51 protein-coding genes (1 of these 51 cut by a window edge) are annotated in these 55,648 nt (G+C 71.4%); 23 read left to right on the forward strand and 28 right to left on the reverse strand.

The genetic code is table 11. From position 1 onward, the window contains the following. The 5 genes from V7Z97_RS09985 to V7Z97_RS10005 form a co-directional block, all read left to right on the forward strand. Positions 1-692: UbiD family decarboxylase (locus tag V7Z97_RS09985; protein WP_334163183.1), on the forward strand; the 692-nt coding region annotated here is incomplete at its 5' end. Positions 693-747: 55 nt separating this feature from the next. Continuing rightward, positions 748-1,149 (forward strand): MAPEG family protein, encoded by a 402-nt coding sequence (locus V7Z97_RS09990; RefSeq protein ID WP_334163184.1) that lies wholly within the window; start codon positions 748-750, stop codon positions 1,147-1,149. A gap of 37 nt (positions 1,150-1,186) precedes the next feature. Then, complete coding sequence (locus V7Z97_RS09995) at positions 1,187-2,518, forward strand: TldD/PmbA family protein (RefSeq protein ID WP_334163185.1); 1,332 nt, start codon at positions 1,187-1,189, stop codon at positions 2,516-2,518. Further along, positions 2,515-3,306, forward strand: a complete 792-nt coding sequence (locus V7Z97_RS10000; protein ID WP_334163187.1) for a 3'(2'),5'-bisphosphate nucleotidase CysQ — start codon at positions 2,515-2,517, stop codon at positions 3,304-3,306. Before V7Z97_RS09995 ends, V7Z97_RS10000 begins: the two co-directional genes overlap by 4 nt. A gap of 29 nt (positions 3,307-3,335) precedes the next feature. After that, entirely contained in the window at positions 3,336-3,581 is a 246-nt protein-coding gene (locus tag V7Z97_RS10005; protein WP_334163190.1) for a DUF4170 domain-containing protein, read from the forward strand. 13 nt (positions 3,582-3,594) lie between these two features. Here V7Z97_RS10005 and V7Z97_RS10010 read toward each other — a convergent pair whose 3' ends face one another. Together V7Z97_RS10010 and V7Z97_RS10015 are read right to left on the reverse strand one after the other, a co-directional pair. After that, positions 3,595-3,813 carry a hypothetical protein gene (locus V7Z97_RS10010; RefSeq protein WP_334163192.1) on the reverse strand — a complete coding sequence of 73 codons (219 nt, stop codon included), beginning with the start codon at positions 3,811-3,813 and terminating at the stop codon, positions 3,595-3,597. Between the two features lie 59 nt (positions 3,814-3,872). Continuing rightward, positions 3,873-4,556, reverse strand: coding sequence for a fused DSP-PTPase phosphatase/NAD kinase-like protein (locus V7Z97_RS10015; protein ID WP_334163193.1), 684 nt, complete (start codon positions 4,554-4,556; stop codon positions 3,873-3,875). A gap of 106 nt (positions 4,557-4,662) precedes the next feature. Here V7Z97_RS10015 and V7Z97_RS10020 point away from each other — a divergent pair, with 106 nt between their 5' ends. The 5 genes from V7Z97_RS10020 to lpxK are packed head-to-tail and all read left to right on the forward strand — an operon-like array spanning position 4,663 to position 10,427. Beyond that, positions 4,663-6,435, forward strand: a complete 1,773-nt coding sequence (locus V7Z97_RS10020; RefSeq protein WP_334163310.1) for an ABC transporter ATP-binding protein — start codon at positions 4,663-4,665, stop codon at positions 6,433-6,435. After that, complete coding sequence (locus V7Z97_RS10025; protein ID WP_334163195.1) at positions 6,432-7,136, forward strand: lysophospholipid acyltransferase family protein; 705 nt, start codon at positions 6,432-6,434, stop codon at positions 7,134-7,136. The genes V7Z97_RS10020 and V7Z97_RS10025 overlap by 4 nt, the downstream gene beginning before the upstream one ends. A 32-nt stretch (positions 7,137-7,168) precedes the next feature. Next, a complete protein-coding gene (locus V7Z97_RS10030) occupies positions 7,169-8,152 on the forward strand; it encodes a cation diffusion facilitator family transporter (RefSeq protein ID WP_334163197.1) in 984 nt (327 codons plus the stop codon). Next, a complete protein-coding gene (locus V7Z97_RS10035) occupies positions 8,149-9,423 on the forward strand; it encodes a 3-deoxy-D-manno-octulosonic acid transferase (RefSeq protein ID WP_334163198.1) in 1,275 nt (424 codons plus the stop codon). Before V7Z97_RS10030 ends, V7Z97_RS10035 begins: the two co-directional genes overlap by 4 nt. Further along, entirely contained in the window at positions 9,420-10,427 is a 1,008-nt protein-coding gene (gene lpxK, locus V7Z97_RS10040; RefSeq protein ID WP_334163200.1) for a tetraacyldisaccharide 4'-kinase, read from the forward strand. The genes V7Z97_RS10035 and lpxK overlap by 4 nt, the downstream gene beginning before the upstream one ends. Here lpxK and V7Z97_RS10045 read toward each other — a convergent pair. The 8 genes from V7Z97_RS10045 to V7Z97_RS10080 all read right to left on the reverse strand — a co-directional run bounded on the left by V7Z97_RS10045 (position 10,424) and on the right by V7Z97_RS10080 (position 19,304). Beyond that, positions 10,424-11,509, reverse strand: coding sequence for a phosphotransferase family protein (locus tag V7Z97_RS10045; protein WP_334163202.1), 1,086 nt, complete (start codon positions 11,507-11,509; stop codon positions 10,424-10,426). The genes lpxK and V7Z97_RS10045 overlap by 4 nt on opposite strands. Positions 11,510-11,576: 67 nt before the next feature. Beyond that, the gene (gene purD / locus V7Z97_RS10050) at positions 11,577-12,848 is read right to left on the reverse strand and encodes a phosphoribosylamine--glycine ligase (protein WP_334163204.1); all 1,272 of its coding nucleotides are present in this window, start codon (positions 12,846-12,848) and stop codon (positions 11,577-11,579) included. 40 nt (positions 12,849-12,888) lie between these two features. Next, on the reverse strand, positions 12,889-13,578 hold the full coding sequence (phoB, locus tag V7Z97_RS10055) for a phosphate regulon transcriptional regulator PhoB (RefSeq protein ID WP_334163206.1): 690 nt from the start codon (positions 13,576-13,578) through the stop codon (positions 12,889-12,891). Positions 13,579-13,606: 28 nt separating this feature from the next. Continuing rightward, a complete protein-coding gene (phoU, locus tag V7Z97_RS10060; RefSeq protein WP_334163208.1) occupies positions 13,607-14,299 on the reverse strand; it encodes a phosphate signaling complex protein PhoU in 693 nt (230 codons plus the stop codon). An 11-nt stretch (positions 14,300-14,310) separates the two neighbouring features. Next, positions 14,311-15,123: a phosphate ABC transporter ATP-binding protein PstB gene (gene pstB / locus V7Z97_RS10065; RefSeq protein WP_334163209.1), complete on the reverse strand. Its 813-nt coding sequence runs from the start codon at positions 15,121-15,123 to the stop codon at positions 14,311-14,313. 5 nt (positions 15,124-15,128) lie between these two features. Beyond that, complete coding sequence (gene pstA, locus V7Z97_RS10070) at positions 15,129-16,430, reverse strand: phosphate ABC transporter permease PstA (protein WP_334163211.1); 1,302 nt, start codon at positions 16,428-16,430, stop codon at positions 15,129-15,131. Continuing rightward, on the reverse strand, positions 16,423-17,856 hold the full coding sequence (gene pstC, locus V7Z97_RS10075) for a phosphate ABC transporter permease subunit PstC (RefSeq protein WP_334163213.1): 1,434 nt from the start codon (positions 17,854-17,856) through the stop codon (positions 16,423-16,425). Before pstC ends, pstA begins: the two co-directional genes overlap by 8 nt. Before the next feature lie 62 nt (positions 17,857-17,918). Next, a complete protein-coding gene (locus V7Z97_RS10080) occupies positions 17,919-19,304 on the reverse strand; it encodes an ATP-binding protein (RefSeq protein WP_334163215.1) in 1,386 nt (461 codons plus the stop codon). 171 nt (positions 19,305-19,475) lie between these two features. On the opposite strand from V7Z97_RS10080, the gene V7Z97_RS10085 reads away from it, so the two are divergent. The 4 genes from V7Z97_RS10085 (at position 19,476) to V7Z97_RS10100 (ending at position 23,690) form a co-directional block, all read left to right on the forward strand. Then, positions 19,476-20,567, forward strand: a complete 1,092-nt coding sequence (locus tag V7Z97_RS10085; RefSeq protein ID WP_334163217.1) for a histidine kinase dimerization/phosphoacceptor domain -containing protein — start codon at positions 19,476-19,478, stop codon at positions 20,565-20,567. A gap of 4 nt (positions 20,568-20,571) precedes the next feature. Then, positions 20,572-21,036 (forward strand): response regulator, encoded by a 465-nt coding sequence (locus V7Z97_RS10090; RefSeq protein ID WP_334163218.1) that lies wholly within the window; start codon positions 20,572-20,574, stop codon positions 21,034-21,036. A 3-nt stretch (positions 21,037-21,039) separates the two neighbouring features. Continuing rightward, on the forward strand, positions 21,040-21,306 hold the full coding sequence (locus V7Z97_RS10095) for a SemiSWEET family sugar transporter (protein WP_334163220.1): 267 nt from the start codon (positions 21,040-21,042) through the stop codon (positions 21,304-21,306). A gap of 89 nt (positions 21,307-21,395) precedes the next feature. Next, positions 21,396-23,690 carry an O-linked N-acetylglucosamine transferase, SPINDLY family protein gene (locus tag V7Z97_RS10100; RefSeq protein ID WP_334163221.1) on the forward strand — a complete coding sequence of 765 codons (2,295 nt, stop codon included), beginning with the start codon at positions 21,396-21,398 and terminating at the stop codon, positions 23,688-23,690. Here V7Z97_RS10100 and V7Z97_RS10105 read toward each other — a convergent pair. The 7 genes from V7Z97_RS10105 to rfbF are packed head-to-tail and all read right to left on the reverse strand — an operon-like array spanning position 23,687 to position 29,854. Next, on the reverse strand, positions 23,687-24,340 hold the full coding sequence (locus V7Z97_RS10105) for a hypothetical protein (protein ID WP_334163222.1): 654 nt from the start codon (positions 24,338-24,340) through the stop codon (positions 23,687-23,689). The two genes, V7Z97_RS10100 and V7Z97_RS10105, sit on opposite strands and share 4 nt — an antisense overlap. After that, entirely contained in the window at positions 24,337-25,146 is an 810-nt protein-coding gene (locus V7Z97_RS10110; protein ID WP_334163224.1) for an NAD-dependent epimerase/dehydratase family protein, read from the reverse strand. Before V7Z97_RS10110 ends, V7Z97_RS10105 begins: the two co-directional genes overlap by 4 nt. 3 nt (positions 25,147-25,149) lie before the next feature. Further along, the gene (locus V7Z97_RS10115; protein WP_334163225.1) at positions 25,150-26,214 is read right to left on the reverse strand and encodes an FkbM family methyltransferase; all 1,065 of its coding nucleotides are present in this window, start codon (positions 26,212-26,214) and stop codon (positions 25,150-25,152) included. A 55-nt stretch (positions 26,215-26,269) separates the two neighbouring features. Then, positions 26,270-26,800 (reverse strand): dTDP-4-dehydrorhamnose 3,5-epimerase family protein, encoded by a 531-nt coding sequence (locus V7Z97_RS10120; protein ID WP_334163227.1) that lies wholly within the window; start codon positions 26,798-26,800, stop codon positions 26,270-26,272. Further along, positions 26,800-28,041 (reverse strand): class I SAM-dependent methyltransferase, encoded by a 1,242-nt coding sequence (locus V7Z97_RS10125; protein ID WP_334163230.1) that lies wholly within the window; start codon positions 28,039-28,041, stop codon positions 26,800-26,802. Before V7Z97_RS10125 ends, V7Z97_RS10120 begins: the two co-directional genes overlap by 1 nt. Beyond that, positions 28,038-29,099: a CDP-glucose 4,6-dehydratase gene (gene rfbG, locus V7Z97_RS10130; protein ID WP_334163232.1), complete on the reverse strand. Its 1,062-nt coding sequence runs from the start codon at positions 29,097-29,099 to the stop codon at positions 28,038-28,040. Before rfbG ends, V7Z97_RS10125 begins: the two co-directional genes overlap by 4 nt. Then, the gene (rfbF, locus tag V7Z97_RS10135; RefSeq protein ID WP_334163235.1) at positions 29,087-29,854 is read right to left on the reverse strand and encodes a glucose-1-phosphate cytidylyltransferase; all 768 of its coding nucleotides are present in this window, start codon (positions 29,852-29,854) and stop codon (positions 29,087-29,089) included. Before rfbF ends, rfbG begins: the two co-directional genes overlap by 13 nt. A 132-nt stretch (positions 29,855-29,986) precedes the next feature. On the opposite strand from rfbF, the gene V7Z97_RS10140 reads away from it, so the two are divergent. After that, positions 29,987-30,730, forward strand: a complete 744-nt coding sequence (locus V7Z97_RS10140) for a sulfotransferase domain-containing protein (protein ID WP_334163237.1) — start codon at positions 29,987-29,989, stop codon at positions 30,728-30,730. Between the two features lie 37 nt (positions 30,731-30,767). After that, positions 30,768-31,820 (forward strand): M23 family metallopeptidase, encoded by a 1,053-nt coding sequence (locus V7Z97_RS10145; RefSeq protein WP_334163239.1) that lies wholly within the window; start codon positions 30,768-30,770, stop codon positions 31,818-31,820. A gap of 3 nt (positions 31,821-31,823) precedes the next feature. Here V7Z97_RS10145 and V7Z97_RS10150 read toward each other — a convergent pair whose 3' ends face one another. The 5 genes from V7Z97_RS10150 to V7Z97_RS10170 form a co-directional block, all read right to left on the reverse strand. Continuing rightward, a complete protein-coding gene (locus V7Z97_RS10150) occupies positions 31,824-32,732 on the reverse strand; it encodes a TylF/MycF/NovP-related O-methyltransferase (RefSeq protein ID WP_334163240.1) in 909 nt (302 codons plus the stop codon). A gap of 253 nt (positions 32,733-32,985) precedes the next feature. Beyond that, a complete protein-coding gene (locus tag V7Z97_RS10155) occupies positions 32,986-34,662 on the reverse strand; it encodes a glycosyltransferase family 4 protein (RefSeq protein ID WP_334163246.1) in 1,677 nt (558 codons plus the stop codon). A gap of 92 nt (positions 34,663-34,754) precedes the next feature. Beyond that, positions 34,755-36,593, reverse strand: coding sequence for a calcium-binding protein (locus V7Z97_RS10160; RefSeq protein WP_334163248.1), 1,839 nt, complete (start codon positions 36,591-36,593; stop codon positions 34,755-34,757). Positions 36,594-36,804: 211 nt separating this feature from the next. After that, a complete protein-coding gene (locus tag V7Z97_RS10165; RefSeq protein WP_334163250.1) occupies positions 36,805-38,178 on the reverse strand; it encodes an HlyD family type I secretion periplasmic adaptor subunit in 1,374 nt (457 codons plus the stop codon). Further along, positions 38,175-39,905: a type I secretion system permease/ATPase gene (locus V7Z97_RS10170; RefSeq protein ID WP_334163252.1), complete on the reverse strand. Its 1,731-nt coding sequence runs from the start codon at positions 39,903-39,905 to the stop codon at positions 38,175-38,177. The genes V7Z97_RS10165 and V7Z97_RS10170 overlap by 4 nt, the downstream gene beginning before the upstream one ends. 206 nt (positions 39,906-40,111) lie before the next feature. On the opposite strand from V7Z97_RS10170, the gene V7Z97_RS10175 reads away from it, so the two are divergent. Beyond that, positions 40,112-40,909 (forward strand): DUF6270 domain-containing protein, encoded by a 798-nt coding sequence (locus V7Z97_RS10175; protein ID WP_334163254.1) that lies wholly within the window; start codon positions 40,112-40,114, stop codon positions 40,907-40,909. Here the strand turns inward: V7Z97_RS10175 and V7Z97_RS10180 are convergent. The 3 genes from V7Z97_RS10180 to V7Z97_RS10190 all read right to left on the reverse strand — a co-directional run bounded on the left by V7Z97_RS10180 (position 40,869) and on the right by V7Z97_RS10190 (position 45,189). Further along, on the reverse strand, positions 40,869-42,080 hold the full coding sequence (locus V7Z97_RS10180) for a hypothetical protein (protein ID WP_334163255.1): 1,212 nt from the start codon (positions 42,078-42,080) through the stop codon (positions 40,869-40,871). The genes V7Z97_RS10175 and V7Z97_RS10180 overlap by 41 nt on opposite strands. 86 nt (positions 42,081-42,166) lie before the next feature. Further along, positions 42,167-43,192 (reverse strand): hypothetical protein, encoded by a 1,026-nt coding sequence (locus V7Z97_RS10185; protein WP_334163258.1) that lies wholly within the window; start codon positions 43,190-43,192, stop codon positions 42,167-42,169. Next, positions 43,189-45,189: a glycosyltransferase gene (locus V7Z97_RS10190; RefSeq protein ID WP_334163261.1), complete on the reverse strand. Its 2,001-nt coding sequence runs from the start codon at positions 45,187-45,189 to the stop codon at positions 43,189-43,191. The genes V7Z97_RS10185 and V7Z97_RS10190 overlap by 4 nt, the downstream gene beginning before the upstream one ends. 136 nt (positions 45,190-45,325) lie before the next feature. Between V7Z97_RS10190 and V7Z97_RS10195 the strand changes: the two genes are divergently transcribed. The 3 genes from V7Z97_RS10195 to V7Z97_RS10205 are packed head-to-tail and all read left to right on the forward strand — an operon-like array spanning position 45,326 to position 49,386. Further along, positions 45,326-46,597 carry a sulfotransferase family protein gene (locus V7Z97_RS10195; RefSeq protein WP_334163263.1) on the forward strand — a complete coding sequence of 424 codons (1,272 nt, stop codon included), beginning with the start codon at positions 45,326-45,328 and terminating at the stop codon, positions 46,595-46,597. A gap of 33 nt (positions 46,598-46,630) precedes the next feature. After that, a complete protein-coding gene (locus tag V7Z97_RS10200) occupies positions 46,631-48,271 on the forward strand; it encodes a hypothetical protein (RefSeq protein ID WP_334163266.1) in 1,641 nt (546 codons plus the stop codon). Then, positions 48,271-49,386: a glycosyltransferase family 4 protein gene (locus tag V7Z97_RS10205; RefSeq protein WP_334163268.1), complete on the forward strand. Its 1,116-nt coding sequence runs from the start codon at positions 48,271-48,273 to the stop codon at positions 49,384-49,386. Before V7Z97_RS10200 ends, V7Z97_RS10205 begins: the two co-directional genes overlap by 1 nt. Here V7Z97_RS10205 and V7Z97_RS10210 read toward each other — a convergent pair. The 3 genes from V7Z97_RS10210 to V7Z97_RS10220 are packed head-to-tail and all read right to left on the reverse strand — an operon-like array spanning position 49,383 to position 52,197. Beyond that, positions 49,383-50,756: a hypothetical protein gene (locus V7Z97_RS10210; RefSeq protein ID WP_334163271.1), complete on the reverse strand. Its 1,374-nt coding sequence runs from the start codon at positions 50,754-50,756 to the stop codon at positions 49,383-49,385. The two genes, V7Z97_RS10205 and V7Z97_RS10210, sit on opposite strands and share 4 nt — an antisense overlap. Then, positions 50,753-51,121, reverse strand: coding sequence for an EamA family transporter (locus tag V7Z97_RS10215; RefSeq protein WP_334163273.1), 369 nt, complete (start codon positions 51,119-51,121; stop codon positions 50,753-50,755). Before V7Z97_RS10215 ends, V7Z97_RS10210 begins: the two co-directional genes overlap by 4 nt. Further along, entirely contained in the window at positions 51,118-52,197 is a 1,080-nt protein-coding gene (locus V7Z97_RS10220) for a glycosyltransferase family 2 protein (RefSeq protein WP_334163275.1), read from the reverse strand. Before V7Z97_RS10220 ends, V7Z97_RS10215 begins: the two co-directional genes overlap by 4 nt. Positions 52,198-52,352: 155 nt before the next feature. Here V7Z97_RS10220 and V7Z97_RS10225 point away from each other — a divergent pair, with 155 nt between their 5' ends. The 3 genes in view from V7Z97_RS10225 to V7Z97_RS10235 are tightly spaced (at most 14 nt apart) and all read left to right on the forward strand, a layout consistent with a single transcriptional unit that may run on beyond the window. Continuing rightward, entirely contained in the window at positions 52,353-53,186 is an 834-nt protein-coding gene (locus V7Z97_RS10225) for an ABC transporter permease (protein WP_334163276.1), read from the forward strand. Beyond that, positions 53,183-53,935 (forward strand): ABC transporter ATP-binding protein, encoded by a 753-nt coding sequence (locus V7Z97_RS10230; RefSeq protein WP_334163278.1) that lies wholly within the window; start codon positions 53,183-53,185, stop codon positions 53,933-53,935. The genes V7Z97_RS10225 and V7Z97_RS10230 overlap by 4 nt, the downstream gene beginning before the upstream one ends. 14 nt (positions 53,936-53,949) lie before the next feature. Further along, positions 53,950-55,648 carry the 5' portion of a hypothetical protein gene (locus V7Z97_RS10235; RefSeq protein ID WP_334163280.1) on the forward strand. Its footprint extends 551 nt past the window's final position, so the window shows 1,699 of its 2,250 coding nt (coding positions 1-1,699); its start codon is at positions 53,950-53,952; its stop codon lies off the right edge, out of view.

Raw genomic sequence — 55,648 nt, forward strand, 5'->3', positions numbered from 1 at the left:
CCGAGATCGTGCTGGAGGGCCACGTCCACCTGGACGAGTACGCCGACGAAGGCCCCTACGGGGACCACACGGGCTACTACAACAGCGTCGAGAAGTTCCCGGTCTTCGAGATCAGCGCGATCACCATGCGGCGCGACCCGATCTACCTGACCACCTTCACCGGCCGCCCGCCGGACGAGCCCAGCGTGCTCGGCGAGGCGCTGAACGAGGTCTTCATCCCGCTCCTGCGCCAGCAGTTTCCGGAGATCACCGACTTCTGGCTGCCGCCCGAGGGCTGCAGCTACCGGATCGCCGTGGTCTCCATGAAGAAGGCCTACCCCGGCCACGCCAAGCGCGTGATGATGGGCGTCTGGAGCTACCTTCGGCAGTTCATGTACACCAAGTGGGTGATCGTCGTGGACGACGACATCGACGCCCGCGACTGGAAGGACGTCATGTGGGCGATCTCCACCCGCATGGACCCGGCCCGCGACATCACCGTCGTGGAGAACACCCCCATCGACTATCTGGACTTCGCCTCGCCGGAGAGCGGCCTGGGCTCCAAGATCGGCCTCGACGCGACCAACAAGTGGCCGCCGGAGACGAAGCGCGAGTGGGGCGAGAAGCTCGGCATGGACCGGGCGGTGGTCGACGCCGTCACCGAGAAGTGGGCCCGCCTCGGCCTGCCCGGCGGCGGCCGGCCGGTGGACTGAGCTTGCGCGGTCGTCCGAAGCGCGCGCAACTGGCGCTCCTTTGGGGAGGAACGGCATGGACGTGACGGCGTCGGCGCAGGCCGCTGCGCTCTGGGTCGGGCTGCACCTCATCCTGCTGCTCGTGCTGTCGGTGCTGGTCGTGCGACAGCGCCGGCTGCACGGCGTGGTGTTCGGGGACGGCGACGTGCCCTCGCTCATCCAGGCCATCCGCGCCTTCGGCAACGCGACCGAATATGTCCCCACGGGCCTCATCGGCCTGGCCGTGCTGGCCGTCGCCGGCGCCCCGCCGATGGTGGTGCACGTGGTCGGCGTGACCCTGTTCCTCGGCCGCGCGGCCCACGCCTTCGGCCTCTCGCGCAGCGGCGAGGCCTCCCTGCCGCGCAGCATCGGCGTCACCCTCACCTGGCTCGCCTACCTGGCCGCGGCGGTGGCGCTGATCTTCTACGCCATTCCCTGAGCTTGCCCGGGCGGGCGCGCTCCGCCATATGCCCGGGATGGACGAAAACCTGTTGCGAGATGTGGTCGACGCCGCGCTGAAGGCCGGCGCCGACGCGGCCGAGGCCGTCGGCGCCGAGCGGCGCGCCCTGTCGATCTCCGTGCGCCTGGGCGACCTGGAGGAGGTGGAGCGCGAGGAATCCCGCGACCTCGGCCTGCGGGTGTTCGTCGGCCGCCGCCAGGCCACCGTCTCCGGCTCCGACGTCAGCCCCGAGGCCCGCGCCAAGCTCGTGGAGCGCGCCGTGGCCATGGCCCGCCTGGCGCCCGAGGACCCCTACGCCGGCCTCGCGGACCCGGACCGGCTGGCCCGCGGCGAACTGCCCGACCTCGATATCTACGACCCCGCCGAGCCCTCGCCCGAGACCCTGGAGGAGCGCGCCCGCCTCGCCGAGGCCGCCGCCCGCGCCACGCCGAAGGTGACCAACTCCGACGGCGCCTCGGCCTCCTGGTCGACCTCGCAGTGGCGGATGGTGACCTCCGGCGGCTTCATGGGCCTGCACCGGGCCTCCGGCTTCTCCATCGGGGCCAGCGCCATCGCCGCCGACGAGGCCGGCATGGAGAACGGTTACGAGGGCCGCTCCGTACGCTGGCAGTCCGACCTGCCCTCCCCCGAGGCGATCGGGGCGGAGGCGGGCCGCCGGGCGGCAGCCCGGCTCGGGGCGCGCAAGATCGACTCCACCACCGCCCCGGTGATCTTCGAGAACCGGCTGGCGGCGTCGCTGCTGGGCCCTCTGGTCGGCGCCATCTCCGGCCCCTCGATCGCCCGCGGCACCTCCTTCCTGAAGGACCGCCTCGGCCAGCCGGTGTTCGCGAAGGGCGTCTCGGTCGTCGACGACCCGCACCGGCCGCGCGGCCTGGGCTCCGCACCCTTCGACGACGAGGGTGTGGCCAACCAGCGCCGGGCGATCATCGACGACGGCGTGCTGACCACCTGGCTGCTGAACTCCTCGTCGGCCCGCCAGCTCGGCCTCACGACCACCGGCCACGCCTCGCGCGGCCTCGCCGGCCCGCCCGGCGTCAGCCCCGCCAACCTCACCCTGGCGCCCGGCGAGCGGGGCCAGGCGGCCCTGATCCGTGACGCCGGCCGCGGCCTCCTCGTCACCTCCATGTTCGGGCCCTCCCTGAACGGCAACACCGGCGACTGGTCGGTGGGCTGCTCCGGTTTCTGGTTCGAGGACGGCGAACTCGCCTATCCGGTCACCGAGATCACCGTCGCCGGCAACCTGATCGACATCTACGGCCGCCTCGTGCCCGGCTCCGACCTGGAGATCCGCGGCGCCACCAACGCCCCCTCGCTGCTGATCGACGGCCTCGCCATCGCCGGCCGATGACGGCGGCCAACGACCTCGCCCTGATCCTGGAGGCCGCCCGCGAGGCCGGCGAACTGGCCCACGACCTGCGCGCCCGCGGCCTGGAGGTCGAGTACAAGGCCGGCAATTCGCCGGTGACCAACGCCGACCTCGCCGCCGACGCCCTGCTGCGCGAGCGCCTGGGCGCCGCCCGCCCCAACTACGGCTGGCTCTCGGAGGAGACGGCGGACGATGCCGCCAGGCTGGCCTGCCGCCGACTCTTCGTGGTCGACCCGATCGACGGCACGCGGGCCTTCCTCAACGACCGGCCGTGGTGGGCGGTCTCCATCGCCGTGGTCGAGGACGAGCGGCCGATCGCCGGCGTCGTCTTTGCGCCGGAGGTGGGCGAGACCTACGCCGCCAGGGCCGGCCATGGCGCGACGCTGAACGGACGGCCGATCTCCACGAGCGCCACCTGCCGGCTCGAGGACTGCGCCATGGCCGGCGACCCGCGCCTGTTCCCGCACCCGAGCTGGCCGATCCCGTGGCCGCAGATGCGGGTCGAGCAGCGCAATTCCACCGCCTACCGCATGTGCCTGGTGGCCTCCGGCGCCTTCGACGCGGCCGTGGCGCCGGTGCCAAAGCACGACTGGGACGTCGCCGCCGCCGACCTGATCGCCTCCGAGGCCGGCTGTTTCGTGGGCGACCACACAGGCCACGGCTTCCGCTACAACGGGCCCGCGCCCGTGCAGCCCAGCCTGATCTGCGCCACGCCCGGCCTCGCCCCATTGATCCTGGAGCGCGTCCGGCATATCGCGACGGCAAGCTGATCCAGCATTCCCGTTCCCAAGGTTACCAGATGCCCGACAAGCAGCTTCTGCACCTCGTCATCGGCGGCGAGCTCAAGTCCCTCGAAGGCGCGCCCGAATTCCGCGACCTCACCAAGGTCGACCTGGTCGGCGCCTTCCCCAGCTACCAGGACGCCATGCGCGCCTGGCGGGCGAAGGCCCAGGAGACGGTCGACAACGCGCTCATGCGCTACTTCATCATCCACGCCCACCGGCTGCTCGACCCCGGCGCCGACGCCGAGGACCACGAGCACTAGGACGCAGGCGGCGTCAGGCGCGGTCGAGTTCCTCGACCAGCGCCCCGTCGCGCCAGACCTCGACCTTTCGGGAGCTCAGGTGCTCGCGGAGCAGCCTCGCGGCGTGGCTGCGCACCCTGTCGAGGTCGTCCGCGGCGTAGACGTCCACGAACGAGGCGACGCCGTCCGCGCGCACGCAGAGCAGCGTGTAGAAGTCTTCCCGGCTTTCGAGTGTCCCCGCGGCGTCGTCCATGGGCCTTATGCTCGCACGGAGGATATCGGAAGTCTGTCGCCTCTCCGACTTTTGATCGCTCATTCGCGGCGCAGCAGCTTCTCGGTCAGCACGCTGCCTAGCATGCCGGCCCGGAACTTGGCCTTCATGCCGGCGGGGTCGTACATCGGGCTCTGCACCCACTCCAGGAAACTCATCCCGGCGGGCTCGCCCTCCTCCAGGTAGCGCTCGAAGGTGTAGTCCAGCACGCCGGTCTTGCCCTGCTTCACGTGCAGGTAGCGAAGGTGCAGCTGTTCCATGGCCTCGCGGATCGTCCGGCCCTTCCGGAAGTGCATGTAGAGCACGCTCATGATGCCCGCCCGGTCCGCGCCGGACTTGCAGTGCATCAGGGCCGGGTACTGGATGGTCTCGAACAGGCGCTTGGCGCCCAGCACCCGCTCGCGGCTCGGCACCTCGCGCGAGGTGATGGTGAAGTCGACCATGTCGAGGCCGAGCTTCGCGCAGGCGTCCTTCTCCAGCGCGTGGAAGCTCGCATCGAACCCGCCGCGCAGGTTGATCACGGTCCTGATCCCGCGGTCCTTCCAGGCCTTCAGCTGGTGCGGCCAGGGCTGGTTCGCCCGCACCAGCTCCTCGCTGATCCAGTGGGCGTTGGAGAAGCCCAGCCGCAGGTAGGCGTGGTCGCGCCACAGATAGTCGGCATAGGCCCGGATCCGGCCGCCGGCGGAGGAGAGGTCGAAGCCGTTCGGGACGGGATCGGAGGTCATGGCCGCTTAACTAGGCGTTCGCGCGCCGCTGCGGAAGCGTGTGGTGGAGGGTGGCGTGCCGCGCCGCCCGCTTGACACCGACCCCGCATCGGCCGACCCCTCGGCCATGAGCGCGCCCGCCCCGCCCGAGCTCCCCGCCCGCGCCCTGGTGGGACGTGTGTGGCGCGTCTACATGGCGCCACGGTGGAAGGGCTGGGTCACCGCCCTGGTCGCCGCCATCGCCGTCGCCGTCTTCTCGGCCGAGCTGATCCGCGTGCTGGAGCCGGCGGTCAACGACCTGATGGTCAACCACAAGCCCGGCGCCCTGGTCGCCCTGCCGGTGACCATCGCGCTCCTGGCGCTCGGCCGCGCCGTCGCCCAGATGATCCAGGCGTCCCTCGTCAACCGCATCGGCAACGGCGTCGTGGGCGACATCCAGGTGCAGCTGTTCGGCAAGCTGGTCCGCGCCGACCTCGCCCGGCTGCGCAGCCAGCACTCAGGCGCCTACGTCTCCTCGGTGCTCTACGACGCCGGCCTGATCCGCGAGGCCGCCACCGCGGGCGTGATCAACTACACCCAGCACCTGCTCACCGTGATCGGCGCGATCACGGTGATGGTCTCCAATGACATGACCCTGTCGCTGGTGCTGATCGCCGCCCTGCCGCTCTCCGGCTGGATCATGCGCCGGTTCTCCAAGCGCACGACGAAGGCGGCCAAGGGCGCCATGGCCGAGACCTCGGCGCTCTCCACGGCGATCATGGAGAGCCTCGACGGCATCCGGGTGGTGAAGATCGAGAACCGCGAGGCCTACGAGGAGGCGCGGGTCGCCGAGGTGGTCCGCCGCCGGCAGAACCACCTCGTGAAGGGCGCCAACGCCCGCGCTCGGGCCGCGCCGTCAACCGAACTGGTCATGACCCTGATCACCGCCGCGGTGATCGCCTACGCCGGCTGGCGATCGCAGGCCGGCGGCATGACGGTGGGCGCCTTCGTGGCCTTCATCGGCGCCCTCGGCCTGGCCTCCCAGTCGCTGCGCCAGCTCGCCAACCTGCAGACGGTGATGGCCGAGGGCATGTCCGCCGGCCGCCGCCTGTTCGCGGCGCTCGACGTGGAGCCGGAGGTGCGCGAGCAGCCCGGCGCCAGCCCGCTCCCGCGCTCGGAGGGCACGATCCGCTTCGAGGGCGTGGGCTTCTCGTACGGCGACGGCACGCCGGCGCTGTCCGGGATCAGCTTCGAGGTGCGCCGCGGCGAGACCGTCGCCCTGGTCGGCCCCTCGGGCGGCGGCAAGACCACCATCCTCAACCTGATCCCGCGCTTCTACGACCCTACCGAGGGCCGGGTGCTGATCGACGGGCGCGACGTCCGCGACGTGCGGCTCTCGTCCCTGCGCGACCAGATCGCGCTCGTGACCCAGGAGCCCTTCCTGTTCGACGACACCATCCGGGCCAACATCTGCTACGCGCGGCCGGACGCCACCGCGGCGGAGGTCGAGCAGGCGGCCCGCGCCGCCGCCGCGCATGAGTTCATCGAGGCCCTGCCCCACGGCTACGACACCACCGTCGGCGAGGCGGGCGCCCGGCTCTCCGGCGGGCAGCGGCAACGCATCGCCATCGCCCGCGCCTTCCTGAAGGACGCCCCTATCCTGCTCCTCGACGAGGCCACCAGCGCGCTGGACACCGAGAGCGAGGCCCAGGTGCAGGCGGCGCTGCGGCGCCTGATGGCCGGGCGCACCACCCTGCTGATCGCCCACCGCCTCTCCACGGTGCGCGGCGCCGACCGGATCTACGTCATCGACCGGGGCCGCATCGTCGAGACCGGGGACCACGACACCCTGATGAAGAAGCGCGGCCTCTACGCGCGACTGGCCAGGACCCAGGACCTGGAGGCGGAGACCGCCGCTTGAAGACGCTGCTGCGGAGCGATGGCGTCCAGGCCGTCCTGGGCTGGGTGCTGGGGACCTACCTGCGGATCGTGCTGCACACCGTCCGCTGGCGGCACGAGAACGTCGCCTGCGTGGAGCCGGTGCTGGCCGGCGACAGCGGCGCCGTCGCCCTGTTCTGGCACGGCCGCATCCCCATGGGGCTCGCCACCGCGCCGCAGTGGTGGCGCAAGCGCACCCGGGCCTTCGTCTCCCCCTCGGCCGACGGGGAGTTCATCGCCCGGGCCCTGGCCATGTCCGGCTTCCCGGCGATCCGCGTCTCTTCGGCCAAGAAGGGCGACTCGGCCAAGGCGCGCCAGGCGGTGGCGGCGCTCCGCGCGGCGGTGGCGTGGGTGTCCGGGGGCGGGGCGCTGGTGGTCACACCCGACGGTCCCCGCGGGCCGAACGAGGTGATCGCGCCGGGCGCCCTGCAGATCGCCCGGCGGTCGGGCCAGCCGGTGTTCCTCATGGGCATCGCCGCCAATCCCGCCTGGCAGCTTGAGAACACCTGGGACAAGGTGATGTTCGCCGCCCCCTTCGGCCGCGGCGCGGTGGTCTGGGACGGCCCGCTGTTCGTGCCCGCCGACGCCGACGAGGCCGCCATCCAGGCGCTGATCGCCGACTGGTCCGCCCGCCTGTCGGCCGCCACGCGCCGGGCGGAGGCCCTGGTGGGCCGCGCGCATTGATCGGCGCGCCCGCCGGTGAGACATAGGCCCCGATGGCCCGGGCGCACGACCATGATCACCACGATCACCACGACCACGCCCACGGGCATGGCCATTCGCACGGCCACGCGCACGGTCATTCCCATGGCCACCATCACCACGTCCCCGCCGACATGGGCCGGGCCTTCGCCATCGGGGTCGCGCTCAACACCGTCTTCGTCGTCGCCGAGGCCGCCGCCGGCGTCTGGGCGGGCTCCATGGCGCTGCTGGCCGACGCCGGCCACAACCTCTCCGACGTCCTGTCGCTGATCCTGGCCTGGGGCGCGGCGGTGCTGGCGAAGCGCGCCCCGGCCGGGCGGCGCACCTACGGCCTGCGCAAGGCGACCATCCTGGCGTCGCTCGCCAACGCCGTCCTGCTGCTGGTCGCCGTCGGCGCCATCGTCTCCGAGGCCATCCATCGGCTGCGCGAGCCGGCCGACATCCAGACCGGCGTGGTCATGGCGACCGCGGCGCTTGGCGTGGTCATCAACACCGCCACCGCCCTGCTCTTCCTGCGCGGCCACGAGGACCTCAACGTCCGCGGCGCCTTCCTGCACATGGCCGCCGACGCCGCGGTCTCGCTGGCCGTGGTGGTGGGCGCCCTGGCGATCATGTGGACCGGCCTGCTCTGGATCGACCCGGCGCTCAGCCTGCTGATCGTGGCTGTGATCCTGCTGGGCACCTGGGGCCTGCTGCGCGATTCCGTCGACCTGGCCCTGGACGCCGCGCCCAAGGGCATCGACGTGGGCGCCGTGCGCGACTGGCTGGCCGGCCTGCCCGGCGTCCAGGAGGTCCACGACCTGCACATCTGGGCCATGAGCACCACCGAGACGGCGCTCACCGCCCACGTCGTCCGGCCCGCGAACGGCGACGGCGACGCCTTCCTGCACCTGGCCTGCGAGGGGCTGCACGAACGGTTCAACATCGGCCACGCCACCCTGCAGGTGGAGACCGACGCCGCCCACGCCTGCCGCCTGGCCCCCGCCGAGGTGGTGTGACGAAGGTCCGCCCCACCCTGCCGCTGGCCCTCTACCGGTCCGCGACGGGCCTCCTCCAGCCGCTCGCGCCGGCCGTGCTCCGCCGCCGCGCCGCCCGCGGCAAGGAGGACCCGGAGCGGCTCGGCGAACGCCTCGGACGCGCCGGCCGCCTCCGGCCCGACGGCCCGCTCGTCTGGCTGCACGGGGTGAGCGTCGGCGAGACCCAGTCGCTGCTGCCGCTGGTGGACGCCCTGCGGCGGCGCCGGCCGGGCGCGACCCTGCTGGTCACCTCCGGCACGGTGACCTCCGCCGCCCTGCTCGCGCGGCGCCTGCCGGCCGGCGTGATCCACCAGTTCGCGCCGGTCGACACCCCGGACGCCGTGCGCCGCTTCCTGGACCACTGGCGGCCCGACCTCGGTCTCTTCGTCGAAAGCGAGATGTGGCCCAACCTGATCGCCGCGGCGCGAGCGCGCGGCGTCCGGCTGGCCCTGCTGTCGGCGCGGATGACCGAGGCCAGCGCCCGGCACTGGTCCCGCACGCCGGGCAGCGCCCGCGCCCTGCTCGGCGCCTTCGATCTCGTCCTGCCGCAGGACGAGGCCACCGAGACCCGGCTGGCCCGCCTGGGCGCAGCCGTGGGGCCGCGCCTGAACCTGAAGCTGGTGGGCGCGCCCCTGCCCTTCGACCCCGCCGAACTGGCCCGCCTGCGTGCGGCGGTCGGCGCCCGCAAGGTCGTGCTCGCCGCCAGCACCCATCCCGGCGAGGAGGCGCCGGTCGCCGCCGCCGTCGCCCGCGCCGCCCCGGACCAGGCGCCCCTGCTGGTGCTCGCGCCACGCCATCCTGACCGCGCTGGGGAGATCTCCCGGGAGTTCGCCGGGCGACGGCTCGCGCGACGTTCGCTGGGCGAGCCCCTAGCGGCCGACACCGAGATCTACCTCGCCGACACCCTGGGCGAGCTGGGCCTGCTGTTCGAGCTCGCCGACGTGGTGGTGATGGGCGGAGGCTTCGTCCCCGGCATCGGCGGCCACAATCCGCTTGAGCCGGCCCGCCACGGCCGGCCGATCCTCACCGGTCCGCACGCCTTCAACGCCGCCGACGTCTACCGGGAGATGTTCGCCGAGGTGGCCGCCATCGAGGCCCTCGACTTCGACGCCCTGGCCCGCCACCTGGCCGGCCTGCTGGCCTATCCCGCCATCGCGCGCCGGATCGGCGAGGCGGCGCTTGGCTACGCCGAGCGGCAGGGGCAGGCGCTCGACGCCGCCCTCGCCCGCCTAGACCCCCTGCTGCCCGCATGAAGCTCGGGACGCCCCGCTGGTGGTATGCGCGGGACCGGCGGGTCATGCCGGTGGCGCGGGCGCTGCTCACGCCGCTCTCCTGGATCTGGGCGGCGGCCACCGCGCGGCGGATCGCCGGGACTGAGCCCGCAGACCCCGCCGTCCCCGTGATCTGCGTCGGCAACCTCACCATGGGCGGCGCGGGCAAGACGCCGGTGGTGCGCGAGGTGGCCCGTCGCCTGGCCGGACGCGGCCGGGCGGTCCACCTCCTTTCGCGCGGCTACGGCGCGCGGCTCGCGGGTCCGGTGCGGGTCGACCCGGGCGTCCACACCGCCGCCGACGTCGGCGACGAGCCTCTCATGCTGGCGCGCGACTTCCCGGTCTGGGTGGCCCGCGACCGGGCGGCGGGCGCCGCCGCCGCCGCGGCGGCGGGCGCTGAGGCCGTGGTCATGGACGACGGCCACCAGAACCCGTCGGTGCGCAAGGCCCTCTCCCTCGTGGTGGTGGACGGCGAGACGCGCGGCGAGGAGTGGCCGTTCGGCGACGGCCGGGTGTTTCCCGCCGGCCCCATGCGCGAGCCGCTCGCCCGGGGGCTCGCCCGCGCCGACGCCGCCGTGATCCTGCTGCCCGCCGACCTGCCGCAGGCCGCCCCCGACCTCGTGCGCGCCCTCGATGCGGTTCCCGTCCTCGCCGCGCACCTGCAGGCCGCCGTCGCGCCGCCGCCGGGGCGGCAGCTGGGCTTCGCGGGCGTCGGCAAGCCGTGGAAGGTGGAGCGGGCGCTGCAGGCTGCCGGCTGCGACCTCGCCGACTTCGCCCCCTTCCCCGACCACTTCGCCTATGACGAGGCGACGCTCCGGCGCCTCGCCGACCGCGCGGCCCAGTTCGGCGCTGGCCTGGTCACCACCGAGAAGGACTGGGTCCGCCTGCCGCCCGCCTGGCGCGCGCGGGTCGTCGCCTGGCCGGTCCGCGCCGCGTTCGACGACGAAGCCGCCCTCGACGCCCTGCTGGCGAGGATCGGGCTCTAGGCGGTCGCGCCGGCCTTTTCAGCGTAGGCCCAGCTCATCTTCGCCAGCGCCTCGACCCGCGGCGCCATGTTGGCCGCGTCCGGGTGGTTGGCGGTGCCGTCGCGAACCCGTCCGAGGATTCCTTGCAGGATGCCCACCAAGCGGAAGGCGTTGTACGAGAAGAACCAGTTGAGATCGTGGATCCCGGTGCGGCCGGTCAGGCTGCAGTAGTATTCCACCGCCTCGTCGAGGGTCGGGATGCCGTGGGCCTTGAGGTCCGGGATCGTCGAGATGGTCCCGTTGATCCAGTTCATCAGCACATAGGTGAAGTCGGCCAGCGGCTCGCCCAGCGTGCCGAGCTCCCAGTCCAGCACCGCCACCACCCGCGGCTCGGTCGGGTGGAAGATCATGTTGTCGAGGCGGTAGTCGCCGTGGACGATCGACGTCCGCTCCTGGGCCGGAACGGTCTTCGGCAGCCACTCGATGAGCCGTTCGACCTCCGGGATGTGGACCGTCTCGGAGGCCTTGTACTGCTTGGTCCAGCGGTCCACCTGCCGGGCCATGTAGTTGCCCGGCTTGCCGTAGTCCTCGAGGCCGATGGCCACGTAGTCGGTGTTGTGCAGGTCGGCGAGCGTCTTGATCTTCGCCTTGAAGATCGCGTTGCGCTCGGCCGGCTGGCACTGCGGCAGGCTCTGGTCCCAGAGCACCCGCCCCTCGACCATGTCCATCACGTAGAACCAGGTGCCGATGACGCTGTCGTCGGTGCACAGGCCGTAGGGCCTAGCGACCGGGAAGCCGGTCGGATGCAGCGCGCTGATCACCCGGAACTCGCGGTCCACCGCGTGCGCCGACGGCAGCAGCTTGCCCGGCGGCTTACGGCGCAGGACGTACTTCTTGCCGGGGGTGATCAGCTGGTAGGTCGGGTTGGACTGGCCGCCCTTGAACTGGCGCACCTCCAGCGGACCCGCGTAGCCCTCGACGTTCGCGTGCATCCAGCGCTCGAGCGAGGCCTCGTCGAAGCGGTGGGAGTCCGCCACCGGCTTGGTGCCGGTGTTGGCCTGCTCCCGCGCCTGCTCGGCGGCGAGGTCCGTGGTGACGGCCATGGCGCTCCCTCTCTCTTACGCTTGTTTGAATCCACCTTATCGGGGCGCGGGCAATGGCGGCAAGGCGCTACCTCGAAAGCGCGCGCCAGCCGATGTCGGTGCGGTGGAAGCCTTCAGGCCAGTCGATGGCCGCCACGGCGCCATAGGCCCGCTCCCGCGCCTCGGCGAGGTCGGCCCCCACCGCGCAGACGTTGAGCGCCCGGCCCGAGCCGGCCCTGAGCAGCCCGTCCTCGCCCTGCGAGGTGCCGGCGTGGAACACCACCACGTCGGGGCCGAAGTCCCGGTCGGCGCCGCGGATCACGCTCCCGGCCTCGGCCTTGCCCGGATAGCCCTCCGTCGCCAGCACCACGCAGACCGCGTGCTCGTCGCGCCAGCGCGGGGCCGGCATCTCGTGCAGCCGGCCGGTGGCGCAGGCCATCAGGTAGGGGACGATGTCGCTCTCCAGGCGCAGCATCAGCACCTGGCACTCCGGGTCCCCGAAGCGGGCGTTGAACTCCACGAGCTTCGGCCCGTCGCGGGTGGCCATCAGCTCCACGAACAGCACGCCGCGGTAGGGCGCGCCCTCCCGGGCGATGCCCCTGAACGCCGGCTCCACCAGCCGCTCGCGGACCTCCTCCACCAGGTCCCAGGTGAACACCGGCGCCGGCGAATAGGTGCCCATGCCGCCGGTGTTGGGCCCCTCGTCGCCGTCGAAGGCGCGCTTGTGGTCCTGGGCCCAGCCGAACACCATCGACGAGCGCCCGTCGCCCAGCGCGAACAGCGAGCCGATCTCGCCCTCCAGGTACTCCTCCAGCACGATGGTCTGGCCGGCCGAGCCGAAGCCGCCGCCGAAGGCGTCGTCGATCGCCGCCTCCGCCGCCGCCCGATCCTGGGCGATGACCACCCCCTTGCCCGCCGCCAGGCCGTCGGCCTTGACCACATAGGGCGGCGCGAAGCCGTCCAGCGCCGCCTTCGCCGTTGGCGCGTCCTCGCAGATCCGGTAGCGGGCCGTCGGAATGTGGTGGCGCTCGGCGAAGGCCTTGGTGAAGGCCTTGGAGGATTCCAGCCGCCCCGCCGCCGCCGTCGGTCCGAAGCAGGGGATGCCCGCCTCTTGCAGCGCGTCGGCGAGGCCCGCCTCGATGGCCAGCTCCGGCCCGATCACCACCAGGTCGGCGGCCATCTCCTTGGCGAACTGGACCAGCCGCGCCACCTCGGTGGGCTTCCACTCCGCCAGCTCGCAGACCTTCGCCATGCCGGGATTGCCCGGCGAGGCCACCAGCCGCTTGACCAGCGGCGACTGCGCGATCTTCCACGCGAGCGCATGTTCGCGCCCGCCCGAGCCCACCAGGAGGATGTTCATGGACCGGCGCTTTCGCCCGCGCCGGCCCTGCGGTCAAGGATCAGGCGTCGACGTCCAGCGAATAGCCCGCCGAACGCACCGTCCGGATCGGATCGCCGCCGTCCGACGCGCCCAGCGCCTTGCGCAGCCGGCCGATGTGAACGTCCACCGTGCGGGCCTCGACGTAGACGTCCGAGCCCCACACCGCGTCCAGCAGCTGCTCGCGCGAGAACACCCGGCCCGGGTGCTGCATGAAGTGGTCGAGCAGGCGGAACTCGGTGGGGCCCAGGTGGACCTCCTTGCCGCTGCGCTTCACCCGGTGGGCCACCCGGTCCATGACGATGTCGCCGCAGCGCACCCGGTCCTCCGCCAGGCCCGGCCGCAACCGGCGCAGCACCGCGCGGATCCGCGCCGCCAGCTCGGTCATCGAGAAGGGCTTGACCACATAGTCGTCGGCGCCGGTGTCGAGCCCGCGGATGCGGTCGGTCTCCTCGCCGCGGGCGGTCAGCATGATGATCGGCACGTTGCGCGCCTCGGGCCGCTGGCGGATCCGCCGGCAGACCTCGATCCCCGAGACCTTCGGCAGCATCCAGTCGAGCACGATCAGGTCGGGCAGCCGCTCGTCCACGAGCAGCAGGGCCTCCTCGCCGTCGCCGGCGACGGCCACGTCGTAGCCCTCCTTCTCGAGGTTGTACTGCAGGAGGGTGGAAAGGCTGTCCTCGTCCTCCACCACCAGGATGTGCGGCTGCAACGGCGTCTCTCCGTCAGGCTTTCGGCGTCTAGGCTTTCAGGGCGTCGGTCTTGGGCCTGGCCTGGATCATCTCCTCGCCGGTGATCTCGTAGGAGACCATCTCGGCGATGTTGGTGGCGTGATCCCCGATCCGCTCGAGGTTCTTGGCCACGAACAGCATGTGGGCGCAGGCGGTGATCGTGCGGGGGTCGCCCATCATGTAGGTGAGCAGTTCCCGGAACAGGCTGTTGTAGTGCTCGTCCACCTCGTCGTCCTGCGACCAGACGGCGAGTGCGCGCTCGAGGTCGGAGCGGGTGTAGGCGTCCAGCACCGCCTTCAGCCGGGTGATCACCAGCTTGCCCAGCCGCTCCAGCGACCGGCTCAGCGGGGTCATCGGCTCGGACTCGACGATCACCAGAGTCCGCTTGGCGATGTTCTTGGCCAGGTCCCCGGTGCGCTCCAGCTCGCCTGCGATCTTCATCGCCGCCACCGTGCGGCGCAGGTCGTTGGCCATCGGCTGGCGCAGCGCGATGAGCCGGATCGCCTTCCGCTCGATGTCCAGTTGCAGATGGTCGAGCTGCTCGTCGCGCTCCACGAGGGAGGCGGCCAGGCCCTGGTCGCGCTTGACCACCGCCTGGATGGAGTCGGCCACCTGCGCCTCGGCCAGCCCGCCCATCCGGGCGCACTCGGCGGTGAGCGTGTTCAGCTCGTCTTCGAAGGATTTGACGATGTGCTCGTGCATGGCGCGTGTCCTCAGCCGAACCGGCCGGTGATGTAGTCCTGGGTGCGGCTGTCCCGCGGGTTGGTGAAGATCTCGTCCGTCGGCCCGGTCTCCACCAGCCGGCCCAGGTGGAAGAAGGCGGTCTTCTGCGAGACCCGGGCGGCCTGGGCCATGGAGTGGGTGACGATGACGATGCAGTACTCCTGCTTCAGCTCGTCCATCAGCTCCTCGACCTTGGCCGTGGCGATCGGGTCCAGCGCCGAGCAGGGCTCGTCCATCAGGATCACCTCCGGATTGACCGCGATCGCCCGGGCGATCACCAGTCGCTGCTGCTGGCCGCCGGAGAGCCCGGTGCCCGGCTGGTGCAGCCTGTCGGCGACCTCCTTCCACAGGCCCGCCCGCTTCAGCGAGGTCTCCACCACGCCTTCCAGCTCCGACTTCGAGGTCGCCAGGCCGTGGATGCGCGGGCCGTAGGCCACGTTTTCGAAGATGCTCTTCGGGAACGGGTTCGGCTTCTGGAACACCATGCCCACCCGGGCGCGCAGCAGCACGGGGTCGAGGCTGCGGTCGTTGACGTCCTCGCCGTCCAGCTCGATCACGCCGCTGACCCGGGCGCCGGGGATGGTGTCGTTCATCCGGTTGATGCAGCGCAGGAAGGTGGACTTGCCGCAGCCGGAGGGACCGATCAGGGCCGTGACCGCTCGTTCCGGCACGTCCAGCGACACGTCGAACAGCGCCTGCTTGTCGCCGTAGAAGACATTCACGTCGCGGGCGCGAAGCTTCAGCGCGCCCGCGGCCGGCGACGCCTTGGGCGCGTCCAGGGTGATGTGGGGATTGACGTTCATGGCGCTCACCAGCGGCGTTCGAATTTGCGGCGCAGCAGGATGGCCGCGAGGTTCATGACGATCATGAAGACGAGGAGGACGATGATCGCGGCGGCGGTGCGTTCGTGGAAGCCGCGCTCCGAGGCGTTCTCCCAGATGAACACCTGCACCGGCAGCACCGTGGCCCCCTCCGTGAAACCGCCGGGCACCCCCGGCACGAAGGACACCATGCCGATCATCAGCAGCGGGGCGGTCTCGCCCAGCGCGTGCGCCAGGCTGAGGATGGCCCCGGTCATCACGCCGGGCATGGCCAGCGGCAGGACGTGGTGGAACACCGTCTGGGTCTTCGACGCGCCCACGCCCAGCGCCGCCTCGCGGATCGACGGCGGCACGGCCTTCAGCGCCGAACGGGTGGCGATGATCACCGTCGGCAGGGCCATCAGCGCCAGCACCAGCCCGCCCACCAGGGGCGAGGAGCGCGGCACCGCGAGCCAGTTGATGAACACCGCCAGGCCCAGCAGGCCGTAGACGATGGAGGGCACGGCGGCGAGGTTGTTGATGTTCACCTCGATGATGTCGGTCCAGCGGTTCTTCGGCGCGAACTCCTCCAGGTAGACCGCCGCCAGCATGCCGATCGGCACGGCCAGCGCGGCGGTCACCAGCAGCATCAGGGCCGAGCCCACCACGGCGCCCAGGACGCCGGCCTGCTCCGGCTCGGTTGAGTCCGACTTGGTCAGGAAGCCGAGGTTGAAGCCGGAGGAGACCATGCCCTCCGCCCGAAGCCGGTCGAGCCAGTCGAGCTGCTGGTCGTCCAGCTTGCGGTCGGCCTCGACCGTCCCGCGCGCGATCTCGCCCTTGTAGTAGAGCGCCGCGTCGGACCGCACCGGCCCGGTCACCGTCACCGTCTGGCCGATCAGGCCGGGATCGGCCCGGACCTTGTCCAGCACCTGGAAGCCAAGGTCGTTGGAGACCAGGGCCTGGACCTTGCCCGCGGTGCGGCCGAACTCGTCGTCCTGTTCGCCGAGCTTCGCCAGCACCGCCCGGGCGACCATCAGGTCGTAGTTCGCCCCGGTGATGTCGGCGGCGTCCACCCGCGCCGGGTCCACATAGACCGCCACGGTCATCCGGTAGTCCACGAAGGTGGAGTAGCCCTGCAGGCCGATCCGGCCGAGCAGTATGGCCAGGAAGGCCAGCGCCACGAAGATGGCCGCGCGGCCATACCAGCGGAACCGGGTCTCCTGGGCGCGCCGGGCCTTCAGCCGCGCCTCGAGCGCGCGGCGCCGGGCGGCGGGGTCGGCCCCCGCCTTGGGGAGGGCCGCGTCAGTCATACTGTTCCCGGTACTTCTGCACGATGCGCAGGGCGATGACGTTGAGGATGAGGGTCACGCCGAACAGCGCGAGGCCCAGTCCGAAGGCCGAGAGCGTCTTGGGGCTGTCGAACTCCTGGTCGCCGGTCAGCAGGGTGACGATCTGCACTGTCACCGTGGTCACCGTGTCCAGCGGGTTCAGGGTGGTCTTGGCCTGCAGGCCCGCCGCCATGGTGACGATCATCGTCTCGCCCACCGCGCGGGAGACGGCCAGCAGGAGGGCCCCCATGATCCCCGGCAGGGCGGCCGGCAGGACCACCTTCTTCACGGTCTCGGACCGGGTCGCCCCCATGGCCAGGCTGCCGTCGCGGAGGCTCTGCGGCACGGCGTTGAGGATGTCGTCCGAGAGCGAGGAGACGAACGGGATCAGCATGATCCCCATGACCGCGCCGGCCACCAGGGCCATCTGGTTCTGGACCTGGGCGAGATACAGGCCGAGTTCGTTGAACGGGCCGCCGATCATCTGTTCGCCGAGGCCGTTGAAGAAGCCCCGGAACAGGGGGCCCACGGTGAGCGCGGCGAAGAAGCCGTAGACCACGGTGGGCACGCCCGCGAGGATCTCCAGCAGCGGCTTGACCACGGCGCGCGTCCAACCGCCGGCGTACTCCGACAGGTAGATGGCCGAGAACAGTCCGACGGGCGCGGCCACCGCCATGGCGATCAGCATGATCAGGAAGGTGCCCGCGAACAGCGGCACCGCCCCGAACGCGCCCCTCGCCGCCACCTGGTCGGCGCGCATGGCGATCTGCGGGTCCCAGGTCGTGCCGAACAGGAAGTCGAGCGGCGGGATGAACTGGAAAAAGCGGGCGCTCTCGAAGACCAGGGAGCCGACGATGCCGACCGTGGTCAGCACCGCCACCACCGAGCAGGCGACCAGCAGGCCTGCGATCCAGCTCTCCACCCGGTTGCGGGCCCGGAACTCCGGAGTGAGCCGGCGGTAGGCGTAGGCGAAGCCGCCGGCCGCGAGCAGGGCCGCCAGCGCCAAGGTCCCCAGCCGCAGCGCCTGGGCCAGTCCCTGGGCCTCCGCGGCCTTGGCGGTCAGCGCGGCCTGGGCGGCCGGGTCGTAGAGGGTCTCGCTGCGCTGGGCCCCGCCGGCCACGGCGCGCGCGTCGTCGAAGAACACCTCCTGCTGGGCCGGCGTCATCTGGGCCACGGCGGCCGGGGTGTCGGCGCGCAGCAGCGCCTGTTCGGCCTGGCCCGCGAAGCCGCCGTAGAGCGCGAGCAGGATCAGCGCAGGGACGGCGGTCCAGAGCGCCACATAGGCGCCGTGGTAGCCCGGCCGCGAATGCGGGCGCGCGCCCGCCCGCGCCGTCAGCCGACGCCGGCCGAGCGTGTAGGTCACCACCGAGAAGAGGACGAGCGCCGCCAGCGCGGCCCAGGTGATCATGCGGGTCTCTGACCTCCCCCGGGGCCACTGTGGCCGGGGAACGCCGCCGCTATGCTACACTCTCATGACACTTTCGCGACAGCGGCCGGGGCCTGCGCGACCACGGCCGGCGCCTGTGGGAAATAGGCGGTGAAGGTGGTCCCCTGACCCTCCCCGCTTTCCACCGCAAGCCCGCCGCGGTGCCGATTGGCGATGTGCTTGACGATGGCGAGGCCGAGGCCGGTGCCCGAGCGCTCGCCGCTCTTCTGGCCTTCCACCCGGTAGAACCGCTCGGTGAGGCGGGGCAGGTTGGCCCGCGCGATTCCCGGCCCTTGGTCGCTGACCCGCAGGGCCGTGTAGGGCCCCTGCGGATGGTCGGGCGTGAGCAGCGCCAGCCGGGCGGCATCCGGCCGCTGGCCGGCGGTGGCCGAGTCGGGGCTGAGGCCCGGCTCCACCACGATCCGCACCGTCGCGCCCTCTCCGGAGTATTTCAGCGCGTTGTCCACCAGGTTCTGGACCACCTGCACCAGTTGGTCGCGGTCGCCCGTGACGGGCGCGCCCATGGCCGGCAGCCGGGGCTCCAGCGTCACCCCGCGCTCGCGGGCGATGGGGCTTAGGGCGTCGACCACGTCCATAACCGCTGCGGCCAGGTCCACCCGGTCGGCCGGGGCGATGTGCTCGTTGAGCTCGATGCGGGACAACGAGAGCAGGTCGTCGATCAGCCGCCGCATCCGCTCGGCCTGGGCCTGCATGATCCCCAGGAAGCGTTCCCGGGCGCCTGGGTCCTCCTTGGCGTGGCCGCGGAGGGTCTCGATGAAGCCGGACAGGGACGCCAGCGGCGTTCGCAGCTCGTGGCTGGCGTTGGCCAGGAAGTCCACCCGCGTGCGCTCCACCCGGTGGAACTCGGTCTCGTCCCGGAACATCAGGATCGCGAGGCGTCGCCCGTCCAGCGCCAGGCCCAGCGGCCGGGCGTAGGCCCGCAGGAACCGGTCCTGCACCCCGCCGGTCTCGTACACGGCCTCGGCGTCGAGGCCTGCGAACAGGGCCTCGTCCACCGCCTCCAGCACCTGCGGGTCGCGGATCGCGCTCACCAGCAGGCCCTCGCCGCGGTCGATCCGCAGCAGGTCGCGGGCCGCCGAGTTGGCGAAGATGTAGCGGCGGCTGGTCAGGTCGTCGCGCTCCGCCGCGGAGACCACGAGGATCGGGTCCGGCAGGGCGTTGATCAGGGCCGGATAGGGCGGGGCCTCGGGAGCCCGCTCCACGGAGCTGCGCATCAGGTTGTCGAACCGCGCCTGGGCGCTGCGATCGGCGGCCAGCAGCGCCAGGCCGGTGACCCCGGCCACGAAGGCGCCGGCGGAAAGGGCCTCCACCAGGTCGAGGCGCCGCGACACCGCCAGCAGGACGACCACCGCCAGGCCGGCCGCGCCGGCCGCGAGCGCCGGCCAACGCCACCCCTGGGGCGCGCGCATCGCGATCGGCGTCAACGAAGACGGGAACGGCACGTCGAATCCTCCGTTGGGGGGATTCTCCAGCATCGCCAGGCGTGTGTCACCGGCATGACAGGCGCCAGGCCATCAGCGGGAACTAACCTTTGCCATTCCCGTTCCCCTTCTCCCGGAAAGAGGCGCCGGCTCCCAGCCATGAACGACATCGGAGATGCGCAGCGCGCGGGTCAGGCCCTCGACGCGGGGCACGCGACGGAGGACCCCTTCGCCGCCGCCATCCGCGGCACGCACATGCCGATCGTGATCACCGACGCGCGGCAGCGGGATAACCCGATCATCTTCGCCAACCAGGCATTCCTGGCGCTTACCGGCTACGCCCGGGCCGAGGTGATCGGCCGCAACTGCCGGTTCCTGCAGGGCCCCGAGACCGACCCCGCCACCGTGGCCGAGCTGCACGAGGCGGTCCGCGCCGGGCATGACGTCGGCGTCGAGATCGTCAACTACCGCCGGGACGGTTCGCGCTTCTGGAACAATCTCTTCCTGAGCCCGGTCCGCAACGACGCCGGCGAGATCGTCTACTTCTTCGGCTCGGCCATGGACGTCACGGCGCGCAAGGCCGCCGAGCAGGCCGAGCGCGAGAACCTGAAGAGCAGCATCCACGTCCGCGCCCGCGAGCTGGAGCTCGCCCTGGAGCAGAAGACCAGCCTGCTCCACGAGGTCGACCACCGGGTGAAGAACAACCTGCAGCTCATCTCCTCCCTGCTGCTGCTGCAGACGCGCCGCACCCCGGACGAGGGCACCCGCAGGGCGCTGCGCAGCATGCTGGAGCGGGTGGGCGCCATCGCCACCGTGCACCGCCGGCTCTTCCAGGGCGGCGACGTCCAGCGCTTCGACGTGTCCGAGTTCCTGCGCGACCTCGCCAATGACCTGGCCGCTTCCGCCCGCCGGGACGACCTGCAGTTGCGCCTGGACCTCGAGCCCGTGGCGATCCCGGCAAGCCAGGCGGCGCCGCTGGCGCTGGTCGCCAACGAGCTCATCTCCAACGCCTTGCGCCACGCCTACCCCGAGGGCCAGCCCGGCGTGATCACCATCCGCTGCCGTCGCCGGGAGGACGCCTTCGATCTGGAGGTCTCCGACGCCGGCGCCGGCCTGCCGCCTCCAGCCGAGCGCAACGGCTTCGGCCTCACCATCGTCCAGCTGCTGGCGCAGCAGCTGAAGGCGCGTCTTTCTCTCGACGACGCGCAACCTGGGGTGCTGGCGGTCGTTACGGTTCCGACAACCACCTGAGCGCATGACCCACGAAGGCCCCCTCAACATCCTGATCGTCGAAGACGAGGTCCTGCTGGCCGTCGAGCTGCAGTTCATCGTCCGCGAGGTGGGCTGCCGTGACGTGGGTCTCGCCATGAGCTCCGCCGAGGCGGTGGCCCTGGCCGAGCGCCTGACCCCGGATCTCGCCCTCGTGGACGTGCACCTGCAGGACGGGCCCACCGGGGTCGAGGCCGCCCGCCACATCGCCAAGGATTGCGGCGGGGTGGTGCTGTTCATGACCGCCAACGTGCGCCGCCTCCCCGACGACTTCGCCGGCGCCTGCGGGGTGATCGGCAAGCCCTATTCCGAGCACGGGGTGAAGACCGCCCTCGGCTATCTGGAGACCTGCCTGCGCAGTGGCCGCGCGCCCGGCCCGCCGCCGCTCGGCCTGCACCTCTCGCCCGAGTATCGCGAGCTCTGGCGCGCCGACGTGGCGCCTGCGGCCTGACGCTTGGACGGGATCGCCGACATCGTCGGCACGGGCGCGGCCCTGTGCTCCATGCTCAGCTTCACGCCGCAGATCGTGAAGATCTGGCGCGAGCGGGACGCCTCGTCGATCTCGCTGAGGATGTTCATGCTCACCGTCACCGGCTTCGTCCTTTGGACCATCTACGGGGTGCTGATCGGAAGCTGGCCGGTGATCGGCGCCAACGCCGTCTGCCTCGTGCTCTCCGCCACCATCCTGACCCTGAAGTGGCGCTTCAGCCGCAACGGCTGAGCGCCGCGCGCCCCTAGCCATCGGGGTCGCTGCGGCTTATGCCTCCTGCCGTTCCGGCCCGCCCCGCGGGCGAGCGCAGAAGGTCCGGCATGAGCGACAGGTTGGCGGCGGCCGAGGCGGCCCTGAAGGCGGGACGCAGCTCCGAGGCGATCGACCATCTCGTCGCGGCCCTGAACGAGGATCCGGCCCGCGGCGTCCAGGTCTACCGGGTGCTGGCCCTGCACCTCTACCGCGCCGGGCGCTTCGCGGAGGGCGAGGCTTGGTCTGCGAAGGCCGCCGAACGCTTTCCCCGCGACTTCGACATCTGGAACGTGCGCGGCGTCATCCTGCGGCAGCTCAAGCGCTACCCGCAGGCGGTGGCGGCCCTGGAGCAGGCGATCAAGCTCAACCCGAAGAACATCGCCCCCTACAGCAACCTCGGCAATGTCCTGATGGACATGGGCGAGTTCGCCCGCGCCGAGCAGGTGTTCACCCGGCTGGTCCGCCAGTCGCCGCGCGACGCCGAGATGCAGCGCCAGCTGGGCCGCGCCCTGCTCCGCCAGGGCCGCCGCGACCAGGCCATCGTCCGCTTCCGCCAGGCGGTCACCGTCGACAAGGCCGCGATCGAGGCCTGGATGGACTGGATCGGCACCCTCAACGAGGAGCACCGCGCCCGCGAGGCCGAGGAGGTCATGGACCGCGCCATCGCGGCCAATCCCGACAATGTGCGGTTGCTGGAGGCCAGGGCGGTGGTGATCCGGCGGGCCGGAGAGCTCCGCCGCGCCGAGGCCTACCTGCTGGACCTGCTGCCGCGGTTCGAGAACGCCGCCTGGCTGCACTACCAGCTGGGCGGGGTGGTCAGCGACTTCGACCGTCCACGCGCCAACGTCCACCTTCGCCGGGCCGTCGAACTGGATCCCGGCAAGCTCGACTACCGCATGGCGCTGATCGAGAGCCTGGAGCGCACGCGCACCGGCGACGAGGGCGCCAACATCGAGGAGTCCTACCAGCTCGTCCGCGACGTCCTGGACCAGAGCGCCGAGTTCGGCCCCTCGGCCAGCAAGATCGCCAACGAGGTGCTGATCCGCGTCTGCGCCTTCGACGACATGGAGCGGCTGGGCGACTTCCGGACCCTGGGCCGGACCTGGGCCGAGAGCGGCCGCCACACGGCCCTGCTCAAGCAGCTCGCCCGGGTGAAGACCCATGAGGACCGCCTGGAGCTGGTGGAGCAGCACCGGATCTGGGGCCGCAACGTCGAAGGCCTCGCCGGCAGCCATCCGATCAAGCGGCCGCCGCCCCGGCCGCGGGACGGCAAGATCCGGCTGGGCTTCATGTCCTCCGACCTGCGCCAGCACCCCGTCGGCTACTTCGCCCTGCCGCTGTTCGACCACGTCGATCGGGAGCGGTTCGAGGTCTACTGCTACTCCTACTACCAGGGGCAGGAGGACCCGCTGCAGCGCTACATCGCCAAGCAGGTGACCGCCTACCGCTGGTGGCCGGACATCTCGTTCCGCGACGCCGCCCAGGCAATCGCCGAGGACCAGCTCGACATGCTCATCGAGCTCGGCGGCTCGACCTACATGAACAAGCTGGAGGTCATGGCCTACAAGCCGGCGGCGCGGCAGGCGAGCTGGCTGGGCTATCCGCACTCCGCGGGCCTCTCCACCATCGACTACCTGGTCTGCGATCCCTACTGCCGCCCGGAGATGCCCGACCTGCTGGTCGAGCAGCCGCTGGTCATGCCTCACACCTGGCTGGCGCTCGGCCGCGCGGTGTTCTCCGACGTCCACCCGGTGGCCGAGACCATCCCGCAGGACCGCAACGGCTTCGTCACCTTCGGCACGGCCAACAACCCGCACAAGTACAGCCGCGAGGTGCTGCGCGCCTGGGCCCGGGTGACCGCCGCGGTCCCCGACGCCCGCTTCGCCTTCGTCCGCCCGGAGGGGGGCTCGGCGAGCTTCCGCCGCAACGTCCTGGCCGAGTTCGCCGCCGAGGGCGTGCCGGAGGAGCGGGTGCTGTTCCACACCACCCGCGGTCGGCACATGCCGTTCTACAACGAGATCGACATCACCCTGGACCCGTTCCCGCTCACCGGCGGCACCACGACCACCGAGTCGCTGTGGATGGGGGTTCCGCTGGTCACCCTGGTGGGCGAGGCCTTCTTCGAGCGGCTGAGCTACTCGATCCTGTCCAACGTGGACCTCCCCGACCTTTGCGTCCGCTCGCTGGAGGACTTCCAGGCCACGGCGCTGAAGCTGGCCGCCGATCCCGAGCGCCGGCGGGCGCTGAAGCAGGGGCTGCGGGAGACCATCCGCCAGAGCCCGCTCGGACGCACCGAGGACTGGGCCCGGGACTTCTACGACATGGTGGCGAAGGCCGTGGAGGCGACGCCTCAGGCCGCCTAGAGCCGGAAATATTCCTGCAGCAGGTCGTCGGGCCGGGGGCTGAACGCCAGGCCCCCGTCGGCGCCGCGGAACACCATCTGGCCGGCGGGCGTGCGCTTGTTGATCACGCTCGTGCCCTGGCTGATCACGCAGTCGCTCTCCACCACCGAGCGGCCGATGACCGCCGTATTGGGATAGAGCACCACCCGGTCGCCGATGACCGGTATCTGGTCCTTGTGCCGGCCGACGGTGGAGTTCTGGTAGAGCACCAGGTAGTTCCCGTAGGTCGCCTTGGCGAGCACGATGCCTACGCTGTGGCCGATGTAGAACACGTCCGGCATCTCGATCTCGTAGAACAGGTCGATGCCGTTGAAGGTCTTGTTCATCAGGAACAGCCGCGTCGCCGCCGCTGCGTCCCCCGACCGCTTCCAGATCGTATTGCTCAGGAAATACAAATAGATACAGTGCTGCGAGGACTGCAGAACATTGAACTGCCCGGGCCGCCAGGGGGCGCAGGCGTCGATGCACCGCCCAAGCCGCTCGAGCGCCTCATCCATGTGGACGTCGATCGCCGCCCGGAGCGCCTCCTCGCGCCCGTCGGGGACCACGGCCATGCTCTGGCGCACGGTGTATTCGATCAGGCTCTCACGGCTGTGGTCGACCAGCTTCACGCCTTCAGCCCCTCCAGATAGCCCCGCACCACATCCTTCACCGGCCGGGGCTCCACGCCAAGCGCCCGGAGCCTGTCGGCCCGCGCGTTCGGCGGCGGCGGGGGGGCGGCGTCGCCCGTGAAGGTCACCTTCCAGCCCGCCGCGCGGAAGACCTCGGCGATCTCGCCGTTCGAGACCAGCTCGCCGCTCGCCACGTTGACGATCCCCGCCGGCTCGCCCCTGCCCATCGCCACCAGCGCCGCCACGACGTCGTCGAGGTGGATATAGTCGCGCCGGACGTGCGGGCTGGACTGCAGCTGCAGCGCCCGTTCCGACGCCGCCCGGATCAGCCATTCGGAGAGGAACCCCGGCGCGCCGGCCTCCCAGTCGTAGACGTTGGCCAGCCGCGCCACGGCGCCGCGGCCGCCGGTCCGGCAGAGCGTGATGTTCTCACCCAGCGCCTTGGAGAGGTCGTAGACCCGCCGCGGGTCGCGGGGATCGAAGACCAGGGGCTCGTCCTCCCCCACCTCCGCCTTGGCCTGGCCATCGTAGAGCCGCGTCGAGGAGAGATAGACCAGCCGCTCGAAGCGCCCGGCGCGGGCGATCTCACTCACCAGGGTGGCGTGCGCTTCCACGGTGTCGAAGGGCCGCGCGTCGTAGTCGGCGGTGAGGCCCGCGCAGTAGAAGACCACACCCAGGTCCCGCGCGAAGAGCCCAGGATCGCCCTTGGCGGGCGCGGAGACCTGCCAGCCCTCGCTTTCCAGCCGCGCGTGCAGCCGGCGGCCCACGAAGCCGCCGGCGCCGACGATGGTCGCGAGCCGGCCCAAGCCTCAGAGACCCCCGACGGGATGGTGCAGCTTCGGGTCCTTATGGCGCAGGTACTTCGGCGACACGTCGCGGACGATCCGGTAGCCCGGATTGTCGAAGATCGACGCGTCCTTCACCGCCACCATGTTGAAGCCGTGCGGCGGCCCCTCGAGGTGGACCGCATCCGCCGGGATCAGTTCCACCGGCTTACCCGCCAGGTCGTAGTTGGAGTTGAAGTCGCGCAGCGCGAACAGCGTGTAGCCGTGGCCGGTGAGCAGGCGGCCGATGTCGGTGTCCAGAAGGCCGTGGGTCCAGTCGACATAATGGCGGTGGACTTCGAAGAGGATGTTCGGCGCCTCGCCCGCGGGCTTGGCCAGGAACGGCTCGGCTCCGCGCAGCGCGCCAAGTTCCGCGCCCTCGATGTCCAGCACGATCAGGTCGAGGCGATCCACGCCGGCGGCCTTGAGGTAGTCGGCGATGGTGACGGTCCGGAAGCTGTCGTCCGCCCCCTCCTCCGCGGCCTCGGCGCTGGCGAAGCTGTCGTAGCCGACCAGCTTCAGGTTGGTGGAGCTGTCGTGCCACAGGCCCTCCGGCCTGGGCGTGATGTTGGTCAGGCCGTTCAGCTCGGCGTTGCGGGCCAGCATGGCGCGCTGCTGACTGTTGGGCTCGAAGGCGTGCACCACGCCGCCGCGCGGGGCGATCTCGCGGGCGATCAGCACCGCATGGTCGCCGAAGTAGGCGCCGCCGATCACCACCTGGCTGGCGCGCCTGGCCATGTCCACGAGGATCCGGCTCGTCATCGGCTCCCAGGCATGGTCGGGCTTCTCGGGGGTCGACATGACGAAGTCGCGGGCGATCTTCGAGCGGTACAGGAACTCGAAGGTCACGCCGTTCGAGAGCGTCTTGCGCACCACCTGGTCGTCGTCGAACAGGGCGTCCACCAGCGGCCCGGTGAGCTCCTCGCGCACGTCGACGCCGGGCGCCTCGATCTGCCCTTCGAAGGCGATCAGCTGGCGGATGAAGGCGTCGCGCCAGTCGTCCTGCTCCGCGATCCGGGAGAGCGCCTCGAGCGCCTTGTCCTGAGCCATAGAAACGTACCTGTCCTTGATTGGGGCGCTTCCTAGCAGATCGCGCCCCCGAGCTTTAGCCCTGGTAGTCGGGATAGTCGGCGTCGCGGGCGGAGATCACCTCCGGCGGCGCAGGCCAGTCGATGCCGAACGCCGGGTCGTCCCAGCGCACGCCGGCCTCATGGCCGGGCTCGAACATCGGACTGATCTGGTAGAGGACGTCGGTGTCCGGCTCCAGCGTCAGGAAGCCGTGGGCGACGCCCTCGGGGATCAACAGCGCGCGGCCGTTCCCGGGCGAGAGCTCCTCGGCGGTCCAGCGCCGATGGGTCGGGCTGCCGGGCCGCAGGTCCAGCGCCACGTCGAACATCCGCCCGCGCACGCAGCGCACGAGCTTGGTCTCGCCGTGCGGCGCGGGCTGGTAGTGCATGCCGCGCAGGGTGCCGGGGCGGGTGTTGTGCGACAGGCTGGTCTGGGCCGGCGTGAAGGGATGGCCCGCATCCGCGAACTCCGCCGGGCAGTGCAGGCGCTGGAAGCTGCCGCGCTCGTCCCAGCGGGGCTCCCCCTCCACCAGGACCACGCCCGGGATCTCGGTCTCGGTGAAGCGCATCAGGGCAGGATCCGCGTCTCCGGCGAGGCGGTGACGAAGCGGCCGCCCCACTCCCGGATATAGCCGAGCTGGCCCATGATCTCGTCCTTCAGGTTCCAGGGCAGGATCAGGACAAAGTCCGGCCGGACCTCGCGCACCGCGTCGGGCGCCAGCACCGGGATGTGGCTGCCCGGCATGAAGCGGTCCTGCTTGGCGGGATTGGCGTCGAAGGCCGCGACGATGTCGTCAGCCGTGGCTCCGCAGTAGTTCAGGAAGGTGTTGCCCTTCGCCGCCGCCCCATAGGCGGCGATGCGCTTGCCGTCGGCCTTCGCCTTGGCGAGGAAGGCCCGGAAACTGTCGCGGACCGCCTCCACCCGAGGGGTGAAGCCGCCGTAGGTCTCGATGCGGTCCAGCCCGGCCGCCGCCTCGCGGGCGCGGAGCGCCCTCAGCGCGTCCGTCTCCTCGTGCCCCGAGCCCAGGTGGCAGACGAACAGGCGGAGCGACCCGCCATGCGTCGGCAGGAGCTCCACGTCGAAGGGGCGCAGGCCGTTGGCCCGCAGCACCTGCTCCACCGCCAGCAGCGACAGGTAGGAGAAGTGCTCGTGATAGATGGTGTCGAACTGCACCTGCTCGATGAGGTTCAGCAGGTGCGGGAACTCGAAGGTGAGGACCCCTTCGTCCTTCAGCATGTGCCGGAAGCCGGCGGCGAACTCGCCGATCCGCGGCACGTGGGCCAGCACATTGTTGGCGGCCATCAGGTCGGCGCGGCCGTAGCGTGCGGCCAGCTCCGGAGCGGTCTGGGCGTTGAAGAACACCACCTCGGTGCGCACCCCGCGGCCGCGGGCGGCCTCGGCCGTGTTGGCGGTCGGCTCCACCCCGAGCACGGGGATGTCCATGGCCACGAAGTGCTGCAGCAGATAGCCGTCGTTGCTGGCCACCTCGACCACCAGGGAATCGGGCCCCAGACCGAACCGCTCCGCCATGGCGACGGCGTAGCGCCGGGCGTGCTCCACCCAACTGGCCGAGAAGGACGAGAAGTAGGCGTACTCGGCGTCGAAGATCGCCTCGGCGGGCACGGCGTCGTCCACCTGGACCAGGAAGCAGCGCTCGCAGACGCGGGCGTGCAGCGGCCAGGCCTGCTCGGTCCCGGCGTCCAGCTGTTCGCGCGTCAGGTTCGAGTTGGCGAGCGGCTGGCGGCCGAGGTCGAGGAAGGTGTGGGTGAGCGGAGCGCCGCAGAAGCGGCAGGGCGGCGGCGAGGTCATGGGCGGGCTACGTACCCTTCGATCTGCTCGACGCAAAGCGACCGCGCGTCCTCGCCGTCGGCCTGGCGACGGTACCAGTCCATGGTGAGCGCCACGGCCTGCGGCGCATCCAGACGGCTCTCGAAGCCCAGCGCCTGCCGCGCCAGGGTGGCGTCGATGGCCAGCGACTTCGCCTCCAGCGAGTTGGGGTCGGGCTCATGCCGCCATGGCTGGGCGCCCAGGGCCTCGCACCCGAGCGTGGCGAGTTCGCCTACAGTGACCTCGGGCCCGCCCGCACGGGGGCCGAAGTTGAGCTGGCGCGGCGCGTCGGGCCGCGTGGCCAGCGCCTGGGCGTGGACGAGATAGCCCGCCACGCAGTCCAGCACATGCTGCCACGGCCGGGTCGCCTCGGGGTGGCGGAGCACCACCTGCTCCTGGCTGCGGGCGGCGCGGACGATGTCGGCCACCAGCCGGTCGCGGGAGAAGTCGCCGCCGCCGATGACGTTGCCGCCGCGCGCGGTGGCCACGGGCGCGCCGGCCTTGTCGAAATAGCTGCGGGCGAAGCTCGCCGTGACGATCTCGGCCGCGGCCTTGGAGGCCGAATAGGGGTCCTTGCCGCCCAGCGCGTCGCCTTCCTGGAAGGCGCGGCCGGTCTCTGCGTTGGCGTAGACCTTGTCCGAGGTGACCACGAGCACCGCCTGCAGCGCAGGCTGGCTGCGGAGCGCCTGCAACAGGTGGGCCGTGCCCATGATGTTGGTGGCGAAGGTGGCGACCGGGTCCTCGATCGCCGTGCGCACGATCGGCTGGGCGGCGAGATGCAGCACCAGGTCGAAGCGGGTCTCGCCCAGCACGGCGGCCACCGCTGCGGGGTCGCGCAGGTCGACGATACGCGAGTCCACGAGGTCGCCGACGCCGGCGAGGTCGAAGAGGCTGGGCTCCTGGTCCGGATCCAGCGCGAGGCCGGTGACCTTGGCGCCCATCCTCGAGAGCCAGATGGCGGCCCAGGCGCCCTTGAAGCCCGTGTGGCCGGTCAGCAGGACCCGCTTGCCGACCCAGAAGCCGGGATCTACCTGCGCCACGGGGCCTCGCCGGAGGCCCAGAGCCCTTCCAGGATGTTCTTGTCGCGCAGCGTGTCCATGGGCGCCCAGAAGCCGGTGTGGCTGAAGGCCATCAGCTCGCCGTCCTGGGCCAGGCCCGTCAGCGGCTCCTGCTCCCAGATCGTCTGGTCGCCGGCGATGCGTCCGATGACGTCCGGCTGGAGGACGAAGAAGCCGCCGTTGATCAGGCCGTTGTCGCCGGGCGGCTTCTCGATGAAGCGCTGCACCTGGCCGTCCAGGATTTCCAGGGCGCCGTATCGCCCGGGCGGGATCACGGCCGTCACGGTGGCGTCCTTGCCATGGCTGCGATGGAAGTCGGCGAGGGCGCGCAGGTCCAGGTCGGCCACGCCGTCGCCGTAGGTGAGGAAGAAGGGCTCGTCCTTCGGCAGGTAGGGCGCCACGCGCTTCAGCCGGCCGCCGGTCATGGTCTCCTCGCCGGTGTCGACGAGGGTGACGCGCCAGGGCTCATGGTTGGTGGCGTGGTACTCGATCGCGCCCTTGGCGAGATCGACGGTGAGGTCGGCGTTATGGAGCACGTAGTTGGCGAAGTACTCCTTCACCACGTAGCCCTTGTAGCCAAGGCAGACGACGAAGTCGTTGAAGCCGTAGTGCGAGTACAGCTTCATGATGTGCCAGAGGATCGGCCGGCCGCCGATCTCGATCATCGGCTTGGGCTTGAGGTGGCTTTCTTCGGAAATGCGCGTGCCGAGGCCGCCCGCCAGGATCACCGTCTTCATCTTGACCTAAGCCCTTGCAGGGCAGCGCCCCCGCGGAATCGAAGCCCCTCTTAGCGCGTCGGACGCAGGGCGCGAAGGCCCCTGCGACGCCGGGGCTTGCCTCGGGGGGGGCGGCGGGCGATTGACGTGAACATGGACGAGGGGGTTCTGGTCAATTTCATCATTGCGGGCGTGCAGAAGGGCGGCACGACGGCGCTGTTCGACTACCTCGCCGACGAGCCGGGGGTGGCCCTGTCGCAGGTCAAGGAAGTCCACTTCTTTGACGATGAGAACCAGGACTGGAGCCGTCCCGACTACGCAGCCTACCACGCCCATTTCTCCGCCGCCGACGGAAGGCCGTGCGGCGAAGCGACCCCGATCTACATCTACTGGCCGAACAGCCTGGAGCGCATCCGCGACTACAGCCGGGCCATGAAGCTGATCGTCCTGCTGCGCGACCCCGTCCATCGGGCCTGGTCGCACTGGCGGATGGAGTTTGCGCGCGGAGCCGAGACGGAGCCCTTCGCCTGGTGCATCCGAGAGGGGCGGCGCAGGCTGTTCGACGCCGCGCCGTGGGGCCATCACCGGGAATTCTCCTACGTCGAGCGGGGCTTCTACGGCGAACAGATGGAGCGCCTGTTCGGTCTCTTCCCAAGAGAACAGGTGCTGGTGCTGAAGGCCGAGGACCTGCGGGCCGATCCCGCCGCGACGCTGGCGCAGGTGCGGGCCTTCGTGGGCGCGCCGGAAGGGCCGCCGCCCCGCCCCCGCGACGTGCACGTGGGCCGGCAGATGGACTACCCCTCCACCCTGACCGCCGAGGACATCGGCTTCCTGCGCCGGCTCTATGCGCGCGACATGGCCCGCCTGCGCGAGCTCACCGGCGTGAACTACGCCTAGCCACATTTTCGACCGGGCCCAGCGGAAGGATCGCCGGATGCGCCTCGCCCCCCTGCTCCTGCTGACCGCCCTCGCGGCCTGCTCCCGCCCCGCCGAGAGTCAGGGCGCCGCCCCGCCCGCTCCGTCCGAGGCGCAACCCGCGGGCGCGGCGCCGGCCCTGCCCGCCGCGGCCGGACCCCGGCTCGTCTTCCCCCTGGCCTGCCCGGCGGGAATGGCGTGCGAGGTGCAGAACCACGTGGACCACGATCCGACCACGGGGCTGCAGGACTACCGCTGCGGTCGGCGGACCTACGATGGCCATGACGGCGTCGACATCCGCATCCCCGATATGGCCGCCCAGGCCCGCGGCGTGGACGTGCTGGCCGCCGCCGCCGGCCGGGTGACCCGCCTGAGGGACGGGACCCCCGATGTCTCGATACGCGCAGCCGGGGCGCCGCCGGTGACCGGCCGCGAGTGCGGCAACGGGGTGGTCATCGACCACGGCGACGGCTGGGAGACCCAGTACTGCCACCTGGCCAACGGCAGCATCCGGGTGAGGACGGGCGACGTGGTGGCGGCGGGACAGCCGATCGCCCGCGTGGGTCTCTCCGGGGCGACGGAGTTCGCCCACCTGCACCTCGGCGTGCGGCATGCCGGCCGGATGCTCGACCCGTTCGCGCCGGAGCCGGCGTCGGCCGCTGCCTGCCAGCCGCAGTCGACCATGTGGACGCCCGAGGCGGCGCGCCGCCTGGCCTACCATGCCGGGACCATCCTCAACGCCGGCTTCGCGGCGGGTCCCGTGACCTCGGACGCGGTGGAGGCGGGCGGCGTGGCGGCGCCGACGGCGGACGCGCCCTGGCTCGTGCCATATGTGCGCGCCATCGGGCTGGAGGGCGGCGACCGCATCGAGCTGACCCTGCAGGCGCCCGACGGGGAGGTGCTGGCCAAGGACACCCAGGGGCCGCTGGACCGCGACAAGGCCCAGTACCTGATGTTCATCGGCAAGAAGCGGCCGCCACAGGGGTGGCCGGGCGGCGCCTACACTGCGCGGGTGCGGGTCCTGCGCGGCGGGCAGGCGGTGGCGGAGCAGACCTATTCGGTGCGGCTCTAGACCTCAGCGCTCCGGCTTGACGAACAGGCCCTGCCCGGTGGGCAGCAGCAGGATCTCCAGGCCACGCTCCGCGAACCAGGCGCGCTCGGCTTCGTACTGGGTTCGGGCCGCCGCCCAGCCGTAGTCGTCGAAGACGATCACGCCGCCGGGGACGATGCGGTCGTAGAGGCGCTCGAGGGCGGCGATCTCGGCCTGGCTGTTGTTCAGGTCCATGTGCAGGAAGGCGATCCGCTCCGGGCAGACCTCGTCGAGGATCTCCGGCACGCGGCCCCTGGTGATCACGATATTGGGGAAGGGCCGGAAGCGCTCGGCCACCTCCTCGTAGGAGAAGGTGTTCTTGTAGGCGCGCTCGTTCCGGTCACCCCAGCCCTCGTCCAGCTGGTCGTCGGGGACGCCTTCGAAGGTGTCGTAGAGGAACCACTTCCTGGGCCAGTCGGCGAAGCCAACGTAATCGGCGGTGAACAGGGTGGTGTGGCCACGGAACACGCCGAGCTCCATGAGGTCGCCGTCCAGCCGCTCGGCCCGCTTCACCGCCCACAGGACCGTGGCGAGGTTCCAGTGCAGGCCGGCGATGGGGATCAGCCCGGAGTGCTGGTCGGCCAGAGCCATGAACCGCTCGTCGTCCAGGAAGGGCGTGGTCTTCAGCCAGGTGGCGATGCCGTCGCCGAGGAAGACGTCCCGGGTGCTGCGCTCGAGCTGCTGGAGCATCGCGAACGCCGCCGCCGTGCGCGGCGTAGGTTGGCTGGCCAAGCTGATGCGATTGAGAATGGCGCGTCGCTGAGCGCCACGGGCTTCGGGCAGGATCTTGCGGTAGAGCAGCAGCGCCGCGTTCAGATGCTGGGTTTGCATCAGGCCGTCGGCGAGCGCCAGGCCCTGCCCAACCGTCACGTTCTTCAGGTTAATGTCGACCACTGGGTCGGTTCCTCCGCTGGGCGTGTGTAGGGGCCGGATCGGCCCGCGGCAAACGCGTCGGCGCTGTCGTGGCGCGGCAAAGTTGACCGACACGTGATCGGGGATTTGCTTTCTTGCGGCGCCGCTTTGGCGTAGATTCGACCGTCAGCCTAGCTCTCCATGGCTGTGTCGCTTTGGCCGGGCGGTGGATCGCGAGATTCGCCGTCCGGCCGTTGCGCTTCTGGGGCCCGGCTTCACCCCTCGGAACCAGGGCTCAGATCCGGCCGGCGGCCTGGCCGGCGGGAGGCTTCAGGACCAGCACGCCGTATCGCGCAAGCCAGAGAAGGCCGCGGCCGATGAGCGAGCGGCGGCCGGGATGCACGACGGACCGCAGGAGCTCGGCGACCGTGGCCTTCGGCCGTCCGGCGAGCCAGCCGACGATGATCTCCGCCTCCTGAAGATTGGGCCTGTTGAACCGGCTGTAGGCGGCGAGCGGGCTCTCCAGCAGGGCGCGGGCCGTGGGCCAATCCATGCCGGGCGCCAGGGCCACCTCGTACTCGTGTGAGAGGTGGGCGGTGGGATACGACTTGAACAGGGTGAAGGGATCCGGCCGGAACGGGTTCTCGCGCATCTCGGCCTGCGGAGCGGCGGCGGCGCGCCGGGCGTCCAGCTCCGCCCAGAGCTCCTGGTACTGCGGAATGATCGCGGCCCAGTCGAACACCTCGCGCGCGCGGATACGGGCCTGCTCGCCCAGGCGGCGGCGGTAGTCGGCGTTCTGCACCAGGATGCCGATGGCGGCCGCGGCCTCCTCGTAGTCCATGGCCGTGAACTGGGCCGTGGCGCCGACGTAGTTGTCGTAGCTGAGCCAGTTGTTCGAGTACCAGTAGGCCAGGTCGCCGCCGTCGCCCGCCGGCGGGGCGGTGGTGGCTATGCGGAAGCCGTCCTGGCCGTGACGGACCGTGTCCTTGTAGCCGTTCCAGTCGGTGACGACGCAGGGCAGGCCGGCGGCCATGGCCTCGATGGGCGTGAGGCCGAAGGTCTCCTGGATGTTGTCCGAGAAGCTGATGAAGAAGTCGGCCACGGACCAGATGGAGAAGCGGACGTCCGGCGGCCGGCCGTCGACGCTGCGGTAGTGCACCGTCGGGCAGAGGGCGCGGGTCTGCTCGTGATAGTGATCCTCCGCCTCGGGCGTCTCGCCCCAGCCGGAGTTCACCCAGTAGATCGGCCTGCCGGTCGCCTGCGCGGCCTTCTCCAGGGCGAGGGCCATCAGCGCAGGGTTCATCTTCCCACGGACGTTGAAGCGGCCGACGTAGAGGGCGACCACGGCGTCGTCGGGGATGTCGAGCCGCTCCCGCCAGGCCTTGCGATGCGCCGGCGAGGTCTGGAAGTCCTCGGCGTTCACGCCCAGCGGGATCGTCACACGCTGCGGCTCGCCGCGCTTGCGGGGACCGCGCTCCGCCGCCAGGTACTCCCGCACCTGGGCGAGCTGGGTCTCGACGCTGTCGCGCACCGCCGCCGAGGTGCAGATCAGGGCGTCGTAATCCTCGGTCGGCGCGATCAGCAGGTCCGGCAGGATCCGCATGACATTGGCGGTGGCGGTGGTGTGGGTGATCCCGCAGAGCGAGTAGCTATGGGCGCCGAAGGCGCGGCGGTGCCACGCTTCCACGCCGAGATCCGGCCCCGGAATGTTGAGCACGCCGGCCGCCCGCAGGCCCTGGCGATCATGCGCCGCGATCCAGTTGATCGGCTTCTCCGGCCGATGGATGCGCTCGACCAGGGCTTCGAGTTCGGCCTGCGGCCGGTAGGCCACGTTCCACAGGTGGAAGCGGTCGACGTCGGCGTGGCGCAGGAAACCGCGCAGGAAGCTCTCGCCGGCGGAGTGGCGGCCGAGCAGCGCCTTGCCCGTCGTATCGAAGCCATTGGGGTGGAGGTAGATCGCGGCGTTGGACATGCGCCCGCCTTCTAAGCGGCGCGAGCCGGCCAGCGCAAAAGAAAAGGGCCGCCCCGAAGGGCGGCCCTCAACCTTCGGCCTAAGCCGTAGGCTTAGATGATGTTCGAACCATCGTCGGCCAGGTCGGCGAGCGTGCGGCCCACGAGGACCACCGCGTCGTCGGCCTGGTTGGCCGTGCCGCCGTTGTCGGCGAACACCACCACATCGGCCCCGATCTGGATGGCCATGTAGTCGACCACGCCACCGGCCATCTGCGCGTTGGCGATGGACAGGGCCGCGTCGTACGTCGAAGCCGAGGCTTCGAGGTAGTTGGTGTTCGTGCCGGCGGTGGCGAAGTCGAGGACGTCGGTCGACTGCCAGTCGCGGATCTGGTCGAGCGACCCGGCGGTCGTGCCGGAGTCGAGCGGGTTGAAGGCGAAGGTGTCGTTGCCGTCGCCACCGAACAGGAAGTCGGTGTCGGCGCCGCCGACGATGCTGTCGTTGCCAGCGCCACCGTTGATGGTGTCGGTGCCAGCGCCGCCCGTGATGGTGTCGTTGCCGCCACCAGCATCGGCGTTGTCGGCGTTGTTGCCGAGGTCGATGGTGTCGTTGCCTTCACCACCTTGGACGGTGTCGTTGCCGTCGCCCGACGTCACGCTGTCGTTGCCGTCGCCACCGAAGATGGAGTCGGCGCCCGCGCCGGAGTTGAAGCTGTCGTTGCCAGCCCCACCGGTCAGGTTGTCGTTGCCGCCAGCGGTCGTCATGCGGTCGCCACCGGCGCCGCCGTCGGCCGTCACGGCGCCCGTCGTCGCGGAGGTCAGGGTGTCGTCGCCATCGCCGAGGACGATGGTTTGGGCGCCCGTGCCGCCGAGATCGATGGTGTCGTTGCCGATGCCGCCGTCGATGTTGTTCACACCACCAGCGTCGCTGATGCTGTCGTCACCGTCTTCGCCACGGATCGTGTCGTTGCCGGAGCCGGTCGAGGCGATGGTGTCGTTGCCCAGGTTGCCGATCAGGAAGTCGGCGCCGCCGCCGGTCGAGGTGATCGAGTCGTCACCTTGGCCGCCGTACAGGGAGTCGACGCCCGCGCTGGCCGACGTGATGCTGTCGTTGCCGGCGTTGCCGTGAGCGTACTGGACAGCCGTGGCCGCACCAGCCGTGAAGGCGATCGAGTCGTTGCCGTCGCCGCCGATCGCGGTGTTGGAGCCCGTGCCCGCCACCGTGATGGTGTCGTTGCCGGCCGCGCCGTCGATCGAGTTGGAGCCGCCCGAGTTCGACAGCGAGTCGTTGCCCGCTTCACCCAGGATGGTGTCGTTGCCGCCACCGCCCGAGATCGTGTCGTCGCCGAGGTTGCCGTTCAGGAAGTCACGGCCGGCGCCGCCGACGATGCTGTCGGTGCCTTGACCGCCGTACATCGAGTTGGAGCCGGTGCCGCCCGTCGCGGTGATGGTGTCGTTGCCGAGGTTGCCCTGGGCGAAGTTCGTGGCCGAGGCGTCGGCGCCGAGGTCGATGGTGTCGTTGCCCTGACCACCGTAGATGGTGTCGGAGCCCGCGCCGCCGGTCAGGCTGTCGTTGCCGAGGTTGCCCTGGACGAGGTCGTTGCCGCCCGCGCCGACGAGGCTGTCGTTGCCGTCGCCGCCGTAGAGGCCGTCCGAGGTGTTGGCCACGGACTCAGTGATGGTGTCGTTGGCAAGCGGGCTGCCGACGCCGAGCGTCGAGGCGTCCGGGAACACGGTGCCCGTCTCGCCGTAGATGCCGGTGCCGAAGGTGACCGCACGGCCCGTCAGGCCCGAGACGATCGTCACGGTCGCGGTCGCCGTCGGCGTGGCCGCGTTGTAGATCACGGCCGTGGTCCGCGCCGATTCACCCGACGTCGTGAACACCAGGGTGTCCGCGTTGGTGAAGGCCGCGGCCTGCTCGGCCGTGATCGTTTCAAAGAAATAAGTCGCCATAGATCTCTCCAGTCTGTGTCACACGGACCCCCGGCACGCCTGACCCCCATCCCCGATGGAGCAGTCCCGGCGGTCCATTACCCCAAGCACCACAGCATGGCTGCGGCGAAGGTTAAACGAGCCCGAGGGAAGACGTATCGGAAGCGGGCCAAATGCGCAACACGAAAAAGCCCCCCGGAACCGGGGTGAACAAGGTGTCGCGCAGGCGCCACTACTCCTCGCGGAAAGCGTCCTCGAAAGTGTCCGTGATCGGTGAAATCAGGAAGCCCATAACGGTTCGTTCACCGGTCACGATGGAGGCCTGCGCAGGCATGCCGGGCTGCAGCTCGGCGCCCTTCAGCTGGGCCAGGTCCTTCGGCTCGATTCGCAGGTCCACGCGGTAGAAGGAGACGCCCGTCCGCTCGTTGTTGATGCGGTCGGCCGAGACCACCGCCACCTTGGCGGGCAGCGGATCGTGCCAGCGCTGGTTGAGGCCGGAGAGCCGGACGCGGGCCTCCATGCCGACATGCACATTGTCCACGTCCTCGGGCCGGATCATCGCGCTGACCATCATCGGCGCGTTCGCCGGGACCACGTCCATCAGGACCTCGCCCGGGCCGGTGACCCCGCCGATGGTGAACTGCGTCAGGTTGAACACGTAGCCGTCCACCGGCGAGCGGACGACGGTGGCTTCCAGGGCCTGTTTGGCCGCGGTCAGCCGCGGCAGCACGTCGGCGACGCGGGTCTGGGTCTCGCGCATGCCCTCGGCGGCCTGGCTCGCCCGCTCGTTCCGCAGGCTGACGAGCTGGATGCGGGTTTCGCCCATGGCTTGGCGCATGCGGGCGATGTCGGCGCCGAGCTGGCCGCGGCGGCCGTTCAGCTCCGCCAGGCTCCGCTCGTAGCGCAGGATCAAGGTCTTCGGCGCAAAGCCCTTCTCGTTGAGCGTCCGGTAGCCGCTCAGCTCCTCCTCGGTGAGGCGCGTCTGCTCCTCGATGGAGGCGACCTGGGCCTGCAGGCCCTGAATCTGGCTCTCGAGCTGGTCCAGACGCTGGCCGAGGATGGCCGACTGGCTCTGGAAGGCCTGCAGCCGGGTGGTGAACAGGAACTCCTGGTCCCGGATCAGGCTGGCGACGCGCGGGTCCGCGGTCCGCGCCGTCAGCTCGGGCGGGAACTGCATGGCCGGGCGGTTCGTGGCCTCCGCCGTGAAGCGGGCGTTCTGCGCCAGCAGGCTGTCGTACTGGTTCTGGTAGACGTCGAAGGCGGCCCGCGCCTCCACGTCGTTGAAGGTGATCAGCGGCTGGCCGGCGCGCACCCGCTGGCCCTCCTTGACGAGGATCTGGCGGACCACGCCGCCTTCCCGGTGGCGCAGGGTCTTGCGGTTTGACTCCACCCGCACCTCGCCCGCCGCGGTGACGGCGATCGGCAGCTTGGTGACGGAGGCCCAGGCGCCCAGGCCGACCACCAGCACGCCGATGACGCCCGCGCCCACCAGCATGGGCCGGCGCAGGCGCCGCTTCATCTCCGGGTCCATGGGCCGCTTGTGGTCGTCCCCGCCGAAGGTGGGCTGGACGTAGGTCGAGCGGACGGGTCCGATATCGAGCTTCATCGACCGCCCTCCACGGCGCGCACTTCGCCCGCGGGCTTCATCAGGCGCGACATCACCTGGTCGCGCGGGCCGAACAGCTCCACGCGGCCGTCACGCAGCACCAGCATCTTGTCGGCGGCGCGGAAGATGCCCGGCTTGTGGGAGATGATCACCACCGTGGCCTTGTTGGCCTTCATGACGTCGATGGCGCGCATCAGGGCGTCCTCGCCCTCGGAGTCCAGGCTGGCGTTCGGCTCGTCGAGCACGATGAAGGCCGGGTCGCCCAGCATGGCCCGGGCGAGGCCGACGCGCTGCCGCTGGCCGGCGGACAGGATGACGCCGCCCTCGCCGACCTCGGTGTCGTAGCCCTTGCCCATGCGCAGGATCAGCTCGTGCACGCCGGCGAGCTGGGCGGCGCGGACCACCTCCTCGTCGGTGACGTCCTCGCGGAAGCGGGCGATGTTGTCGCGGATCGTCCCGGCGAACAGCTCGGTGTCCTGCGGCAGATAGCCCACGTGGCGGCCGAAATCGGCGCGTTCCCAGGTGAAGACATCGGCCCCGTCGAGGCGAACGGCCCCGTTGATCGGCTTCCAGATGCCGACCAGCAGGCGGGCGAGCGTCGACTTGCCGGCGCCCGACGGCCCGATCACGCCCAGCACCTCGCCGGGCTCCAGCCCGAAGTTGATGTTGCCCAGGACCAGCTTGTTGGCGCCCATCGGGGCGAAGTTCACGGCCTCCACCGAGAGCTTGCCGGTCGGCCGGGGCAGGGAGGTCGCAGCGGCCGGGGGCTCGGCGCGCGACAGGAGCTGGTTCAGCCGCTCGTGGGCCCGGACCATGTTGTTCAGCGGCTCCCAGGCGCCGACGATCTTCTCGATCGGCTGCAGGGCGCGGCTCGCCAGGATCATGTTGGCGAACAGCATGCCCGAATGGATCTCGCCCTTCAGGATCAGGTAGGCGCCGATGGCGATGATCAGCACCTGGATGCCCATGCGCACCGACTTGATGATGTCGGTGTACATGTTGGACTGCTCGGCCGCGACGGCGCCGCGCTCGATGGTCACCGCGCGGTGACCGGCCCAGGCGCGGCCGAGCGTCGGCAGCATGCCCATGGCGCGCACCACCTCGCCGTTGCGCAGGGCGGCCTCGGTGAAGGCGTAGCTCTTCAGCGCCGCATCGGTGGCCTCGCGCATCGGCGGGCGGGTCGCCCGCTCCTGCATGAGCGCCAGGATCAGCAGCACGATCGCGCCGCCCGTGGTCACGAACCCCACCAGGGGGTCGATGATGAACAGCACGCCCAGGAACACCGGGATCCAGGGCACGTCGAAGAAGGCCGCCGCCCCGATGCCGGTGAGCGTCTGGCGGAAGGTGTCGAGGTCGCGCAGCGCCTGCGAGCGGGCGCTGGGCTCGCCGCGGACGGCGGCCTCGAACAGGCCCCAGAACAGGCGGCCGGACACGCGCTGGTCGAGCACCATGCCGTAGTTGATCAGGATGCGGGCGCGGAAGTCGTCGATGGCGCTGGAGACGGCGAAGACGAAGAGGGTGACGAGCGTCAGGCCCCACAGCGTCGCCTGGCTCTGGCTGGCCAGCACCCGCCCGTAGATCTGGAAGGTGTAGAGCGGCAGGGCGAGGTAGAGGACGTTGGAGAAGAAGGAGAAGGTCGCCGCCACGAGGAAGGGGTTCTTGCCTTCCTTCAGGGCGTGACTCAGCACGTTGTCGGGGAGGTCCCTCAGGAACGTGAAGATCTTCATGCCGCGCCGCGCCGTCCGTTCGTGCCGCCCAAGATAACCCAAAGGTGGCTTAATTGGGGTGAACGCGGAACGCCCGCCGGCGAGCGGGGTCCGCTTCTCGCCCGGAACGCCCGGAGCGCGCGGAGAGATGCTTGGCGACCCCGCATAAGTCAATGGCGCCGCCCCGGGCCGTGCTAGAAGGCCCGCGGCACGGTCGGGGAGAGGGCATGTCGCGGGTCGCCATCGTCGGGAGCTGCATCACGCGCGACCTCTGGCCGGTGCGCGGCGAGGCGGTGGAGGGCCTGCTCTACGTCTCGCGGACCAGCCTGCCGAGCCTGTTCTCCGCCCCGGTGGGGGGCTTCCGCCCCGCGGCGAAACCGCCCGGCGGCCTGCGCCAGCACCAGCACCGGGCGCTGGTGGCGGACCTGAACAAGACGGCCCTCGCCAGGCTGGTGGCCTTCCGGCCGACCCATCTGATCCTCGACTTCATCGACGAGCGCTTCGACCTGCTGTCCGTGGGCGGCGCGGTCGCCACGCGTAGCTGGGAGCTGGAGGCCAGCGGCTATCTGGCGCAGCGGGCGTTCCGGGCCGCGCGGCCGATCCCGCGGCTGTCGGGGGCCTGCGAGCGGATGTGGCTCGACGCCGCGGCCGAGTTCGCCGCCCTGGTGCGGGCCACGCCGCTGCGGGACGCCCGGCTGATCCTGCACAGCGCCCGTTGGGCGGAGACGCGGCAGGCGCCGGACGGGACCCGGCGGCCGCTGGCCGACGTCGAGGTCCTGCCGGGCGAACCGGCCGACATCGGCGCCCACAACGCCCTGCTGGCCCGCTACGAGGCGGCGTTCCTCCGCCTGATGCCGCCGATGAGCGTGGTCGAGGCGCCGCAGGCGCGGGTGGCCGACGAGGCGCACCAGTGGGGCCTCAGCCCCTTCCACTACGGGCCGGACTACTACGCGGCGATCTGGCGCGGGCTGGAGGACCTGGGGGTCAGCGCGGCGCCCGCCTCGCCCAGTGTTCCAGCGGCGTGAGGCCGGCGCGGATCAGCTCGGGCGTGGCGGCGAGGTAGGCGGCGGTCGGGAAACCGGGCCGGGGCTCGCCCACGACCCACGCGCCGCCCTGCAGGTAGTCGACCAGCGGATTGGCGCCCGGCGTCAGGGCCTCGCCGCGCACGGCGATGTAGTGGGCGCTGTCGAACCAGGGACCAGGGCTGCGCCCCTCGGCTCCGCCGCCGGTGACGAAATGGGTCAGCGGCTCCACGCCCGTGGCGGCGATGTCGGGGTACTGCTCGAGGTACCAGGCGGGATCGACCAGCGGGTGCGGCGACAGCCCGTCGCGCCAGCCCTCGGCGAGGTAGTGGACGAGCGGCGGGACGGCCAGGTTGCGCGGCGCCTGGCGACGGTACCAGGCCGGGTCGAACAGCGGGTGCGGCGAGAGCCCCTCGACCCAGCCGGCGCGCAGGTAGTGGCTCACCGGGTCCTCGCCGGGAGCGAGCTCGGGCGCCTGGGCGAGGTAGTGGACGACGTCGAACAGCGGGTGGGGGCTGCGGCCCTGGCCCGCGCCCTCGCGGACGAAGTGCTCCAGGGGCGAGACGCCGGTGGCGGCGAGCGCCGCGGCGTTCTGGCGGGCGTACCAGGCCGAATCGAACAGGGGATGAGGGGCGCGGCCCTCGGCGGCGCCGGCGACGAGATAGTGGACCAGGGGCGCCATGCGCGAGGCGCGGACATCGGCGTAGGTCGAGAGGTACCAGGCCTGGTCGATCGCCGCCGGCGGGACCACGGTGGCGTCGCCGCGACGCCGCGCATAGGCCGCCATGTGACGGAAATCGAAGGCGGCGCGGCCGGTCCCGCGCCAGACGCCCGAGCGGGCGATCACCGCCGCCTGGCCGAACGCGCCCAGCCGGGCCAGCAGGCGGTCGAGGGTCTTGGAGAGGCGATTGTGCCGGCGCCGCGTCGGACGGCTGCGTTCGGCCAGCCGCAGGGCGGCCTGGCGGCGGAGCCGGCGCTCCAGCTCGGCGCGGCCGACCAGGGCCTCGCTGAGCGCGAGCGTCAGTTCGCTGCGGGTCAGCGCCTCGCGCACCTGGGCCTGGTGGGCCGTCGCGCGGGCGGCCTTGAGCTCGGCCAGCCGTCCGGCGACGGTCTCGACCTTGGCCATGACCGCGGCGTAGGCGGCGTCCTCGTTGGCGGCGGCTGGTTCGGCCAAGTCCGTGGCCGCAGTCTGCGCGGCCCCTCCCCGTTGGATCGATGCGGTTGTCTCGGGCTCCGCCCTCGCCCTGTCAAGGCGAGCGGCTAGAGCCCTTCGGTCGCGAGCCATTCCTGGAAGCTCCCCCGGCCGGAGGCGAAGGGATTGGGGAAGGCCGCCTGCAGGTCCTGGCGCTGGCGGTAGAGGACGCGCTCGGGCTTGGCGATCTTGGTCCCGTCCTCGTAGGCCTCGTAGGCCCAGTAGCGGTCGGGAATGGCCGGTTCGGTGGCCGTGGTGACCAGGCGCTTGTACCAGCTCCAGATCTCGTAGACCGGGAAGTTCTGGCCGGCGTACTTCTTGGTCATGGTGTCGCCGAGCGGGCCCAGCTTGGTGAAGTGCCAGAAGCGCAGCGGAACCCCGTTGACGAGGACCCGGCCGTCCTTCTCCACGGAAACCTTCCGGGTGCTGAGGTTCCAGCTGGCCACGTTGTAGCCGGGGTCCCGGATGACCTTCACCCGGTCGAACAGGGCCGGCACGTGGTCGCACCAGCGCTGGTCGACGAACAGGCCGCTCGGCATGTCGTCATAGCAGTAGCTGAGCAGCCGGTCGTTCCACCACTTCGCGAACCGCGCGCCCTCCCCGGTCGTGCGGATCGCCACGAAGCCCAGGTTGAAGATGCCGGTCCGGGAAGCCGACAGGTCGTTGTCCTGGATCGCCGTCGGGTCGTCGTTGGGGTCGATCAGGTGCGGCGTGAGCAGGATGTCGTGGTCCTGCAGCCAGGCCAGCAGCGGGTCGAGCGGCGCGAGCAGGGCGGTGTCGGGGTCGAGGTAGATGGCCACGTCCGCGCCCGAGGCGCAGGCCTGGTGGATGAAGGGCCCCTTCACCGCGGTGCAGACCTCGACCACGTCGTGCTTGAAGAGCCAGCTCTCGAAACTGGGGATGCCCAGGTCGCGGGCCCAGACGACCCGGTCGAAGGGCTCGTCGGCCGGATCGAAGGCGAAGCCCTTCGGCGGCTCGTCGGTGATCAGGGCGACCAGCTCCCAGTCCGGATGGAAGCGGCGCAGAGTCTGGAACAGCACCCGGGCGCGGTTCAGGTAGGAGAAGGTGAAGCTGGAATAGCAGAGGACCTTCACCGCGCGGCCTCCGGCGCGATCAGGTCCACCGTGAGCGCGCTGAACGCCAGGTCGTACAGCATGGGCTTGCGCCTGGCGCGGGCGAGCTCGGCGACGCGGCCGCTGTCGAGCGCCTCGGCGAGCGCGGCCTCGTCGGGCAGCACCCAGCCGTGGCCGCCCTCGCGGACCAGGGCCTGGACGTTGCCGCTGTCGGGGCCGGTGATCACAGCGCAGCCCGCGGCGATCGCCTCGTAGGCGGTGAAGGAGAAGGTCTCGCGGCAGAGGGGCCAGATCAGCACCGCATCCACCTCCAGGGCCTCGAGCGTCTCCTGCATGAGCCGCGGCCGGCTCTCGGTCACCCGCACCTCGTGGAAGGCGACCGGCACGCCGCCGGTCCCCACGCCGAGGTGCAGGAACTCGTAGCGATCGTCGCCGGCGTGCTTCAGGACCAGTTCGCGGAAGATCCCCCAGCCCTTGTGGGGCGCGGGCACGCCGGCGAAGGCGAGGCGGAACGGCCGGCGCCTCCGAGAGACCGGCGCGCGGCCCCGGGGAACCAGCCGGGCGTGCGGCAGGACCACCTCGCCCTTCGCCGGATAGGCCCAGCGCGACTTCCAGAGGTCGAGCGTCGGCTGCGAGGGACTGACCACCGTCAGGTCGAGACGGGCGAACAGCCGCTCGTGCTCGGCCAGGTGGCGCATCCGGTACGGGAAGTAGGAACAGATCGAGCAGGCGGCGCTGTCCGGCGGCGGCGCGGCGCAGTCCTGCACGTCGTTGCGAAGCAGGTGGTAGCCGGAGCAGAGGCTGGCGAAGTCGTGCAGCCAGAACCAGCCGGCGTTCAGGCCCGCCGCCGCCAGGATGTCGGCGGTCTCGTCCGCCGCGTGGCCGAGCAGGCTGTGGATGGCGAAGCTCCGCTGGCCGGCGGGCGTCGCGCCGGCCGCCTGCTTGAGCACGCGGGCGATCACCTTCGGCGAATAGACTCCGGCGGCCTCGCCGTTCCAGAGGACACCCAGGTGGCCGGGCTCACCCTTCGTCCGAACCACCGGCCAGGGCTTGGCCGGATAGAGGTGCAGGTGGTCGCGGCCCAGGGCGGCGATGCGGGCGTCCTCCCGCTGCAGGCAGAGCTGCACGCCGCCGGTATTGGCCGAGTAGTCGTCGTGACTGAAGGTCACGTGCAGGTCGGCGAGCCCGGTGCGGGACCGGCCCAGCGCCTCGGCGAGCGCCGCGGCGGTCCCGAGCTTCACCTTTGCGGACGCCTCGGCCACCTCGGGGACGCGGTCCTGCAGCGGCCGGAGCCGGGCGATCACCTCGTAGCGGAAGCCCAGCTCCTGGCGCGCCATCCGCCCTTCGGCGCGGCCGGTGCGGACATAGTGGACGAACGGGTTCATCCCGGCGTGGGCGATATCGGGATAGGTCTCGAGGTAGTCCTTCACCGAGAACTTCGGGTGCGGGTCCCGCCCCTCGCGCCAGCCCGTGACCAGGAAGTGCTCGAGGGGATCGATGCCGGCCGCCGCGATGTCCGGGTGGGCGGTGAGGTAGAAGTCGGCGTCGAACTCGCCGGCCAGCAGCTCCCGCTCCCCCTGCCGGACCTCCGCCGGGGCCTCGGGGGACGTCCAGGCCGCCGCGGGCTCGGACCCGGGTTGCGGCTCGGCGGGCCGGGCCGCCGCCAGCACGGTCTCCACGCCCCATTCCTCCGGCGCAGGGGCGGACGCGACGGACGCGGACCGCACTCGCGCCTGTTCCGACGGGAAGACCTCGCGCCCCTCGTAGCGGCCGTGCCGCAGGTAGTGGAACAGCGGCTCCACGCGGGCGCGCCGGACGTCGGCGTTGGCCTCCAGATAGGCGCGCGTCGAGAACCAGGGCGCCGGATCGCGTCCCTCGCGCCAGCCTTCCGACAGGTAGTGCCGCAAGGGGTCGATACCCGCTTCGTCGACGTCGGGATAGGCGGTCCGGTAGAAGGCCGCGTCTATGGCGGTGGAGACGACCCGGTAGACCTCGTCATCAAGGGCCGTGACGGCCATGCGGCGTAATTTCCCTTCGCGGCGGCGCGGGCTTGTGTGCAACAGAAGGCCCTGACAAGCAACCGCCGCCCCGGCCCTTGCGACCGATTGCGGCGGCCCCTACAGCCAAGGCTTTCCGGCCGCAAGCGGACCCAGGATGACGACCCAGGAACCGGACTCCAGCGCAGCGCCCCAGACCGCCCGCCAGTCTCCCGCGAGAACCGCCTATCTCGTGCTCGGCATGCACCGGTCGGGCACCTCGGCGGTGACCCAGCTCCTGGCCCTCGCGGGCGCCCACCTGCCCGAGCACGTGATGCCGGGCGACGAGCACAATGCGAAGGGCTACTTCGAGCCCTGGAAGATCGCCCTGTTCAACGACGAGCGGCTGCGCGCGGCGGGCTCCGCCTGGGACGACGTCTTCGCCTTCCCGCACCGTCCGTTGGCCCGCAAGGACGAGCGCGCCTGGCTGAGCCGGGCCCTGGACCTGTTCCAGGAGGAGTACGGCGAGGCTCGCCATCCGCTGCTGAAGGACCCGCGGGTGACGGTGCTGGCCCCCTTCTGGCGCACGGTGCTGGAGGACCTGGGGATCGGCGTGCGCGCGGTGATCCCGGTGCGCCACCCGCTGGCCGTTGCCGGGTCTCTGGCGCGCCGCAACGCCTTCGCCACCGAGAAGTCGGTGCTGCTGTGGAGCGCCTACATGTTGGCCGCGGAGGCTTACACCCGCGACCTGCCGCGCGCCTTCGTGAGCTACGACGGCCTGCTGTCGGACTGGCGCGCGGAGGTAGGCCGGATCGAGGCCGCCCACGGCGCGCCGCTGCCGAACCTGACCGAAAAGGCCGGCAAGGCGATCGACCGGTTCCTGACGCCAGAGCTGCGCCACAACGCGGGCGCCGGCGACCTGGCGGCCCTGGGCTGGGCGGGCGAGCTGACGGCGGCCGTGCACGGCTGGTTCGAGGCCGCCGCCACCGGCGCCGCGCCGGACCGGGCGCCGGTGGAGCGCGCCGCCGCCGAGCTCACCCGCCGCCGCGACGAGGTGGGGGTCCTGGTCTCGCCCACCACGCGGGACCTGGACGCCACGCGGGCGGCGCTGCGTGAGCTGCGCGACGAGCTGACCGCCCGCGAGACCGTGCTGCTCGAGACGCTACGGAGCGAACGCGAGGCGCTGGAGTCCGGCTGGCGCGCCGACGTCGAGCGCCTCCAGGAGGAGCAGATCCGGGAACGCGGGGTGCTGGAAGAGGGCTGGCGCGCCGACATCACGCGGCTCCAGGCGGAGCAGGAGCAGGCGCGTGCGGTCATGGAGGCCGGCTGGCGCGCCGATGTGGAGCGGCTGCAGGCCGAGCAGCAGCGCGATCGCGTGGAGCTCGAAACCATGCGGCGGCGCTGGTTCGAACTCTCGCACCGGCTCGACATCATTCTGGCCGAGAGCTGAGCGACCACGGCCGGCATGTCGGCGTCCGATGTCATGGCTCTTCGGCAGGCCGCCTGGCGTGAGCGCCAGCGGCTGGCCGAGGACCGCTGGCGGCGGTTCCAGGCGAGCACCCGCAAACGGTACGGCGGCTCCGCGGCCCGCGCCCTGCCTCCCGCCGCCGCCCGCCTGCTGGCGCGCGGCAAGTTCCCCGGCCGCGCCCTGCTGCTGGCCCTGTCCGGCGCCTGGCTGGACGACGTCGAGGCCGGGCTCGGCAGCCGGCCCGGCGAGGTCTCGAACCTCCTCGACTACGTCCGCGCCGGCCCCGACCCGGCGGCCCAGCCCCGCGCCCTGTTCGACCAGGCCTGGTACCTGGAGCAGGCGCCCGCCCTGGCCGGCAGCCGTTGGGCTCCGCTTGCCCACTACCTGATCCTCGGCGACCTGGAGGGGCGCAGCCCGCACCCGCTGATCGACGTCAGACGCCTGCGCGGGCCCGGCGACCGGCTGACGGCCCTCCAGCGCTTCCTCTTCCACGCGGCCGCCGAGGGGATCGACCCCCATCCCCTGTTCGACCTGCGCTTCTACGTTGGCCAGTCGGACGAGCTGGCGGAGACCGGCGAGAACCCGCTTGTCCACTACCTGCGGCAGGGCTGGCGCGAGGGGCGCGACCCGCACCCCCTGTTCGCCAACGCCTGGTACCTGAACCGCACGCCGGGGGCCCCGGAGGCCGGGATCGCGCCGCTGCTGCACTACGTGACGACGGGAGCCGCGGCGGGCGCCGACCCGCACCCGCTGTTCGAGACCGCCTGGTGGGGCCTGGAGCCGCGGCGCGCGTCCGCAGCCCACGACCCGCTGAGCGACTTCCTGCGGACCGGCGGCCCGATGCGGCGCAGCCCCACCCCGCGGTTCGATCCGGACCACTACCTGGCCCAGGCGGGCGGCGACCCGGCCGCCGCCGCCAGCCCGCTCCTGCACTACGTGACGGCGGGGACCTTCCTCGGCCTCTCCCCGGCGCCGGATTTCGACGAAGCGGCCTGGTTCGCCGCCCATCCCAAGGCCGCCGCCGAGGCCCGCAGCGCCCTGGAGTTGGCGGCGCGGGCGGAGCCTGCCACGGCGCGCCCCGCCCCCGCCCCGCGTGACGACTGGGTGAGCTACCTGGCCGAGATGGGGTCGACGGCGCCCGGGCGGCGGCCGGGGCTGGAGCCGCAGGCCTTCGTGGTGCGGCGCGGCCCGCCGGCGGATCTCGCCACGGCCGACCGGCTGCTCGCCCGCCACCGACTGGCCGGCTTCTGCCACGAGGTGGCCAGCCGCGAGGAAGCCCGGGCGCTGTGGGCGGCCGGAGCGGCGGACCTCCCTTTCCTGCTGGCGCTGGCCGGTCCGGTCGAGGCGGGGGCCCTGGCCCCGGCGCTGTCGTCCGACAAGGCGCTGCGGATCGAGGGACGGCCAGCGCTGCTGGTCCCGCCCGGCGTCAGGGCGGAAGGCCTTGCGGGCTTCCACGTGGTCTCGCGTGGGGCCCTGCCCTGCGTGCGCGCCGGCAAGGGCGGTCCGGGCGTCCTGCAGGCCCGGCTCGAACGCGCCATGGCCGACGCCCCGGTGCTGCTCGTGGACGACTGGGACGCCGTCGCGCCGGGCGAGCGCGGCCACGCCTGGCTGGAAGCCTGCGCCAACGCCTATGACGCGGGGCTGCTGGAGCGGTGATGACGGGTCCGGCGATCACCCTGGTGGGCTATCCCTTCGCGCCGACCGGCATGGGCGAGCACCTGCGCGTGACCCTGCACGCCCTGCGCGCCGCGGGCCTGGAGGTGCGGCTGCTGGACGTGGCCGACACCCGCAGCCATCCGGACCCCGCGCTCGAGCCGCTGCGGGACCTGGCCGTCGACCGGCTGGGCGAGCTGAACATCTTCTGCGTCAACGCCGACGAGGTCGACCGGGTGATCGACCGCCTGCGGCGGGCAGCCTTCAGGGCGGCGGTCAACGTCGTCTATCCGGCCTGGGAGCTCGCCCGCTATCCGGCGCCCTACGCCCGGGCGGTCGCCCAGTTCGACGAGGTCTGGGCGCCGTCCGTGTTCATCCGCGACGCCATCTCGGCGGCCATCGGGCGGCCCGTCCACGACATCCCGCTGGCGGTGGAGCCCCGCGTCTCGCGCTTCCTCTCGCGGCGCTACTTCGACATCCCCGAGGCGCCGTTCACGGTGCTGTTCTTCTTCGACTTCGCCTCCTACGCGGAACGCAAGAACCCCGGCGCGGTGCTGAGCGCCTTCGAGCAGCTCGTGGCGCGACGGCCGGAGGCCGAGTTGCACTGCGTGATGAAGGTGCGCGGCGCGCCTCCCGACCGGAAGGCCCGCGACGCCTTCCGGGCCCGGCTGGCCGCGCTGGGGGAGCGGGTGCAGACCCTGGAAGGCGATTTCACCGACAACGAGATCAAGAACCTGATCCGGGTCTGCGACGTCTTCGTGTCCCTGCACCGCTCGGAGGGGTTCGGACGCGGGCCGGCGGAGGCCATGGCGCTGGGCCGGCCGGCCATCGCCACCGGCTATTCCGGCAACGTCGACTTCATGCCGCTGGGGACCTCGCTGCTGGCGGACTACGAGCTGGTCCCGGTGGCGCCCGGCGCCTATCCGCACGGGGAGGGCCAGGTGTGGGCCGAGGCGTCGGCCGGGCACGCCTCGCGCCTGATCGAGGGGCTGTACGACGATCCCCGCGGCGCCGCGGCCCTGGGCGAGCGCGGCCGCCGGCACATCCGCGAGACGCTGTCCTATGCGGCCGTCGGCGCGCGCTTCCTGGCGCGCCTGCAGGCGCTCGCCCGACCCTAGGCCCTGCGCCGCTTCCAGACGGCCGGATCGAGCGACAGGTAGACGAGGCCGGTAAGCGCGGCGACGTCGAGGAAATAGAGATAGCGGTAGTCGCAGGCCAGGGAGATCACCAGGAAGCTGGCGGTGAAGCCCAGCGCCGCGACCTGCAGTCCGATGACGGCGACATCCTCCGGCCGCCGGCGCAGCAGGAGCGCCCCGGCCACCAGAAGCGACAGCACCGCGTAGGCCGCGTGCGACATCACCGGCGTGTCGAGGAACCAGGTGACGTAGTTGAACAGCTCCTGGTCGTCGCGGTCGCGGCGCGCCTCCATGCCCAGCTTGGCCAGCTGCTCGGGCGGGCCATCGATCCCGACGTGCACCGGCAGGCAGCGGTCGATCACCGGGGCGGCGAACACCCAGCGGAAGTCGGCGAAGCGGGTCTTCAGATAGATCCCCGGATGCTCGGCGATCAGGTTCAGCCATTCGGCCTGGATCGCCTCGTCCGGCAGCCCCCAGAAGGTGGCGCCCACCGCCGGATCACGGTCGAGGTGGTCGATCCGCTCGGGCGAGAACTGCGCCCCGGCGCGCCGGCGCAGCTCGTCGTCGGCGTCGGGATCGGCGCGGTCGATGTGCTCCAGCGGCAGCGTCGGGTCCAGGGCCAGCGCGCCGGCGATGTCGTACTGCTGCACGAGCCGCACGCCGCGGGAGACGGCCACGTCGTCCTTCTCGGGGGCCGGGATGGCGGCGACCGAAAGGGACTGGGTGACCAGGGCCACGGCGACGAGCCAGCCGAGGCTCCAGCCGGCCATGGCCTTCCAGCCGCGGTCGCGCAGCCCCCAGGCGATGACGGCGGCGGCCGGCAGCCAGGCGATCAGCCCGTTCTGGCGCACCAGGGCGGCCATGGCGAACAGCAGGCCGGCCGCGGCGAGCGCGCCGAGAGGCCGGCGTCCCGCCGCCCAGGCCTGGGAGGCGGCCATCAGGCAGATGAAGCCGAGCGTCGCGCTGTTGGCGAAGAACACGTCCTTCCAGACGATGCCCTGGTAGACGAGGATGTTGGGCGTGAGCACGACGGCGGCGGCCACCGGGACCGAGAGCCATGAGGCCCGGCCGGTCATCCGCAGCATCCAGAGCCAGCCCCCGAACAGCATCAGGCCGCTCGCCACCACATAGAGCGAGGTCCCGGCCAGCAGGTCGTCGAAGACCCCGAGCAGCCAGGCGTAGAAGGGCGGGCCCCAGGTGATCCGTTCGTGGAAGCGGCCCTCGTAGAGCGAGAGCACCGGATCGACGGACATGTGGCCGGGCAGGTTGGCCGCCAGCATCAGGAGGTAGCCGGCGACGATCACCCAGCGGGTGGCGTCGACGGCGGCGATCCGCACGCCCGGCCGGGTCATGCGGCGGTCCCGGGACGGGCGACCACGAGGAACAGGCCGGCCATCATCAGCAGGTAGCCCGCGGCCATCGACCAGGAGAACTCCTCCTTGAACACCAGCCAGCCCATGGTCGGCACCAGGCAGGCGCCGACCAGCGAGAAGGCGTAGGCGGTCGACAGCGGCACGCGGGTGAGCACGTAGAACCAGAGAAGCGCTGTCAGCGCATACCAGGCGAAGGCGCCGATCAGCGGCCAGTTCTGGATCACGCGCAGGAGGAAGGGCCCCGAGAGCCGCCCGTCGTAGATGGCGCCCCACTTGAACATGATCTGGCCGAGCGGCATCGCCACCGCGAAGGCGCTGCAGAGCGCGATGTCCTTCGGCGTCACGAGCGGGCGTCCTCTTCCTCTTCCATGCGGGCGATAGTCCGCAGGTAGGGGTGGATGGGCCGGGTCGGCACGTTCAGCACGTCGAAGTTCATCGCCTGCAGCAGGAACTGGGCGCCCAGGATGATCGGCAGGGCCGCGGCCATGACCACGCCGGCCGAGGCTGCCTGGCCGGGGACGCGGGTGGCCAGGTAGTGGGCCGCGTAGCCCACGCCGAACAGCACGCTGAAGATCCCGAACACCAGCTCCAGGCTGGCGGCGTGGAAGTCGCGCACGAAATACTGTCCGAGCACCCGCTGGACGAAGTTCCTCAGGTGCTTCAGCGCGAAGGGGCCGACGATGGCGCCGATCCGCAGGTTGGACACCTCGTCGGCGTAGCGCGCGGGCATCGGCACGTCGCGGACCACCGCGCGCAGGGTGCCCAGGTGGTAGAGCAGGTCGGTCTCGAAGAAGAAGCGCTTGGCGACCCGCTTCTCCATGACCATCCGGGCGACGTTGGCCTCGATGGCGGTGTAGCCGTTGGTGGGATCGAAGATGTTCCAGTAGCCGGTGGAGAGCTTGGCGGCGAAGCTCAGAACCGCGTTGCCGAACACCCGGATCGACGGCATCGAGCGCAGGTGGCTGATGGAGGTGAAGCGGTTGCCCTTGGCGTAGTCGGCCTCGCCCAGGAGAATCGGCGCCACGAGATGGGCGACGTAGCCCAGGTCCATCTGGTCGTCGCCGTCGACCTTGACCAGGACCTGGCCGCCGCGGCGGGCGGCCTCGCGATAGCCGGCCATGGTCGCGCCGCCGACGCCCTGATTCTGCGGCAGCCGCACGACCACCACGCGGGGGTCCGTGTTGTTGGCCTCGATGAAGTCGGCCGAGCCCTCCGGGCAGGCGTCGTCGACGCAGACGATGCCCTCGACCCAGGCAGGAGTCTTGGCGATCACCCTCAGGATGTGCGCCTTGACCTTGTAGCAGGGCACCACCAGCCAGACGCCGGCGCCGTCCAGCTTCGGCGGCAGCACGCGCATCAGCTTGCGCCGGTCGTCCGGAGACAGCGGCGCCTGGCGCGCGATGTTGTCGAAGGACGTCATTTCTCTCAGAACAGGTCCGGCCCCTTGGACGTGCGGGCTAACACGGAAGCGGCGGGGCTTGCAAAGCTGGCCTTGCGCCCGTCCGCGCGGCAAGGCGCCGTGTTGCGTGGCGCAGACCCAACTGATACCTCCGCGCCCTCTCGTCGGGAGTGTTGATGGAAACCGCCACCCACATGCTGCGGACCGGACGGCGCGGGACGCTGTTCGAGTTCCAGATGGCCCTGCGGGACCTGAAGACCTCGGGCGAGCGGCTCGGGCTGGCGTGGTCGCTGGCCTGGCACGACGTGGTCTCCCGCTACCGCGGCTCGATCCTGGGTCCGTTCTGGATCACCCTGTCCATGGGCCTGATGGTGCTCGGGATCGGCTTCCTCTACTCGCGCCTGCTCAGCATCTCCCTCGAGGAGCTGATGCCCTATGTGGCGCTCGGCATCGTCTTCTTCGGCGTCATCGCCGGCGTCGTGAACGAGGGCTGCGACACCTTCGTGCAGGCGTCGGGCATGCTGTCCCAGACCAGCCTGCCGATGTTCACCTTTGTCTGGCGCACGGTGCTCAGGAACCTGATCAACCTCGCCCACCACCTGGTGATCGTGGTCGCGGTGCTGATCTGGTTCGGCTACTGGCGCGAGGCCAACCCGCTGCTGGCGCTGGCCGGGGTGATCTTCCTGATCGTCAACGTCTCGTGGATGAGCATGCTGGCCGGCATCGTCTCGGCGCGCTTCCGCGACATCCCGCAGATCGTCATCTCGGTGATGCAGTTCGCCTTCTTCATGACGCCGGTGTTCTGGCGGCCCGACCGGTTCGGCGACCAGCACATCTTCCTGACGTTGAATCCGTTCTACCACATGCTGGAAGCCATCCGGGCCCCGCTCCTCGGCATGCCGGTCAGCGGACTGAGCTACATCGTGCTGAGCGCCATGGCGCTTCTCGGCTGGGCGGTGACGTTCAGCGTCTTCGCGGTCACCCGCCGCCGGATCGTGCACTACCTATGAAGAAGGCTCCGCCCGTCTCCATCTCCTGCCGGGACCTGACGCTCCGCTTCCCGGTCTACGGCGTGGACGCCAAGTCGCTGAAGAAGCACCTGGCCAACATCACCGTCGGCGGCAAGCTCGGCCAGCACCACGGCTCGACCGAGGTCACCGCGCTCTCCCACCTGAACCTCGAGCTCAAGGCCGGGGACCGGCTGGGCCTGATCGGCCACAACGGTTCGGGCAAGACCACCCTGCTGCGGGCGCTGTCGGGCGCCTACGAGCCCGACGAGGGCCAGATCGAGGTGGAGGGCCGCATCGCCGCCCTGCTGGACCTGGGCCTCGGCATCGACCCGTCGGCCACGGGCTACGACAACATCCGCCTGCGCGGCCGCATCGCCGGCCTTTCCTCGAAGGACATCGAGGAGAAGATGGGCGAGATCGCCGAGTTCACGGGCCTCGGGCCGTTCCTGGCCATGCCGGTGAAGACCTATTCGGCCGGGATGCAGGCGCGCCTCGCCTTCGCCGCCGCGACGGCCGTGGAAGCCGACGTGCTGCTGATGGACGAGTGGATCGCGGTGGGCGACGCCGACTTCCAGAAGCTCGCCCACAAGCGGCTCCTGAAGCTGGTGGAGCGGGCCGGCATTCTGGTCCTGGCCAGCCATGACCTCGACCTCCTGCGGCTCTACTGCAACAAGGTGATGCGGCTGGAGGGCGGCGTCGCCTCGGCGGTCACCGACATCCGCAAGCTGGACGAGCTGCTCGCGGCCTGACGGAAGGCGCCGACTTGGACGTCATCTTCACCATCGTCTCCCGCAACTACGCCGCGCTCGCCGCCAGCCTGATGCAGAGCGTCGCGGCGCACGAGCCCGCCGCCCGGCGCGTGGTGGTGGCCACCGACGGCCCCCTGCCCTCGCTCGAGCCGATCGCCGAGGTGATCGACGCGAACGACGTCGGCGCGCCGTTCCGGGACATGGTCGTCTATTACGAGGCGCTGGAGCTGAACACGGCGGTGAAGCCCTATGTGTTCCGCCACCTGATGGCCCGGGCGGGCGTCGGCAGCGTCACCTATCTCGACCCCGACATCCGCCTGTTCCGGCCGCTGAGCGCCGTGCGCGAGGGGCTGGAGGCGGCGGAGCTGGTGCTGACCCCGCACCTGACCCGGCCGCTGCTCGGCGACGCCAGCCCCAACGACCGCAACATCCTGCAGTCAGGCAGCTACAACCTCGGCTTCGCCGCCATGCGCGACACGGCCAAGGTGGACGGGCTGCTGGCCTGGTGGGCCGACCGCTGCCGGTTCGACTGCCGGGTGGACCTGGCCAACGGCCTGTTCACCGACCAGCGCTGGATGGACCTGTCGCCGGGCTTCGTGGACAGCCTGCGCCTGATCCGCCACCCGGGCTACAACCTCGCCTACTGGAACCTCGAGGGCCGGATCCTGGAGCGCGCCGCCGACGGCTGGCGGGTGGACGGCGAGCCGCTGCACTTCTTCCACTTCTCGGGCTTCGACCCGAACCGGCCGAAGACCCTGTCCAAGCACCAGGACCGGCTGACGGTGGAGCCGGGGTCGGGCCTGGCCGAGCTGCTGGCCGACTACGGCAAGACCCTGCTGGGCAACGGTCACGCGAGCTCCAGCGCCATCCCCTACGGGCACAACAAGCTGGCCGACGGGCGCGTCATCACGCGGCCCATGCGCCGCCGCGCCCTGCGCGCGGCCCGCGCCGGCGAGACCTTCCCCGACGGCCTGGGGCCGGCCACCTCGGCCTGGTTCGACGAGGCCGAGCCCGAGGCGGTGGTCCCCGGCCTTCCCGACATCACCCGCGTGATGGACCAGGCCTGGCGCGACAGCCCGGCCGCCGACCCCTTCGACCGCGCCACCGCCGAGGGCCGCCTGGGCTTCATCCGCTGGGCCGGCGACAACGCCCAGGCCCTCGGCCTCGACGCGCGCGCCGTACAGGCCGCCGAGCGGCTGGCGGCCACGGGCGGCGGCGGCCGCGACCCCGATCCCTCCGCCTGGCGCGAGGCGCCCTGGCGCGGTCCGGCGGCCGAGGCGCTCGGCTGGCTGCGCGAGCCGCACCAGCCGCCGCGGGCGGCGCTGGCCCTGCTGGCCGCCCGAAAGGACCTGCGCCAGCGGTTCGGCCAGGACCCGCAGGCCCTGCTCGCCTGGTGCGTCGGCCCGGAGGCCGCGGCCCGGCGCTTCGACCTCGACCTCTTGCCGCCCGCGGTCGTGGAGGACCTCGGCCGCGACGGCGCCCTGCTGGTGCGCGCGGCCCGGTTCGCGGACCCGTCCGGCTCGGCCACCGAGCTTCGGCGGCGCCTGGCCGTGGGCTTCGGCGTCGGAGAGCGGGCCCGCTGGCCCGAGGCCCTGACCGGCCCCCTGCGCGCGCCGCACCTGGCGCCCGCCCCGGGCCTTCCCGCGCCCTTCGTGCGGCTGTTCGCCGATATCTGGGAGAGCCGGGGCGACCTGCAGCGGCTCTATCCGCTGC

It is taken from the genome of Phenylobacterium sp. (genome assembly GCF_036821595.1).
GTDB lineage: Bacteria > Pseudomonadota > Alphaproteobacteria > Caulobacterales > Caulobacteraceae > Phenylobacterium.

What these genes read in the sequence shown, in the direction of transcription:
- V7Z97_RS09990 (WP_334163184.1), top strand. Translation starts at nt 748, where the DNA reads ATGGACGTGACGGCGTCGGCGCAGGCCGCTGCGCTCTGGGTCGGGCTG.
- V7Z97_RS09995 (WP_334163185.1), top strand. Translation starts at nt 1,187, where the DNA reads ATGGACGAAAACCTGTTGCGAGATGTGGTCGACGCCGCGCTGAAGGCC.
- V7Z97_RS10000 (WP_334163187.1), top strand. Translation starts at nt 2,515, where the DNA reads ATGACGGCGGCCAACGACCTCGCCCTGATCCTGGAGGCCGCCCGCGAG.
- V7Z97_RS10005 (WP_334163190.1), top strand. Translation starts at nt 3,336, where the DNA reads ATGCCCGACAAGCAGCTTCTGCACCTCGTCATCGGCGGCGAGCTCAAG.
- V7Z97_RS10010 (WP_334163192.1), bottom strand. Translation starts at nt 3,813, where the DNA reads ATGGACGACGCCGCGGGGACACTCGAAAGCCGGGAAGACTTCTACACG.
- V7Z97_RS10015 (WP_334163193.1), bottom strand. Translation starts at nt 4,556, where the DNA reads ATGACCTCCGATCCCGTCCCGAACGGCTTCGACCTCTCCTCCGCCGGC.
- V7Z97_RS10020 (WP_334163310.1), top strand. Translation starts at nt 4,663, where the DNA reads ATGAGCGCGCCCGCCCCGCCCGAGCTCCCCGCCCGCGCCCTGGTGGGA.
- V7Z97_RS10030 (WP_334163197.1), top strand. Translation starts at nt 7,169, where the DNA reads ATGGCCCGGGCGCACGACCATGATCACCACGATCACCACGACCACGCC.
- lpxK (WP_334163200.1), top strand. Translation starts at nt 9,420, where the DNA reads ATGAAGCTCGGGACGCCCCGCTGGTGGTATGCGCGGGACCGGCGGGTC.
- V7Z97_RS10045 (WP_334163202.1), bottom strand. Translation starts at nt 11,509, where the DNA reads ATGGCCGTCACCACGGACCTCGCCGCCGAGCAGGCGCGGGAGCAGGCC.
- purD (WP_334163204.1), bottom strand. Translation starts at nt 12,848, where the DNA reads ATGAACATCCTCCTGGTGGGCTCGGGCGGGCGCGAACATGCGCTCGCG.
- phoU (WP_334163208.1), bottom strand. Translation starts at nt 14,299, where the DNA reads ATGCACGAGCACATCGTCAAATCCTTCGAAGACGAGCTGAACACGCTC.
- pstB (WP_334163209.1), bottom strand. Translation starts at nt 15,123, where the DNA reads ATGAACGTCAATCCCCACATCACCCTGGACGCGCCCAAGGCGTCGCCG.
- pstA (WP_334163211.1), bottom strand. Translation starts at nt 16,430, where the DNA reads ATGACTGACGCGGCCCTCCCCAAGGCGGGGGCCGACCCCGCCGCCCGG.
- pstC (WP_334163213.1), bottom strand. Translation starts at nt 17,856, where the DNA reads ATGATCACCTGGGCCGCGCTGGCGGCGCTCGTCCTCTTCTCGGTGGTG.
- V7Z97_RS10080 (WP_334163215.1), bottom strand. Translation starts at nt 19,304, where the DNA reads ATGCGCGCGCCCCAGGGGTGGCGTTGGCCGGCGCTCGCGGCCGGCGCG.
- V7Z97_RS10085 (WP_334163217.1), top strand. Translation starts at nt 19,476, where the DNA reads ATGAACGACATCGGAGATGCGCAGCGCGCGGGTCAGGCCCTCGACGCG.
- V7Z97_RS10090 (WP_334163218.1), top strand. Translation starts at nt 20,572, where the DNA reads ATGACCCACGAAGGCCCCCTCAACATCCTGATCGTCGAAGACGAGGTC.
- V7Z97_RS10100 (WP_334163221.1), top strand. Translation starts at nt 21,396, where the DNA reads ATGAGCGACAGGTTGGCGGCGGCCGAGGCGGCCCTGAAGGCGGGACGC.
- V7Z97_RS10115 (WP_334163225.1), bottom strand. Translation starts at nt 26,214, where the DNA reads ATGGCTCAGGACAAGGCGCTCGAGGCGCTCTCCCGGATCGCGGAGCAG.
- V7Z97_RS10120 (WP_334163227.1), bottom strand. Translation starts at nt 26,800, where the DNA reads ATGCGCTTCACCGAGACCGAGATCCCGGGCGTGGTCCTGGTGGAGGGG.
- V7Z97_RS10125 (WP_334163230.1), bottom strand. Translation starts at nt 28,041, where the DNA reads ATGACCTCGCCGCCGCCCTGCCGCTTCTGCGGCGCTCCGCTCACCCAC.
- rfbF (WP_334163235.1), bottom strand. Translation starts at nt 29,854, where the DNA reads ATGAAGACGGTGATCCTGGCGGGCGGCCTCGGCACGCGCATTTCCGAA.
- V7Z97_RS10140 (WP_334163237.1), top strand. Translation starts at nt 29,987, where the DNA reads ATGGACGAGGGGGTTCTGGTCAATTTCATCATTGCGGGCGTGCAGAAG.
- V7Z97_RS10145 (WP_334163239.1), top strand. Translation starts at nt 30,768, where the DNA reads ATGCGCCTCGCCCCCCTGCTCCTGCTGACCGCCCTCGCGGCCTGCTCC.
- V7Z97_RS10155 (WP_334163246.1), bottom strand. Translation starts at nt 34,662, where the DNA reads ATGTCCAACGCCGCGATCTACCTCCACCCCAATGGCTTCGATACGACG.
- V7Z97_RS10160 (WP_334163248.1), bottom strand. Translation starts at nt 36,593, where the DNA reads ATGGCGACTTATTTCTTTGAAACGATCACGGCCGAGCAGGCCGCGGCC.
- V7Z97_RS10165 (WP_334163250.1), bottom strand. Translation starts at nt 38,178, where the DNA reads ATGAAGCTCGATATCGGACCCGTCCGCTCGACCTACGTCCAGCCCACC.
- V7Z97_RS10170 (WP_334163252.1), bottom strand. Translation starts at nt 39,905, where the DNA reads ATGAAGATCTTCACGTTCCTGAGGGACCTCCCCGACAACGTGCTGAGT.
- V7Z97_RS10175 (WP_334163254.1), top strand. Translation starts at nt 40,112, where the DNA reads ATGTCGCGGGTCGCCATCGTCGGGAGCTGCATCACGCGCGACCTCTGG.
- V7Z97_RS10190 (WP_334163261.1), bottom strand. Translation starts at nt 45,189, where the DNA reads ATGGCCGTCACGGCCCTTGATGACGAGGTCTACCGGGTCGTCTCCACC.
- V7Z97_RS10195 (WP_334163263.1), top strand. Translation starts at nt 45,326, where the DNA reads ATGACGACCCAGGAACCGGACTCCAGCGCAGCGCCCCAGACCGCCCGC.
- V7Z97_RS10200 (WP_334163266.1), top strand. Translation starts at nt 46,631, where the DNA reads ATGGCTCTTCGGCAGGCCGCCTGGCGTGAGCGCCAGCGGCTGGCCGAG.
- V7Z97_RS10205 (WP_334163268.1), top strand. Translation starts at nt 48,271, where the DNA reads ATGACGGGTCCGGCGATCACCCTGGTGGGCTATCCCTTCGCGCCGACC.
- V7Z97_RS10210 (WP_334163271.1), bottom strand. Translation starts at nt 50,756, where the DNA reads ATGACCCGGCCGGGCGTGCGGATCGCCGCCGTCGACGCCACCCGCTGG.
- V7Z97_RS10220 (WP_334163275.1), bottom strand. Translation starts at nt 52,197, where the DNA reads ATGACGTCCTTCGACAACATCGCGCGCCAGGCGCCGCTGTCTCCGGAC.
- V7Z97_RS10225 (WP_334163276.1), top strand. Translation starts at nt 52,353, where the DNA reads ATGGAAACCGCCACCCACATGCTGCGGACCGGACGGCGCGGGACGCTG.
- V7Z97_RS10230 (WP_334163278.1), top strand. Translation starts at nt 53,183, where the DNA reads ATGAAGAAGGCTCCGCCCGTCTCCATCTCCTGCCGGGACCTGACGCTC.